Origin of the sequence: Pseudomonas sp. RA_35y_Pfl2_P32, from assembly GCF_963970735.1 — a bacterium.
Classification (GTDB): domain Bacteria; phylum Pseudomonadota; class Gammaproteobacteria; order Pseudomonadales; family Pseudomonadaceae; genus Aquipseudomonas.
Genome location: NZ_CAXAQF010000002.1, coordinates 228092 through 283442, shown reverse-complemented (window position 1 = coordinate 283442; position 55351 = coordinate 228092). Strand labels below are relative to the sequence as shown.

Below are 55351 nucleotides of genomic sequence, written 5' to 3'. Positions count from 1 at the left end.
TCCGCCTGCGGGTTGCCGATCGCCTTGGCAAGTGCATTAAGTTTCATGATTCTGGGCTGGCATGATCCCCTGTTGCCCGCTCATAGTCTGGGTTTCGTTTATTTACCGGCGCTGCTGGGCATTGCCCTGACCAGCATGGTCTTCGCCCGCTTTGGCGCGCGACTGGCCCACCGGCTGTCGCCGCGATTGCTGAAAAGACTGTTTGCCGCTTTGCTGTTGTGCGTGGGCACCAGTTTCCTGCTCTGAGGCAGGACGCAATCCTGGCTTAATCCCGGCGTGGCAGGGTCGCGCCAGGAATTTTAGGTTTCAACTCTAACGAGGAGTCGTAATGCTGCCTTACCCGCAGATTGACCCGGTGGCCCTGGCCATTGGCCCGCTGAAAATCCACTGGTACGGTCTGATGTACCTGATCGGCATCGGCGGTGCCTGGCTGTTGGCGTCGCGCAGGTTGAACCGCTTTGACCCGACCTGGACCAAGGAAAAGCTCTCCGACATGGTCTTCTGGATGTCGATGGGCGTGATCGTCGGCGGCCGCCTGGGGTATGTGCTGTTTTACGACCTGAGTGCCTACCTCGCCAACCCGACCTTGATTTTCGAGGTGTGGAAGGGCGGCATGTCGTTCCACGGTGGTTTCATCGGCGTGATGCTGGCGGCCCTGTGGTTCGGCAAAAAGAACGGCAAGTCGTTCTTCCAACTGATGGACTTCGTCGCCCCGATGGTGCCGATCGGCCTGGGTGCCGGGCGGATCGGCAACTTCATCAACGCCGAGTTGTGGGGCAAGGCCACCGACGTGCCGTGGGCCATGGTCTTTCCGTCGTTCAGCGACCCGGCCCAGTTGGCGCGCCACCCGTCGCAGCTGTACCAGTTCGCCCTCGAAGGCGTGGCGCTGTTCGTCATTCTCTGGTTGTTCTCGCGCAAGCCGCGGCCGACCATGGCGGTGTCCGGGATGTTCGCGCTGTTCTATGGGATCTTCCGCTTCATCGTCGAGTTCTACCGCGTGCCGGACGCCCAGTTGGGCTACCTGGCGTGGAACTGGCTGACCATGGGCCAAGTACTGTGCATCCCAATGATCGTTGGCGGTCTGTTCCTGATCTGGCTGGCCTATCACCGCGCACCCAAGGCACCGGCTGTCCCGGCCGCCTGACGCTTTATATTCGAAGCGCAGGGCCGCGAGCCCTGCCTTCAAGGACACAGGTAATACATGAAGCAATATCTCGATCTGGTCGCCCACGTCATCAAGAACGGCACCAAGCAAGCCAACCGCACTGGCGTCAACACCATCAGCTTCCCGGGTGCGATGCTGCGTTATGACCTGAAAGAGGGTTTTCCGGCGATCACCACCCGCAAGATGGCGTTCAAGTCGGCCATCGGCGAGATGTGCGGTTTCCTGCGCGGGGTCAACAACGCCGCCGAGTTCCGCGCCCTGGGCTGCAAGGTCTGGGACCAGAACGCCAACGAAAATGCGCAGTGGCTGGCCAACCCATTCCGCCAGGGCGCAGACGACCTGGGTGAGATCTACGGCGTGCAGTGGCGCAAGTGGCCGGCGTACAAGCAGATCCCCCTGAGCAACCCGGCCGCCATCGAGCAGACCCTCGCCCAGGGTTACCGGCAGATTGCCGAAGGCGAGGAGGACGGCCAGGCCTATGTTGTGCTGTACAAGGCCATCGACCAGGTTCGCCAGTGTGTCGACACCATCATCAAGGACCCGGGCAGCCGGCGTATCCTGTTCCACGGCTGGAACGTCGCCCAGCTCGATGAAATGGCCCTGCCACCGTGCCACCTGCTGTACCAGTTCCACCCGAATGTCGAGACCCAAGAGATCTCCTTGACCCTCTACATCCGTTCCAATGACTTGGGTCTGGGGACGCCGTTCAACCTCACCGAGGGTGCCGCGCTGCTGAGCCTGATCGGTCGCCTGACCGGTTACACGCCGCGCTGGTTCACCTATTTCATCGGCGATGCCCACGTCTACGAAAACCACCTGGACATGCTCAACGAACAGCTCAAGCGCGAGCCGTTCCCGATGCCGCAACTGAAAATCGCCGATCGTGTGCCGGAGTTCGCCAAGACCGGGCTGTACCAGCCGGAGTGGCTGGAGCTGATCGAACCGGGTGATTTCTCGCTCGAGGGCTATGAGCACCACGCCCCAATGACCGCGCCAATGGCGGTCTAAGAGTCGGCTACAAATCCTGTAGGAGCCGAGCTTGCTCGCGATGGCGGCAGCACAGTCAACCCTGATGTGCCTGATTGATCGCCTTCGCGGGCAAGCCTTGCTCCTACAGAGCAATGGGGTGTTGCTCAATGGCCGTGGCTGCGGCCTACGTGGGAATGTTCGACTTCCGTTGCAACCACTCCGCCACTGACTTCCAGGCGCTGCAAGATCCCGCACTGTTCGATATCCGGCCCTTCGCTGCAGCGTTGGCGCAGATCGATGAGTTGTGCCTGCAGGGCGAGCAACCCGTCGATCCGTGCCTTGACGTGGTGGATGTGTTCGTCGATCAGTGCATTCACGCTTTCGCACTGGTCCTGTGGGCTGTCGCGCAGGCCCAGCAGGCTGCGGATTTCTTCGAGGGTCATGTCCAGGGTGCGGCAATTGCGGATGAAGGTCAGGCGCTCGGCATGGGCCTGGGTGTAGACGCGGTAGTTGCCATCGCTGCGGGCCGGTTCCGGCAGCAGGCTTTCACGCTCGTAGTAGCGGATGGTTTCGACGGCGCAGTCGGTCAGTTTCGCCAGTTCTCCAATCTTCATCGCGACAATCTCCAAATGGGTGCTTGACCCTATAGTGGCTACAGGGTCTTTACTTGGCAACAGGCACCTACATGGACGCGACCTGATGAGCGATTCCCAGCACACCCACCAACCCGGTACTGCGCATGAGCACAGTCACGGGGCAAAACTTCAGCCGGTAAAAAAACACGATCACGCCAGCCACGGCGGCTCCTGCTGCTCAAGTACGGCGCCCGCGCTGGTCAAAATCAGTGAAGCGCCCACCGACGGTGCGCGCCTGAGCCGTTTCCGCATCGAGGCCATGGACTGCCCGACGGAACAGACGCTGATCCAGAACAAGCTCGGCAAACTGGCCGGCGTGCAGCAACTGGAGTTCAACCTGATCAACCGGGTGCTGGGCGTGACCCACGACCTGCCGACCACGGCGCCGATCATCGACGCGATCAAGTCCATCGGCATGCTGGCCGAGCCGATCGAAGACGGCGCGCAGGCGGATGACAGCCGCGCGGCGCCGGTGAAAAAGCCCTGGTGGCCATTGGCGCTTTCCGGGGTCACGGCCCTGGCTGCCGAAGTGATCCACTTCACCAGCGCTGCGCCGACCTGGGGGGTGGCGCTGGTTGCGCTGGTGTCGATCCTCAGCGGCGGCCTGGGCACTTATAAAAAGGGCTGGATTGCCCTGAAGAACCTCAACCTGAATATCAACGCCCTGATGAGCATCGCGGTGACTGGCGCGGTGCTGATCGGCCAATGGCCGGAAGCGGCCATGGTCATGTTCCTGTTCACCGTGGCCGAGTTGATCGAAGCCAAATCCCTGGACCGCGCGCGCAATGCCATCAGCGGCCTGATGCAGATGACCCCGGAGCAGGTCACGGTGCAGCAGGCCGACGGTTCGTGGGTTGAGCGTGAGGCCAAAAGTGTCGAGTTGGGCGCGTTAGTGCGGGTGCGTCCGGGTGAGCGCATTGGCCTGGACGGCGAAGTGGTCGCCGGCAACTCGACCATCGACCAGGCACCGATTACCGGCGAGAGCCTGCCGGTCGAGAAGACGCTGGGTGACAAGGTGTTCGCCGGCACCATCAACCAGGCCGGTGCCCTGGAATACCGGGTTATCGCCGCCGCGAACAACTCGACCCTGGCGCGGATCATCCACGCCGTGGAACAAGCCCAGGGCGCGCGTGCGCCGACCCAGCGATTTGTCGACAGCTTCTCGAAAATCTACACCCCGGTGGTGTTCGTCTTCGCCCTGGGTGTGGCGCTGATTCCACCGTTGTTCATGGGCGCAGCCTGGTTCGACTGGATCTACCGTGCGCTGGTGTTGCTGGTGGTGGCGTGCCCTTGTGCGCTGGTGATTTCCACCCCGGTGACCATCGTCAGCGGCCTTGCGGCGGCTGCGCGCAAAGGCATCCTGATCAAGGGTGGCGTGTACCTGGAGGGCGGCTACAAGCTCGACTTCCTGGCCCTGGACAAGACGGGCACCATCACCCATGGCAAGCCGGTGCAAACCGACTACCTGGCGCTGGACCCCACGGTCGAGACCCGCGCTCAGGTGCTTGCCGCCAGCCTCGCTGGACGCTCCGACCACCCGGTATCGCTGGCCATCGCCCATGCCGCTGTGGATAAACACCTGACCCTGTTCGCTGTGGATAACTTCGCAGCCCTGGCCGGCCGTGGTGTGCGTGGCGAGATCGACGGCCAGGTCTATCACCTGGGTAACCATCGCCTGGTGGAGGAGCTGGGCCTGTGCTCGCCAGCACTGGAAGAGAAACTCTTCGCCCTGGAAGAACAAGGCAAGACCGTGGTCCTGTTGCTGGATGCCTCGGGTCCGCTCGCCCTGTTTGCGGTGGCCGACACGGTCAAGGCGTCCAGCCGCGAGGCCATTGAGCAGTTGCATGCGCTGGGGGTGAAAACCCTGATGCTGACCGGCGACAACCCGCACACGGCACGGGCGATTGCTGCCCAGGTGGGCATCGACCAGGCCCAGGGTGACCTGCTGCCGACCGACAAGCTCAAGGCGATCGAGGCCTTGTATGCCCAGGGTCACCGGGTCGGCATGGTCGGCGACGGGATCAACGACGCGCCGGCGCTGGCCCGGGCCGAGATTGGTTTTGCCATGGCGGCGGCTGGTACCGACACCGCCATCGAGACCGCTGATGTCGCCCTGATGGACGACGATCTGCGCAAGATTCCCGCATTTATTCGCCTGTCACGCCAGACTTCCCATATCCTCACGCAAAATATCGCCCTGGCCCTGGTCATCAAGGCAATCTTTCTTGGGGTAACCTTCTTCGGGTTGGCCACCATGTGGATGGCCGTGTTTGCCGACATGGGCGTGGCCCTGCTGGTGGTGTTCAACGGTCTGCGCCTGCTGCGCAAATAAATCATAGAGAGGCTGATGTGCTGAGTGCCGAGCTGAAGGCTTTTTACATGGTCGCGCGTTTGGGCAGTATTACCCTGGCAGCGAAAAAGCTCGGCCTGAGCCAGCCCACGGTGACGACCCAGATTCGCCACCTGGAGAGTCAGTACTCGGTCGAGCTGTTCTACCGCGGTGGGCGCCGACTGACCGTCAGCGAAGAGGGTGCCCGCCTGCTGCCCATGGTCAAGACGCTGCTGCAGCAGGAAGCCGATATCGAGTTTTTCCTGCGTAACAGTGGTCAGGTCCAGGGCGCCTTGCGCATCGCCGCGACCGCCCCGTATTACATCCTCGACCTGGTGAAAACCTTCCGCGAGCGGCTGCCCCAGGTGGACGTCTCGGTGGAAATCGGCAACTCCCAGCAGGTCCTCGAAGCCCTTGAGGACTACCGGGTGGACTTGGCCGCGTCCTCGCAACGGGTGGACGACGCCCGCTTGATCCGCCGCGTGCTGGGCACCGACCCGTTGGTGCTGGCCGTACACCGCAACCATCCACTGGCGGTGCACGACCACGTGCCGCTGAGTGCCTTGGCCGGGCATACCCTGTTGATGCGCGAGAGCGGCTCGACCACCCGGCGGTTGACCGAGGAGTGGCTGGCCAGTGTCGGGGTGAGTTTTGGCCCCTTGCTGGAAATCGGCAGCCGCGAATCGATTCGTGAGGCGGTGCTGCGCAACATCGGCATCAGCATCATCGCCCGCCAGGAAGTGCCCCATGACCCGCAACTCCGGGTGTTGAGCATCGAAAACGCGCCGCAGATCGCGGAATACCTGTACTGCCTCAAGGAGCGCAAGAGCGCCCGGTTGCCAGCGGCGTTTCTTGGCTTGGCGCAGGAAATGGCGCCGGCCTGAGTTCTCCTGTGCCAGGGCTGCCTCATCGCGGGCAGCCGCTCCGACTTGGTTTGGTTTGGTTTGGTGGGTGTATCCGTTGCTGCGGTAATGGCTGCTATTGGTTCCGCCCTTACGGCGGGTCACTTTCGAAAAGCGCGAAAGTAACCAAAGCGCTTTACCCCTGGCGTACGGCCCCTCGCTAAGGCTCGGGGTACCTTCGCTACGGTGCCCATCAGGGGGCATCGCCTCCGGTTTGCTTCGCTGCACCTCCTCTCGATGTATGCGGCTTCGCCGCACGGCGCTACGCGCCTCCCCCTTGATGGACACCTCCGCTCAGCCTGCCGATGGGGCAGGTGGATCAAAATCAAAAGCCAGAGCACGGCGACCTGCCGGTCGGCCTGAGTGGTAAGGGCGGGCGAGGCGGCCTACCGGCCGGCCTGCTTTTTTCTGGTGTTCACTCCCGTGTGGGGGCGAGCCGGGCGGCGCTCCGCTTGCTCGCGATGGCTACCTCACTTGAACCCAAATCCCCCAATACCACTATCAGCCGTTTTTGCCTCACTGCCACACGAACTACGCATTCGCTCCCTAGGATGGCCCACATCTGCTTGATGAGGTCCGTCCATGAACCACTCGAATGCAACTGCCCAGGTTTTCCCCGGCACCCCGATGAAGGTGCGCGGTATCGAGAAGCGCTTCGGCGCCTTCACCGCGCTGGATAACGTGTCGCTGGACGTGGAGGCCGGTGAGTTGGTCTGCCTGCTCGGTCCCTCGGGCTGTGGCAAGACCACCTTGCTGCGGTGCATTGCCGGCCTGGAGCGCCAGGATCGCGGCGAGTTGTACCTGGGTGATCGTGACGTTTCCCTGCTGGCCCCACAGGCGCGGGACTACGGGATTCTGTTCCAGTCCTACGCCCTGTTTCCCAACCTCAGCGTCGAAGCCAACATTGCCTACGGCCTGGCCGGCAGTGGCCGCGAGCAAGTGCGCCAGCGCGTGGCGCAGATGCTCGAGTTGGTGGGCCTGACCGGCAGCGAGAAGAAATACCCCGGCCAGTTGTCTGGCGGCCAGCAGCAGCGCGTGGCGCTGGCCAGGGCCTTGGCGCCGGCCCCCTCATTGTTGCTGCTGGACGAGCCGATGTCGGCCCTCGATGCCCGGGTTCGCGAGCATCTGTGTACCGAGTTGCGCCAGTTGCAGCGCAGCCTGGGCATCACCACCCTGATGGTCACCCACAATCAGGACGAGGCGATGCTGATGGCCGACCGCATTGCCGTGATGAACAACGGCAAGGTCGAGCAGTACGCCACCCCGCAGGAAATCTACAACCGCCCGGCCACCCCATTCGTTGCCGAGTTCGTCGGCCAGGGCAACTGGTTGCCGTTCCAGCGCAGCAGTGACAGCCACGCCCAGGTCGGCGGGATGCCCGTGCGCCTGGCCGATAACAGCGGCAAGGCCGCGTCCGGCCGGCTGTTCTGTCGCCCGGAAGCCATCAGCGTCAACCCGCTGGTGCATGAGGAAAACCTGTTCCCGGCCAAGGTGCGCGAGATCACCTTTCTGGGCAACCGCTGCCGCATGAGCTTTGAGCTCAACCACCTGCCGGGCCATGCGTTGCTCGCCGAGCTGGCGCCCGAAGCCATGCCGCGCCTCGGTGCCCAGGACATCATGGTTGCCTTGCCACCGCGCAGCCTGCAGGTGTTTGCCTGATGAGCGCGCAGATGGCCCTGCCGATACCGCACAAGCAGGTTCGGCAGACTTCCCGTGCCGAGATCGGCGACCGGTTTTTTGTGCTCGGCGGCAAGGTCCTGCTCCTGTGCCTGCTCAGTGTCGCGGTGTTGATGCCGCTGCTGGCAATCTTCTGGCGCGGCTTCAGCAACGATGCCGGGCAGGGCGGTGGCCTGGTTGCCGCCCGCGAGCTGCTGACCAGCGCCAACTTTCACTGGTTGCTCGGTAACAGCCTGAAAGTGTCCCTCAGCGTCGCGGCCATCGTGGTCCCGCTGGCGTACCTGTTTGCCTACGCCCTGCAACGCACGCTGATTCCCGGCAAGGCCATCTGGCGCGGCCTGTCGCTGCTGCCATTGATGGCGCCGTCGATGCTGCCGGGTATCGCGCTGGTGTACCTGTTCGGTAACCAGGGCCTGTTGCGCGGGCTGCTGTCGGACAACATCTACGGTTTCTGGGGCATCGTGCTGGGTGAGGTGATCTACACCTTTCCCCACGCCTTGATGATCCTGCTGTCGGCACTGTCCCTGGCCGATGCGCGGCTGTTCGACGCCGCTTCGAGCATGGGCGCCAGTCCGTCCAGGGCCTTTCGCAGCATCACCTGGCCGGCGACCCGCCAGGCCGTGTTCGCCGCATTCTGCCTGGTGTTCACCCTGACCATCACCGACTTCGGCGTGCCGGTGGTGGTCGGTGGCGACTATCAGGTGTTGGCGTTGGAAGCCTACAAGGCGGTGGTCGGCCAGCAGCAATTCGGGCGCGGTGCGCTGATCGGCATGGTCCTGTTGGTGCCGGCACTGCTCAGTTTTGCGGTGGATGCCTGGTTGCGCCGCCGGCATGGCGACTCCATGAGCGGTCGAGCGCAAGTCTTTCAGCCGGCGCCTTCGCGGCTGCGTGATGGCTGTTACCTGGGCATCGTGCTGGTGATCTGCACCGCGCTGTTGCTGGTATTCGGCATGGCGGTGTACTCCTCGCTGGTGAAATTCTGGCCGTACAACCTGTCGTTGTCGCTCAAGCACTATCAGTTTGGCGACACCGCAGGCGGTGGTTGGCTGGCCTATGGCAACAGCGTGAAGATGGCCCTGTGCACGGCCTTGATCGGTAGCGGGCTGATCTTCACCGGCGCCTACCTGATGGAAAAGACCCGTGGCCAGCGTGGCCTGAACCTGGCGCTGCGCATGCTCAGCTTCGTGCCGATGGCGGTGCCGGGTCTGGTCCTGGGCCTGGGTTACGTGTTCTTCTTCAACCTCAACGGCAACCCGCTCCATGTGCTCTACGGCACCATGACCCTGCTGGTGGTGTGCACCATTGCGCACTACCTGACCACCGCGCAAATGACCGCCACCACCGCGCTGCGTCAGCTCGACGCGGAGTTCGAAGCCGCCGCGCTGTCGCTCAAGGCGCCGCTGTACCGCCACTACCTGCGCGTCACCGTGCCGATCTGCCTGCCGGCGTTGCTGGACATCGTGCGCTACCTGTTCGTCTCGGCCATGACCACCGTCTCGGCGGCGATCTTCCTCTACAGCCCCGACACCATCCTCGCGGCGGTGGCGGTGCTGAACATGGACGACGCCGGCAACGTCGGCGGTGCCGCCGCCATGTCGACCCTGATCCTGTTCACCTCGGCGGGCGTGTCCCTGCTCCTGGCCTGGGCTTCGCGCGGCTTGCTGCGGCGCTCCCAGGCCTGGCGCCAGACCGCACCCGGCAACTGAATCGACTCACCCCTCAACCCTCTGATCCGCACCTGAAAGGAACCGCACCATGTTCAAGCCCTTGGCTCTAGCCGCTGCTGTCCTCACTGCTTTCAGCATGAACGCCTTCGCGGCGAAAACCGAACTGACCGTCTACACCGCGCTGGAAGCCGAACAGCTGAAAACCTACAAGCAGGCGTTCGAAGCGGCCAACCCGGATGTCGAGATCAAGTGGGTGCGCGACTCCACCGGCATCATCACCGCCAAGCTGCTGGCGGAAAAAGCCCGTCCGCAGGCGGACGCCGTCTGGGGCCTGGCGGCGTCGAGCCTGGCGATCCTCGATCAGCAAGGCATGCTGCAAAGCTACGCACCGAAGGACCTGGGCAAGATCGGCGCTAACTATCGCGATGCCGCCAACCCGCCAGCCTGGGTGGGCATGGATGTGTGGGCCGCGACCATCTGCTTCAACACCGTGGAAGCCGAGAAGCAGGGCCTGAGCAAGCCGGTGAGCTGGCAGGACCTGACCAAGCCTGAGTACAAAGGCAAGATCGTGATGCCCAACCCGGCGTCCTCGGGTACCGGTTTCCTCGACGTCAGCGCCTGGCTGCAGACCTTTGGCGAGAAGCAGGGCTGGCAGTACATGGACGACCTGCACCAGAACATCGGCCAGTACGTTCACTCCGGTTCCAAGCCTTGCAAGCTGGCGGCGGCTGGAGAATTCCCGATCGGCATTTCCTTCGAATACCCGGCCGTGCAGTTGAAGCGCCAGGGCGCACCGCTGGACATCGTCCTGCCGAAAGAGGGCCTGGGCTGGGAAATCGAAGCCACCGCCGTGATCAAGGGCACGCCCCATGAAGACGCCGCGAAGAAACTCGCCGACTTCTCCGCAAGCACCGCGGCCATGGAGCTGTACAAGGAGAACTTCGCCGTGCTCGCCCAGCCTGGCATCGCCAAGCCGCAAACCGAACTGCCGGCCGACTACGAGCAGCGCCTGATCAAGAACGACTTCGCCTGGGCCTCGAAAAACCGCGACGAGATCCTGGCCGAGTGGCGCAAGCGGTATGACGGCAAGTCCGAGAAAGTGGCGGCCAAGTAAGCTCTCTTTTGGCTGAGGGGCCCTATCGCGGGCAAGCGGAGCGCCGCCCGGCCCGCTTGCCCGCGAAGGCGGCTTTGAATTCAGGACATTTCTTAATGACACAACACAACGACCTACTGATCATCGGCGCCGGGATTCTCGGTCTGTCCCACGCCTATGCCGCTGCCAGGCGCGGGCTCAAGGTCAGGGTTTTCGAGCGCAGCGCCACGCCCCTGGGGGCCTCGGTGCGCAATTTCGGCCAGGCCCTGGTCACCGGTCAACCGCCCGGGCAGATGCTCGAACTGGCCAAGGCCAGTCGGGATATCTGGGGCCAATGGGCGCAGCTCGCCGGCTTGCAGCTCAAGCGCAACGGCGCCTATCTGTTTGCCCGCACCGAAGCTGAAGAACAGCTGTTGTCAGCCTTCTGTGAAGGACGCGCGATCGAGCACGGTTACCGCGTCGAACTGCTGCGCGGCGCGGCATTGCGCGATCTGTATGGCGGCCAGTTCAGCCATCACCGTGCGGCGTTGCATGGCCTGGACGATCAGCAACTGTATGCCCGTGAGGCCATCCCGGCCTTGATCGACTACCTGCGCCGGGAGCTGGGTGTCGAGTTTCACTTCTCGACCCTGGTGCGCGACGTCGAACCCGGACGTGTACACAGCACCGCGGGCAACTTCAGTGGCGAGCAGATCATTGTCTGCTCCGGCCACGATTATCAAACCCTGCTGGCCGAACCCATTGCCACGCTCAAGCTGCAGGTCTGCCGTTTGCAAATGCTCCGCGCCCGGCCACTGATCGACCTCAACCTGCAACACGCCTTGCTCACTGGATTGAGCTGTGTGCACTACGGGGCCTTCGCCGACCTGCCGCAAGCGCAGGCCGTGCAGGCGCAGATTCTGCGAGAGACCCCGCACCTGCACGAGCAGGGCATTCACCTGTTGATCAGCCCGACACCCCAGGGTGAGCTGATCATTGGCGACTCCCACCACTACGGCAGCGACCCATCGCCGTTCAATGCCGAACAGGTGGATGACTGGATGATCGAACTGGCCGAGCAGACCCTGGGGTGCAAGGTACGGGTGGTCGAGCGCTGGCAGGGCGTCTATGGTGCTCAAGGGCCGGCGCCGTTTTCTTTCCTGCAGGCGGCACCCGGCGTGCATGCCGCGCTGATGCACACGGGCGTGGGCATGAGCGTCGGCCCGGCGATGGCCGAAGCCAACGTCAGCAGATTATTTGGAGCGCACTGATGGACCGCACTGAGCAAGTGATCGCCGACGTGTTCGGCTGGTATGAGCGCTTCGGTGCCAGCGATTACATCGGCGAGCCGGTGTCGCAGATCGAGCACATGTCCCAGGCCGCCGAACTGGCCATGGCCGAGGGTTTTGACGATGAGGTGGTGCTGGCGGCGTTCTTCCACGACATCGGCCATCTGTGCAGCGAGGGCGCGCAGAACATGGGTGGTTTTGGCGTGGTCAGCCACGAACGCCTCGGCGCCGATTACTTGCGGCGCCAGGGTTTTAGTGAGCGCATGGCGCGGTTGGTGGAGTATCACGTGCAAGCCAAGCGTTACCTGACGCTGACCGAGCCCGGCTACTACCAGCGCCTGAGTGAGGCCAGCCGTCGCACCCTGGAATACCAGGGTGGGGTGATGAGCGCGGACGAAGCCGAGGTGTTTGCCCGCGACCCCCTGTGCGCCGTCAGCTTGCGCATGCGCCAGTGGGATGAGCAGGCCAAGGAGATGAACGTGCCGGTGATCGACCTGGACGTTTTGAAGGGCAAGGCGTTGCAGCTGCTACAGGGTTAGTCGCCGATCACCTTCTGCGCCAACAGCTCAATCTGCTCCTGGCGCTCGGCCTGGCTCAGCCGCGCATGGGAATTGAGCGACGACCATTGTGGATGCGCTCGGGCTTTGCTCAGGGCTTCGGGCAGCTTGCCTTCGCGCCAGGTCTTGTCCTGGGGCGTGGCCAGTTGGATGCTGTCCATCGCCGCGTGCCCGCGCTGGTCGAGGGCCAGCACCAGTTGGCGCTGGCGCAGCGCCAATAAGCGCAACACGCTGTCGTCGACCGTCAGCTCGCGCTGGCCCTTGAGCTTGCCCAGCAAACGGCTGCCATAGCTGCGCGCGGTTTGCAGGGCGCCACCGGCAATCGCACCGGCCAGCGCTGCCGCGCCGAGGGTCAGGCCACCCACCAGCAGGTCGACGCCTGCCCCGGCCGCCGCTCCCGCGGCGATCCCGCTACCGACCCGCACCCCCAGTTGCTTGAGGGTTTCGGGGTTGAACACATCATCGCCCCAGCGTCCGTCCAGCAGCGGTAAATCGCTGGCGGCCGCGTCTTGCGGGCGGAAGGCGTAGAGCTTGAGCAGCGCTTCGACGCAGCGTTGTTCACGTTGGCGCACGGCTTTACGCAGGTCCCCGATGGCTAGCTGTTCCTGCTCGGCGTCACTGGCCACGCTGCGGCGGCAGGCAGCGCAGTCGATCAGCAGCTCGGCGATCAAACGGGCGGCGCTTTGCTGGCGCGCCAGGCGTTGCGCCTGCTGGTCGGCGATCAGGCGCTCCAGTTGTCCGCGGGAGTTTTCCAGCATCAATGCCAGGCTTTCATAGAGCCGGCGTTCGCCGTCTTCCGGCGGCGCGACGCTGTCAAAGCGCACCAGTGCATGCAGCCCCAGGCGGGCCAGGGCTTCACGCCAATCCGGCTTGCGATGGTCGGCGCTGCTGACGAAGTTCAGCACCGGCAGCAGCGGTTTACCGCAGCTGGCCAGTACCTGCAATTCGTCGCGGTATTTGGCCAGCACCGGTTCACGGGCATCAATCACATACAGGCCGGCGTCGGAGGCCAGCAACTGGCGCAGCACCTTGGCTTCCTGCTCAAAGCGCTGGCGCGCCTCGCTGCCGTCGAGGAAACGCGCCAGGCGCTCAGGGCCGTCAAGGCGTTCGCCGGGGCGTTCCAGGTGTTCCAGGTACTCGAGCAGGGCGATCGCATCCTCCAGGCCGGGCGTGTCGTAGAGCTCCAGCAGGGCCTGGCCATCGACCGACAAACGCGCGCCTTCGACATGCCGGGTGGTGCTGGGGCGATGGGACACTTCGCCAAAGCCGACATCCCGGGTCAGGGTGCGCAACAAGGATGTCTTGCCGACGTTGGTGTGGCCGACCACGGCGAGCTTCAGCGGTTTTTGAGCATCAGTCATGACCCGACTCCAGCCAGTTCATCGGTGCGCAATCGGCGAAGGGCAATCCCAATTGCTGCAGGGCGGCATGCCAGTCCCCCAGGCGGTCGGCGTCCAGCGCCTGGCCGGCGGGTGCTTGCAGCAGCCAGACACGGGTAGCGCTGGCGCTCTGGGCCAGTTCGGCGATCAGCGCCAGGCTGCCGCGGTCCGGTGAGCGCCGGGGGTCGCACGCGATCAGCAGGCGGGCCGGCGGAAAGCGGGTCAGTTGTTCGAGGAGTTTTTGCCGCGACTCGCGGCTGTCGAGGATCCCGGCATCCTTGACGTTCTTCGCCAGGGCCGGCGGCCACGGGCGCTGGTCGTCGAGCTCGATGGCCACCAGCAGCGCGCCGTCACTGTGCAGGGCGCTGTTCGCGCTTTCGACCTGATGCAGTCGCTCTGGCGCGGCATCGCTGACGCCGAGGCGCTCGCTGCTGGGCATCAGGCGTTCACGCAACTGGGCGTAGCCGGGCAATTTCAGGTCCAGTTGCAAGCCTGCGCGGCCACGGCTCCAGCGCCACAGGCACAGCAGGGTCAGCAACAGGCGCGGCAATGCGCCGTACACCAGCACCACGCCGACCAGCCAGCCGGCCCAGGCCTGGCGGGCGCTTTCAAGGTTCAGGGCGGCGTCACCGCTGGCGCGGATCATCGCTTGGGTGGGCACGCTGAACCCCAACAGCGCGGGCAGTGCGCCGAGGGCCTGGGTCAAGGCGACGAAGGTTTCGCCGCTGAGAATGGTGGTCTCCCAGACAAAGCCGTAGCGCCGGGTCGCCATCAGCGTCAGGACCATGACCAGGGCACTGACCATCACCAGCAGCCACAGGCCATTGACTAGCAAACCGAGCAGCCAGCGATTGAGTTTGTGCCGTTGCAGCAACAGCAGCAGGGCCGGCGCCAGGTGGGCGGCCTTGGCATCGCGGGCGAGCTTTTCACTGAGCCACAGCCACAGGCGCCCGAGGGTGGCGCCGTAGTCGGCGGCGAGGATCAACCCCGATGCCCAACTGAGTAGCAGAATCAGGTTCAGCCCGAGCAGGCTGCCCAGGGCCCAGAACACATTGACCGGGGTCTGGCCATCACCCAGGGCGGCGAATGCCAGGCCGGCGCCACTGAGGATCGCCAGCACGGCCAGGACCAGCAGTGCCAGGCGAGCGCCTTGTAGCCAGTGGCGCAGGGCCGCGGTCAGGCCATCGCGTTCGGCCAGCCAGTGGGCACGGGCCTGGATGCGGCTGGGCAGGTCGCCACCGGCGTTGCGGGCCAGGCGGTTGGCTTGCGAGTCCTCCAGGGCACCGGCGTGTTCCTCGCGCAGGCGGATGGTCTCGGTCAGCCAGAGTGTGTACAGATCAGTCACGCGTCGTTCCGTCGCTTAAGTGAGCACTGAGCATAACCGCTGTGGCGCTTATCGGGGAAAGCCCGGCTCTGGTATCCTCGCCGGCATGAAAAAAACTCTCCCTTTGAGCCTGATCGCAGCCCTCGGTGAAAACCGCGTGATCGGCGTCGACAACAGCATGCCCTGGCACTTGCCGGGGGATTTCAAATACTTCAAGGCCACCACCCTGGGCAAGCCGATCATCATGGGTCGCAAGACCTGGGATTCCCTCGGCAGGCCGTTGCCGGGGCGGTTGAACATCGTGGTCAGCCGCCAGACCGACTTGCAACTGGAGGGCGCCGAGGTCTATCCGTCGCTGGAAGCAGCCGTCGAGCGAGCGCAGGAGTGGGCGCTGGAGCAAGGCGTCGACGAGCTGATGCTGATTGGCGGCGCGCAGCTGTATGCGCAGGGATTGGCCCAGGCCGATCGGCTGTACCTGACCCGCGTGGCGCTGAGTCCCGAGGGTGATGCGTGGTTTCCGGCGTTTGATTTGGCGCAGTGGAAACAGGTGTCGAATGTGCCGAATCCGGCCGAAGGCGATAAGCCGGCCTACAGCTTCGAGGTGTGGGAGAAGGTCTGAAAGCATCGCGGGCTTGCCCGCGATAGCAATCAATCTGACGCCGCCGTAATCAGGCGTGCGCCAACTCAGCATGCTTATCGGCCTGCAGCACGTCTTTATCCGTCTGCTGCATGATCTGGCTGGTAATCGCCCCGGCCGTCATCGAACCACTGACGTTCAGCGCCGTGCGGCCCATGTCGATCAGCGGCTCGACGGAAATCAGCAACGCTACCAACGACACCGGCAAGCCCATGGCCGGCAACACGATCAGCGCGGCGAAGGTGGCGCCACCGCCGACCCCGGCCACCCCGGCCGAACTCAAGGTCACAATCGCCACCAACGTCGCGATCCACAGCGGGTCGAGCGGGTTGATGCCCACGGTCGGGGCGACCATCACCGCCAACATGGCTGGATAAAGACCGGCGCAGCCGTTCTGGCCAATGGTGGCGCCAAACGAAGCGGCGAAGCTGGCGATCGACTGCGGGATCCCCAGGCGACGGGTTTGTGCTTCGATGCTCAGCGGGATGCTCGCGGCGCTGGAGCGGCTGGTGAAGGCGAAGGTCAGCACCGGCCAGACCTTGCGGAAAAAGCGCAGCGGGTTGATTCCGGCCAGCGCCACCAGCAGGCCGTGGACCACGAACATCAGGCCCAGGCCCAGGTACGACACCACCACGAAACTGCCCAGCTTGATGATGTCCTGCAGGTTGGAGGCGGCGACCACCTTGGTCATCAGCGCCAGCACACCGTAGGGGGTCAACTTCATCACCAGGCGCACCAGGCGCATCACCCAGGCTTGCAGGGTGTCGATGGCGTTGATCACTTTCTGACCTTTTTCCACGTCATCCTTGAGCAATTGCAGGGCTGCGATGCCGAGGAAGGCGGCAAAAATCACCACGCTGATGATCGACGTCGGCTTGGCCCGGGCCAGGTCGGCGAACGGGTTCTGCGGAATGAACGACAGCAGCAACTGCGGCACATTTAGGTCGGCGACCTTGCCTGCGTAGTCGCTCTGGATGGTTTGCAGGCGCGCCATTTCCTGGGTGCCGGCCACCAGGCCTTCGGCGGTCAGGCCGAACAGGTTGGTCAGGCCGATGCCGATCAGCGCCGCGATGGCAGTAGTGAACAGCAGGGTGCCGATGGTCAGGAAGCTGATCTTGCCCAGGGACGACGCGTTGTGCAGCCTGGCCACAGCACTGAGAATGGACGCAAATACCAGGGGGATCACGATCATTTGCAGCAATTGCACGTAACCGTTACCCACCAGATCGAACCAGCCGATGGAGGCTTTGAGCACCGGGTTGCCGGCACCGTAAATCGTGTGCAGGGCCACGCCGAACGCCACGCCCATGACCAGTGCCAGCAGCACTTTTTTGGCCAGGCTCCAGGTGGTGTGGCGGGTTTGTGCCAGGCCAAACAGCAAGGCCAGGAACACCAGCAGATTGAGGATCAGCGGCAGATTCATCGAGACTCCAGAAAAGACTTGTGCCAATCGCCTCGCGGGGCAATTGCGAACCGGCAAGCCTAACAGCTTGATATCTATTGAATTAATATCAAAAACGCATGGTGACTGTCGTTTTTGGAATAAGCACCTGACGCTGTGGGTTATGCCGGTGACGGAATCAGCACGCAAGCGGTCGTGCTCAGACGAGAACTGTCATGCAGATTTGTTAGCGTCGATGGCTTTCATTCAGGGAGAAATGCACATGAAAGTCGCCACGCACGTGTTAGCCGTTGCCATGTGCCTGGGCCTTGCCGGCCAGGTGTCCGCCACCGATCTCAAACATTGGCCCCAGGATCAGGCCAAGCAACTGGACGCGATGATCGCGGCCAATGCCAACAAGGGTAACTACGCGGTGTTCGACATGGACAACACCAGCTACCGCTACGACCTGGAAGAGTCGCTGTTGCCGTTCATGGAAAACAAAGGCCTGATCACCCGCGAGAAGCTGGACCCCTCCCTGAAACTGATCCCGTTCAAGGACACCGCCGAGCACCAGGAAAGCCTGTTCAGTTACTACTACCGGCTGTGCGAGCTCGATGACATGGTCTGCTACCCCTGGGTCGCCCAGGTGTTTTCCGGTTTCACCCTCAAGGAACTCAAGGGCTACGTCGACGAGTTGATGGCCTCCGGCAAGCCGGTGCCCAGCACCTATTACGAAGGCGACGTGGTCAAGACCATCGAGGTCAACCCGCCGAAGATCTTCACCGGGCAAGCCGAGCTGTACAACAAGCTGATGGAAAACGGCATCGAGGTCTATGTGATGACCGCCGCCTCGGAAGAGCTGGTGCGCATGGTCGCTTCCGATCCCAAGTATGGCTACAACGTCAAACCGCAAAACGTGATCGGCGTGACGATGCTGCTCAAGGACCGCAAAAGCGGTGAGCTGACCACCGCGCGCAAGCAGATCACGGCCGGCAAGTATGACGAGAAGGCCAACCTGGGCCTGGAGCTGACCCCGTACCTGTGGACCCCTGCGACCTGGATGGCCGGCAAGCAGGCCGCCATCCTGACCTACATCGACGAGTGGAAAAAACCAGTGCTGGTGGGCGGCGACACCCCGGCCAGCGACGGCTACATGCTGTTTCATAGCGTCGACGTGGCCAAGGGCGGCATCCACCTGTGGGTCAACCGCAAGGACAAATACATGGCCCAGATCAACGGCATGATGGCCAAGCACGCCGCGGCCCAGGCCAAGGAAGGGCTGCCGGTGACGGCGGACAAGAACTGGGTGATCGTCAAGCCGGAGGAGATTCAGTAACACGCAGGTGCCTGGTTCGTTGCATTGCAGCGAACCGGAGCGCTATCGGCAAAAACATATCAATTGCGAATCACTCGCATCTTCTGCTAGCGTGCGCACTCCTGAACGATCCTTCCGATCAAGGTAGTGCTGTGTCCTCCTGGAATACGCAGATCGCGCGCCTGTTCGCGGAACAGAAGAAAGCCCTGGAAGCATTCGTCACCCGGCGCACCGGTAGTGCCCAGGTGGCGGCCGACTTGACCCAGGAATCTTTTCTGCGCCTGGCGCGGCTCGAGTCCGGTGAGAAGATCGACAACCTCCCGGCCTTTCTCTTCACCATTGCCAGCAACCTGGTGCGCGACCATCAGCGCCAGGCGATTCGTCGTGAGCGGGTGGAAGCGGGCGAGCCCAGCGACGAACTGCCGTGCAGCACGCCATCGGCGGTGGACCAACTGTCGGCGCTACAGGAGCAAAGGCTGATGCACGATGCAATTGCCGCACTTCCTGAAGCGACTCGTAACATCTTCCTGCTCTATCATGTCGACGAATGTTCCTACCGCGAGATTGGCGAACGCCTGGCAATCAGTCCGCGGAGTGTCGAATACCAATTGCGTCGTGCGCTGATCGATTGCCGGGCTTACATCCAGGCGCGATTGGCCAACGGCAAGCGAGGCGCGCGACCATGATCGACGCGCCTGTGGCTGTGGAAACCCTGATGACCGAACCCGCTGCACCGGACCGCGATGACCTGTTCGCCGAAGCGTCTGGCTGGTATTTCCGCCTGCAGGCCGAAGACGTGACCACGGCCGAGCGCGACCGCTTCGCCTGCTGGCTGGCCCAGGGCGCCGCGCAGTATGAAGCCTGGCAGGAGGTGCAATGGCTGCTGGGCAGTCTGCGCGAGCCGGCCCGGCGGATGCGCGAGGCCGAGCAGGCGCGCTGGAAAAAACCTGCTGGCCAGCGTTGGCTGCCCAAGGCTTGCGCGGCGGCGGTGGTGCTGATGACGATCGGTCTGCTGGCGACGCAAACCCCTTGGTTGGATCGCTGGCGCGCGGACTATGCCACCGGCACCGGGGAAACCCGGCGGATCGAACTGGCCGATGGCTCGTGGCTGCAACTCAATACCGACAGTGCCGTGCAGATCCACCTGGGTGCCGGTCAGCGCCAGGTTCGCCTGTTGCGCGGCGAGGCCTGGTTCGAGGTCACCAAGGACCCGGCCCGGCCGTTTGTCGTCGAGTCCGGCACGGGGACGGTGACAGTGGTCGGCACCCAGTTCAGTGTCGCCCAGCGCAACGCTCGCACTCAGGTGCAGGTGGCCCAGGGCAAGGTTGCAGTCAGCGCTGGCGACGGGGCGCCGGTGTACCTGGAGCCGGGCAGGGCGGTCGAGTATCAGGACCGCCGCTTGAGCGAGGTCCACGGCTTCGACCCGGCCGCCGGATTTGCCTGGCGGCAGCGGCAATTGGTGTTTCGCCAGCAACCATTGGCCGACGTGGTGGCGGAGTTGAACCGCTACTGGCCCGGTCGCACCCTGGTGCTCGGTGATGAGTTGCGCGAGCGGCGGGTGTCGGGGGTATTCGATATCGATAAACCCGACGCCGTGCTCAAGGCGCTGGTCCATACCCTCAACCTGCAGGCCGAGCGTTACACGCCGTATCTGCTGGTGCTGCGCGCGGGTTGAAAGCGATCCGCCGCCTCTTTTGTAAATAATTCTCAAAAACTTTCAGGGTTTCGCCGGGCGTGGTCGTCCTTGATCACAGACGCGCAAATAATAAGCACTCTCAAGTAGTGCGGCGCTTGATCACCGACTTCGATCATTGGGGAAACACACATGGGACATCTGACCGCGCCGCGCCGCCTGCCTGGCCTGCCGACTCTGCTGACGCTGGCCATCGGCCTGGCCACGGGCGCAGCGCCGTGTTACCTGCAGGCGGCGACCGCCGAGCAGACGCAGGTCTATCGCTTCGAGATTGCCGGGCAGTCGCTGGATAGCGCGTTGATGGCGTTCTCCTCGGTGACACGCCTGCAGGTGCTGGTGTCCGCCGACGTCACCCAAGGCGTGCAGTCCCCAGGGGTCAAGGGCAGTTTCTCCCGCGATCAGGCGCTCTCGCACTTGCTCGCTGGCACCGGCCTGGTGGCCAGCTTCATCGACGATGACAGCGTCACCCTGCACCGGCCACAGAGCAGCGGTTCGGCGCTGGAACTGGGGGCGACAAAAATCGGTGCCCAGCGTCTGGGGACGACCACCGAAGGCAGCGGTTCCTACACCACCGGCGCCGTGACCATTGGCAAGAGCGCCCAGAAGCTCAAGGACATCCCGCAGTCGGTCAGCGTCCTGACCCGCAAGGCCATGGATGACCAGAACATCAGCACCCTGACCCAGGCCATCGAAGCGGTGCCGGGGTTGGCGTCGGTCAAGTCCCCGGGGCCGGGGATGTTCATGTTCTCCCGGGGGTTCGATATCGAGGCGCTGCAGTACGATGGCGTGCCGGTGCCGCGTAACGTCTATGCCCTGGGCAGCTACATCACCGAGAACATGGTGATCTACGACCGCATGGAAGTGCTGCGCGGCTCTGCCGCTCTGCTGCAAGGCGCCAACAGCCCGGGTGGCGCGATCAACCTGGTGCGCAAGCGTCCGCAGGCGGCACCGACGGTGACCTTGAGTGCCAAGGCGGGCAGTTGGGACCGCTACGCCTCCCAGGCGGACGTCGGCGGCCCGTTGAATGACGCCGGCACTGTGCGTGGCCGCGCGGTGGTCAACTACGAGAAAGGCCACTCGTTTTCCGACTATACGTGGAGCTGGGAACAGACCGTGTATGGCGCGCTGGATTTCGACTTGAGTGAAGACACCGTGCTCGGCGTCGGTTTCAGCAACAAGAAAAGTCATGGTCGACCGTACTACATCGCCTTGCCGCGCTACACCGATGGCAGCGCGGTCAACCTGTCACGTTCCACCTACACCGGCGTCACCTGGAACCGCTCGGAGAACGACCAGACGGCGGTGTATATGGATCTTGAGCACCACTTCAACGACAGCTGGAAGCTCAAGGCATCGGCGACGGCGATGAACGAGTCCAATGAGGCGACCTATCAGTTCACCACTGGCGCGATCACCCCAGGGACTTCGAGCGGTTCGCGGTTCGCCGACTACTCCACCGACTTCTATGGCAAGAACCGTGGCCTGGACGTCTACATCAATGGTGATTTCGAGGCGTTGTCGTTCAAGCAGAGCGTGGTGCTGGGCGGCAACTACTCCAAGTACACCACCGATGACAGCTACGCTCGCGCATTTGCCCCGGGCGTCGACATCTTCAACATCGACCACCATCGGCCCTTCCAGAGCTTCGACAGCATCGCCGACAAGGCCAACCTGTCCGCCAGTACCTACGATGTCCGGCAGAAAGGCCTCTATGGTGCGTGGAACATCCACCTGACCGATCCGCTGACCCTGGTGCTGGGCGCGCGCAGCAGTTGGTATGACTTCGATTTTGCCCAGGACACCTATTTCGCGCGTGAACCGCTGGACGGCGGCGAGAAGAGTTCGGTCAAGGCCAGCGGCAAGGTCACGCCTTACGCCGGCCTGATCTATGCGCTCAACGATCAATGGTCGGTCTATGGCAGTTACGCCGAGGTGTTCATCCCGCAGGTCCAGATGACTCAGCAGAAAACCGGCTTGCCACCGGTTGAGGGCAAGAACTACGAAGTGGGGATCAAGGGCGAGCTGATGGACGGCCAACTCAACGCCTCGCTGGCGATGTTCCGCTACATCCACGAAAACCGTGCAGTGACGGACTTCACTACCGACATTGAAGGCCCCGATGCGTGCGGCGGCTGGTACTGCTCGACGGCGTCGGGCAAGGTGCGCAGCCAGGGCATCGAGGCCGAGTTGAGCGGCGAAGTGCTGCCGAACCTGCAACTGACCAGCAGCTACACCTACAACACCACCAAATTCCTCAAGGACACGGAGCTTGAAGGCAAGGTCTTCAGCACCTCGACCCCGATGCACATGCTGCGGGTGTGGAGTGATTACCGCTTGCCGGGGGAGTTGGACCGGATTCGTCTCGGGGCGGGGGTCAATGCCCAGAGCAATACCTTGAGTTTCGAACGCGCCTTCGATCAGGCCGGGTTTGCCATCTGGAACTCGCGCGTGGCGTATGACGCCAGCGACGAAGTGACCCTGGCGGTGAACCTGAACAACATGTTCGACAAGAAATACTTCATCCCCGCGTACGCCCAACTCGCCGGCAACAACTACTACGGCGACCCGCGCAATTTGATGTTCAGCGTGACCTACAAGCCGCAGTTCTGAATGCCCTGACGCTTTCCGGTAGGGCGGCACGGACTGCACAAACAAAAATGCCCCGCACTGGGCGGGGCATTTTTGTTTCAACGGCTAACGATCACAGCCCGTCGAGCATCGCCTTGTTGCGCACGGCGCCCTTGTCGGCGCTGGTGGCCAGCAGGGCGTAGGCTTTGAGTGCGGTGGTCACTTTACGTGGGCGCACTTCAACCGGCTTCCAGCCTTTTTTGTCCTGCTCGACGCGGCGTGCCGCCAGTTCTTCGTCGCTGACCAACAGGTTGATCGAGCGGTTGGGAATGTCGATCAGGACTTTGTCGCCATCTTGCACCAGACCAATGGCACCGCCGGCAGCGGCTTCTGGCGAAGCGTGACCGATGGACAGGCCCGAGGTGCCGCCGGAGAAACGACCGTCGGTGAGCAGGGCGCAGGCTTTGCCCAGGCCCTTGGATTTCAGGTAGGAGGTCGGGTAGAGCATTTCCTGCATGCCCGGGCCGCCTTTCGGGCCTTCGTAACGGATGATCACGATGTCGCCGGCCTGCACTTCATCCGCGAGGATGCCGCGTACGGCGCTGTCCTGGCTTTCGAAGATCTTCGCGTTGCCTTCGAACACGTGGATCGACTCGTCGACACCGGCGGTTTTCACCACGCAGCCGTCCAGGGCGATGTTGCCGTACAGCACGGCGAGGCCGCCTTCTTGCGAATAGGCATGCTCGACACTGCGGATGCAGCCGTTTTCACGGTCGTCGTCCAGGGTTTCCCAGCGGGTCGACTGGCTGAACGCGGTCTGGGTCGGGATGCCCGCCGGGCCGGCCTTGAAGAAGTGGTGCACGGCTTCGTCGGTGGTCTGGGTGATGTCCCACTTGGCAATACCTTCGGCCATGGTCTTGCTGTGCACGGTCGGCAGGTCGGTGTGCAGCAGGCCGCCACGGGCCAGGGAGCCGAGGATCGAGAAGATCCCGCCGGCGCGGTGCACGTCTTCCATGTGGTACTTCTGGATGTTTGGCGCGACCTTGCACAGTTGCGGCACGTGGCGCGAAAGGCGGTCGATGTCCTTCAGGTCGAAGTCGATCTCGGCTTCCTGGGCAGCGGCCAGCAAGTGCAGGATGGTGTTGGTGGAACCGCCCATGGCGATGTCCAGCGTCATGGCGTTTTCGAACGCCTTGAAGTTGGCGATATTGCGCGGCAACACCGAGTCATCGTTGTCGCCGTAGTAGCGCTTGCACAGTTCGACGATGGTGCGCCCGGCCTGCAGGAACAGCTGTTCGCGGTCGCTGTGGGTGGCCAGGGTCGAGCCGTTACCCGGCAATGCCAGGCCCAGGGCTTCCACCAGGCAGTTCATCGAGTTGGCGGTGAACATGCCGGAGCACGAGCCGCACGTCGGGCAGGCGCTGCGTTCGTATTCAGCGACTTTCTCGTCAGACGCGCTGGAGTCGGCGGCGATCACCATGGCGTCAACCAGGTCCAGGCCGTGGGAGGCGAGCTTGGTCTTGCCGGCTTCCATCGGACCGCCGGAGACGAAGATCACCGGGATGTTCAGGCGCAAGGCGGCCATCAGCATGCCGGGGGTGATCTTGTCGCAGTTGGAGATGCAGACGATCGCGTCGGCGCAGTGGGCGTTGACCATGTACTCGACGGAGTCGGCGATGATCTCGCGGCTCGGCAGCGAATAGAGCATGCCGTCGTGACCCATGGCGATGCCGTCATCGACTGCAATGGTGTTGAATTCCTTGGCCACGCCGCCAGCGCGTTCGATCTCGCGGGCCACCAGTTGACCCAGGTCCTTGAGGTGCACGTGACCCGGTACGAATTGGGTGAAGGAGTTGGCAATGGCGATGATCGGCTTTTTGAAGTCGTCATCTTTCATCCCCGTGGCGCGCCACAGAGCGCGAGCACCGGCCATGTTGCGACCGTGGGTGGATGTTTTCGAGCGGTAATCAGGCATGAAGCACTCCGGGCGGTTAATCAGGTATCAAAAGGGAAGTGAGCTTCTATTGACGTCTGGAACACTCAGAAATGGCCGGGTGTCCGGAAGTTGCCGAGAACTTTGCGGGATCGCCGCGCGCTTCAGCTTGAGCTCATAAACCCGCCGGGGGATGACTGGCGATGAATCGTTCGATTCTACACCGCTGGCGGCTGGAGGGAATGGCTGCAAGCATTCACAAGACGTTCGGCGACCACCCCCGTAGGAGCGAGCTCGCTCGCGATGAACCCGAGAACGCCGCGGGGTGTCAGGTTCCCCGCGTTATCGTTGACCACCATCGCGAGCGAGCCGCAAGCGGGCGCTCGCTCCTACAGTATTAAATCCACATGGCATCCCACAGCGGATAGTCTCCAACTCGAGTCACAAGCCTGGCGCGCAAAGGGTTGGCGATGATGTATCGGGCGATGGCTTTGAGATCTTCCTCGCGACGCAGGGCTCGGTCGAAGTAGCCCTTTTGCCATAGCGTTTCGTGGCGACCTCTTTGCTGGTTGATGGCGCGAGCACTTCTGGATTTGGCCGCCTGCATCAGTCTCGGCAAATCACCATTGTGCAATTCAACCAGCCAATGAAAGTGATCCGGCATGACGACCCAGGCTATTGAGGTGGCATTGCCGGCTTCATGAGCTCTTCTGAATTCACTCACTAGCAAGCGTCCAACGTACAAATCATTGAAGATCGGTTGTCGTTCATGGGTGACAGCGGTCAGGTGATAGATACGACCGGATTGCGAGTGCCGACCTGTGCGTAATCGATGGGCTTTTGGCGTGTTGGACATTCCGTTGTCCTCTTCGGTGATGGGAAGAGAAAACGGTAGGCGTGGGGTGGGAGGTTGTCGCTTCGGCAGTGGATCAGAATGTGTCCTGCACCTGTAGGAGCGAGCAGGCTCGCTCCTACATAGGTTTTGCGTTATCAGCTGTTGGGCAGCAGACGGCAGGTGATGCTCTTGATGTAGCGCGTTTCGGCGATTGCCGGGTGTACCGGGTGGTCCGGGCCCTGGCCGCCGCGTTCCAGCAGCTGGATGTTGCGGTCCAGGTGGCGGGCGCTGGTCAGCAGGATGTTCTGCAGGTCATCTTCGGGCAGGTGCATCGAGCACGAGGCGCTGACCAGGATGCCGTCCTTGTTGAGCAGGCGCATGGCTTGCTCATTCAGGCGGCGGTAGGCGCCTTCGCCGTTCTTCATGTCTTTCTTGCGTTTGATGAACGCCGGCGGGTCGGCCACGATCACGTCGAAACGCTCTTCGCTGGCTTTCAGTTCCTTCAGGGCTTCGAACACGTCGCCTTCGATGCAGGTCATCTTGTCGGCGAAGCCGTTCAGCGCGGCGTTGCGCTCAACGCCGTCGAGGGCGAAGGCCGAGGCGTCGACGCAGAACACTTCGCTGGCGCCGAATGCGGCCGCCTGCACGCCCCAGCCACCGATGTAGCTGTACAGGTCGAGGACACGCTTGCCTTTGGCGTACGGGGCCAGGCGGGCGCGGTTCATGCGGTGGTCGTAGAACCAGCCGGTTTTCTGGCCTTGAATGACCGGCGCTTCGAATTTCACCCCGTTCTCTTCCAGGGCAACCCACTCCGGCACCAGGCCGAACACGGTTTCGACGTAGCGGTCGAGGCCTTCGGCGTCGCGCGCGGCGGAGTCATTCTTGAACAGAATGCCGCTGGGCTTGAGCACTTGGGTCAGCGCGGCGATCACGTCGTCTTTATGGGTTTCCATGGTCGCCGAGGCGATCTGCACCACCAGGATGTCGCCGAAGCGGTCGACTACCAGGCCCGGCAGCAGGTCGGAATCGCCGTAGACCAGGCGGTAGAACGGCTTGTCGAACAGACGCTCGCGCAGCGACAGGGCGACGTTCAGGCGGTGTACCAGCAACGACTTGTCGAGTGGCAGCTTGATGTCGCGCGACAGCAGGCGGGCGCAGATCAGGTTGTTCGGGCTCATGGCGACGATGCCCAGCGGCTTGCCACCGGCGGCTTCCAGGATCGCCTGATCGCCGGCCTTGAAGCCGTGCAGCGGGGTGGCGGCTACGTCGATCTCGTTACTGTAGACCCACAGGTGGCCGGCGCGCAGGCGACGGTCGGCATTGGCTTTGAGGCGCAAGCTTGGCAGGGACATGACGTCGCTCCAGAAAAAAGAGCGGGAGTATACCCTGTTGTGCAGCCGTTGGCGGGCTCACCGGATGGACTGCGGCAGCGGTTTGAGGTGTCGGCCACCTGCGCTTAAGGGTTAGAATCGCCGCCTGCCCAGAGTGAGTACTTATGTCCCAAGAGCTATCTTCCGAACAGATTCAGCAGGCCCTGCAAGGCATCAGTGTTCCGCCTCAACCGCAAATCATGGTGGATTTGCAGATGGAGCAGTACATGCCGGACCCGGACCTTGAAGTGATCGCGAAGCTGATCTCCCAGGACCCGGGTCTCTCCGGCGCGCTGTTGAAAATCGTCAACTCGCCGTATTTCGGCCTGAGCAACAAGATTGCCTCGATCCAGCGGGCGGTGAATCTGCTGGGCAGCCGCTCGGTGATCAACATGATCAACGCGCAGTCGATCAAGGGCGAGATGAACGACGACACCATCGTCACCCTCAACCGTTTCTGGGATACGGCGCAGGACGTGGCCATGACCAGTCTCAGTCTGGCCAAGCGCATCGGCTCGCAAGCGGTGGACGAAGCCTATGCCCTGGGCCTGTTCCACGACTGTGGCGTGCCGCTGATGCTCAAGCGGTTCCCCAACTATATGGTGGTGCTGGAGCAGGCTTATGCCAACGCCGGCGCCGATTGCCGGGTGGTGGACACGGAGAACCATGCCTTCAACACCAACCACGCAGTGGTCGGCTATTACACGGCAAAATCCTGGCGCCTGCCGGAGCATGTGAGCCACGCCATCGCCAATCACCACAACGCGCTGGCGATCTTCAGCGACGAGTCCTCGCGCAACAGCCAGTTGAAGAACCTGCTGGCGATCCTCAAGATGGCGGAACACATCTGTGCCTCTTACCGGGTGCTGGGCAACCAGACCGAAGACCACGAGTGGGACAGCATCGGGCACCTGGTGCTCGACTATGTCGGGCTGTCGGACTACGACTTCGAGAACCTCAAACAGACGATCCGAGAGCTCGGCGCGCACCATTGAGCGCCGGACCTTTCCTGAGCCGAGTACGCCATGCCTGAATTGCCGGAAGTCGAAACCACCCGCCGCGGCATTGCGCCCTACCTGGAAGGCCAGCGCGTCAGCCGGGTGGTGGTACGTGAGCGGCGCCTGCGCTGGCCGATCCCCGAAGACCTCGATGTACGCCTGTCCGGGCAGCGCATTGTGCTGGTGGAGCGACGTGCCAAGTATTTACTGATCAACGCCGAGGTCGGCACCTTGATCAGTCACCTGGGTATGTCGGGGAATCTGCGCCTGGTGGAAATCGGTCTGCCGGCGGCCAAGCATGAGCACGTGGACATCGAACTGGAGTCCGGCCTGGCCTTGCGCTACACCGACCCGCGCCGCTTCGGAGCGATGCTCTGGAGCCTCGATCCGCTCAACCACGAATTGCTGTTGCGCCTGGGGCCGGAGCCGCTGACGGACCTGTTCGACGGCGAGCGCCTGTTTCAGCTGTCACGTGGGCGTTCGTTGGCGGTCAAGCCGTTCATCATGGACAACGCGGTGGTGGTGGGGGTGGGCAATATCTATGCGACCGAAGCGCTGTTCGCCGCCGGGATCGACCCGCGCCGCGAGGCCAAGGGCATCTCCCGGGCGCGGTACCTGAAGCTGGCGATCGAGATCAAGCGCATCCTGGCTGCCGCCATCGAGCGTGGCGGCACCACCTTGCGCGACTTCGTGGGCGGTGACGGCCAGCCGGGTTATTTCCAGCAGGAACTGTTCGTCTATGGCCGGGGCGGCGAGGGCTGCAAGGTCTGTGGGACAGAGCTTCGCGAGGTGAAGCTGGGGCAGCGGGCGAGTGTGTTTTGCCCCAGGTGTCAGCGCTGATTCGGGTGTGGCGGCGGGGGGCTGATGGCCTCATATCCCACAGTGATTCGTCGGTGAGCCCCCCTTGCTCGCGATGGGGCCCTTACGCCTTGCCGGTAATGATCCGGTACTTTTCCATCAACTGTTCTTCAGTTTCCGGATGGGCTTCGTCCAGCGGAATGCAATCGACCGGGCAGACCTGCTGGCATTGCGGCTCGTCGTAGTGGCCAACGCACTGGGTGCACAGGTTCGGGTCGATCACGTAGATCTCTTCGCCCTGGGAGATGGCGGCGTTCGGGCACTCGGGTTCGCAGACGTCGCAGTTGATGCAATCGTCGGTGATGATCAGGGACATTGGGGACTCCAGCCAGGGTCGTCGGCCCGGGCATCTGAAAACTAATGCGTGCAATTGTGCCGCATTGACGCTGTAGGAGCGAGCTTGCTCGCGAAAAACGTCAGGGCGCTGTGTACTTTCTGATAGCGCTGCGTAATCGTTGACGTTTTCCGCTGGCAAGCCAGCTCCTACAGTCGGGGTCTATTTCTTGAACCGGAGTGTAAGAGCATCGGCCACGGCCGGGTGGACGAATTTGGTGATATCGCCGCCCAGGGCTGCAATTTCACGGACCAGCGTCGAAGAAATAAACGAATAGCGCTCGGACGGCGTCAGGAACAGGCTTTCCACGTCCGGGGCCAACTGGCGGTTCATGTTGGCCAGCTGGAATTCGTACTCGAAATCCGACACCGCACGCAAACCACGCAGGAATACATTGGCATTCTGCTCTTTGGCGAAATGCGCCAACAGCGTCGAAAAGCCGACGACTTCGACGTTCGGCAAATGTTTGGTGACCTCGCGGGCCAGCTCCACACGCTGTTCCAGGGGAAATAGCGGGTTTTTCTTGGGGCTGGCGGCGACAGCAATGATCACATGGTCGAACAGGCGCGCGGCGCGTTCGACCAGATCGCCATGGCCCTTGGTAATAGGGTCGAAGGTACCTGGGTACAACACTCGGTTCATCGCGTCGTCCTGGCGGGAATCCGTTGGGGAGTCGGATGGTATCGCAGCCTTCCCGGTCGGCCAAGTCACCATTGGGCTAAGAACGCACTATAGACCCGGCGAATAGGCAGTTTTTTCATGGGTTTCGCAGGCGTTCGGCCAGGGCGCTGGCCAGTTGCGCGGTCAGTCCGTAGACCGATAGTTGCGGGTTGGCGCCAATGCTGGTGGGGAACAGCGAGCCGTCGTGCACCGACAGATTGCGCAATTGATGATGCCGCCCGAGGCTGTCGGTCACGGCGTGGGCGGGGTCTTCACCCATGGCGCAACCGCCCATGACGTGGGCACTGCCCAGGCGAGTGCGATACAGCTCCAGGCTCAGGCCGTCGATCAGGGTGCGGGCTTGCGCGAGGCTGTTCACGTAGCGCGCATCGGCGTGCATCGGCATGACGGCCTTGGCACCACCGGCGAACTGGATCTCGGCCATGCTGTGAAAGGCCCGGCGCAGACCGTTCCAGGCGTAGTCGGAGACCTGATAGTCGAGCACCGGGCTGCCGTCGTCGCGCAGCTCGACGCTGCCGCCACTGCTGTCCGGGTGAAAACCGTCACGCAGCAGGGCGAGCATCGCGTGGGTATGGGGCAGTTGCTGCATGTGCGCCGCGTTCTGGGTACCGAAGCCGCCGAACAAGGTCGCCGCCAGGGCCGGGTGCAGCGGCGGCACTTCGAGTTTGTAGGACATTTTGCCGGTGGCGCCGTCCTGCCATTGAAAGTGGTCGGAGTAAATTGACTGCGGCGCGCCGTAGAACGGGTTGATGACCTCATCGAACAGCCCGGCAGACATGTTCACCAGGTGCAGAAAGGTGCGCTTGCCGAGGCGCTCGTGAGGGTCGGGCGCCTTGGACCGCAGCAACAGCGCCGGGCTGTTGATCCCGCCACCGGCCAGCACATAGTGCCGCGCCTTGACGGTAATGGTGCGGCCAGTCGGTGCCACGCAGCGTTCATCCATGGCCACGCACAGCAGGCCGGTGACTTGGTCGTCCTTGATCAACAGCTGTTCGGCGCGAGCCAGGTACAGCAGCTCGCCGCCTTTTTCCAGGGTCGCGGGAATGGTGGTGACCATCATCGATTGTTTGGCATTGGTCGGGCAGCCCATGCCGCAATAGCCGAGGTTCCAGCACCCGCGCACGTTGCGCGGAATCACGTGCCAGCTGTAGCCGAGTTGCTCGCAGCCTTTCTTGATCACTTCGTTGTTGGCATTGGGCGGTACCAGCCAGGGCGCGACACCGAGGCGTTGTTCCATTTTCTCGAACCAGGGCGCCATGTCCGCCGGGCTGTGGCCCTTGACGTCATGTTCCCTGGCCCAGTGTTCGAGGGTCGGCTCGGGGGTTCGAAAGCTCGAGGTCCAGTTGATCAGCGTCGTGCCGCCTACCGCGCGGCCCTGCAGGATGGTGATCGCACCGTCCTTGCTCATGCGCCCGATGCCCTCCTGGTAGAGGTTGGCGTAGGCCTGGTCTTCAAGCATCTTGAAGTCGCTGCTGGTCTTGAGCTGGCCTTCTTCGATCAACAGCACCTTGTAGCCGGCTGCACTGAGCATCTCGGCCGTGGTGCCACCGCCCGCGCCGCTGCCGATGATGGCGATGTCGGCTTCCAGGGTCAGGTCATTGGCCAGCTGTGAGCCGTTGTAGGTTTTCCAGCCGCGGGCCATGCCTTCGCGGAACGGATCGGGTACGGGCATCGGGGGCTCTCTTATATTTTTTAGGGGGTGAAGGTGCCTGGATCTCAGACCTTGGGTGGTCCTGGGTAGCCGCAATGGGTCCATGACTCGGCGCGGCTGTACCAGGCCATCATCACCAATTGCAGGATCGAACTGTGGCCCATGCGCAGCAGGTTTAATGAGCTGTTCTGCCAGCGTTGCAGGAAGTGGCGAATGGCCTCGCTGCTGGCGTTTTCCCAGCTGCCCCAGATGCCGGTCAATGGTCCGCGGGTGACCGCCATGCCCAGCACGTCGAACAGTTGCTGGGTCAGCTTGAGCATTTGCGGCGACAAGTGATTGAGGCCCTGGTCCAGGCTGCGCAGGGTGTGTTCGATGGCCGCGGGGCGTTGTTCGGCCGTCACCGCGCCTTCAAGCATCACCGGCAACAGTGCCCGCAAAAATCCCAGGTCACCGTCGCGGATAATCGCAAAACCGTTGGCCGGGCTGCTGGCCGAGCAACCGCTGAGGCTGGCGCCCAGGCCCGCGGTGGCGAGGAAGGCGCTGGCGCCGAGGCTGAATTTGAGCAGGCCGCGCCGTGACAGCGCGGGAGCATCGGAAAAGCTTGGGTTCATTATTGTTTTTACCCGGCAGTGAAGGGTCAGCGGATGAACAGTTTCTGGATCAGCTTCTGGATTGATTTGCCATAGGGTGGGTAGATCAACTTGGCGGCGTTGAAGCGCTGCTTGATCAACACACCCTTGGCTTTGCTGAACGTCAGGAAACCTTCCCGGCCGTGATAATGGCCCATGCCGGAGGCACCGATACCGCCAAATGGCATGTCGTCCTGGGCAACGTGCAGCAGGGTGTCGTTGAGGCAGACACCGCCGGAATGGGTTTCCTGGAGTACGCGATTCTGTTCGGCCTTGTTGTAGCCGAAGTAGTAAAGCGCCAGTGGACGCGGTCGTTGATTGATGTAGGTAAACGCCTGGTCCAGGGTTGTGTAGGGCACGACCGGCAGCAGTGGGCCGAAGATTTCGTCCTGCATCACGATCATCTCGTCGCTGACATTGAGCAGCACGCTGTGGCCCATGCGCCGGTCCTGGTCTTGCTCGAACAGCGGGATCAACTGCGCGCCCTTGGCGCTCGCGTCACTGAGGTAGCTGTGCAGTCGCGCCAGTTGGCGTGGGTTGATGATGGCGGTGTAGTCCGGGTTGTCCGCCAGGGTCGGATAGAAGCTGCGCACGGCCTGGCGATAGGCCTCGACGAAGGATTCGACCCGGTCCTGCGGCACCAGCACATAGTCCGGAGCGACACAGGTTTGCCCGGCATTCAGGGTCTTGCCGAAGGCGATGCGTTCGGCGGCATCCTTGAGCGGCACGTCGCGGGAGACGATGGCCGGGGATTTGCCACCCAGTTCCAGAGTCACCGGCGTCAGGTTTTCGGCCGCCGCGCGCATCACGTGTTTGCCAATGCTGGTGGCGCCGGTGAACAGCAGGTGGTCGAACGGCAGTTTGGAAAACGCCATGCCCACCTCGGCCTCGCCCAGCACCACGGTCACCAGGTCCTCGGGAAAGATCTGGCCCAGCAGGAACTTAAGCAGCTTGCCGGTGGCCGGGGTGGATTCGCTGAGCTTGAGCATCACCCGGTTGCCCGCGGACAGGGCGCCCACCAGCGGGCCGATGGCCAGGTACAGGGGGTAGTTCCACGGCACGATCACCCCGACCACCCCCAGCGGTTGGTAGACCACCTTGGCCTTGGCCGGCTGGAAGGCCACGCCGACTTTGCGCGGCGAGGCTTTCATCCAGCCCTTGAGGTGTTTGCTGGCGTAATGAATGCAATGCAGGCTCGGCATCAGTTCGGCGAGCAGGGTTTCATCGGCGCTGCGGTTGCTGAAGTCTGCGCTGATCGCGTCGATCAAGGCCTGGCGCTGGTCACTCAGCACGTCGCTCAACACCTTGAGCCATTGCTGGCGCTGGGCCGCCGGTGGCATCGGGTTAGCGGCATACGCCTGGCGCTGGGCGCTAAACAGGTCGTGAAGCTCACTCAATGGCTGCTGGGAGTCTTGCAGGTAGGCAATGTCGGCGGTCATGGTAGCTCCAGGTTTTTTTATAATGGAGAAGTTTTTAGAGTCTATGCTCTAAAAAGTCAAATGACTTCCCCGGGAAGCGATGATTTATCCGCCGACGGATAGGTCGTAAGATGCCCGCAACGCACAGCAGAATTAAAGCTCAAGCCATGGCCCCACGAATAAAAACCAGCGAGCGCATCGTGCAGAACAGCCTGGAGCTGTTCAACCAGCAGGGTGAGCGCAGCATCAGCACCAACCATATCGCCGCGCACATGGAGATATCCCCGGGCAACCTGTACTACCACTTCCCCAACAAGCAGGCGATCATCGCCGTGTTGTTCAGTGAGTACGAGGCCCTGGTGGAAAGCTTCCTGCGCCCGCCGCAAGGGCGCGCCGCCACGGTCGAAGACAAGCGTTACTACTTGCAGGAACTGCTGGACGCGATGTGGCGCTACCGGTTTCTGCACCGTGACCTGGAACACCTGCTGGACAATGATCCTGAGTTGGCGGCCCGTTATCGCCGCTTTTCCCAGCGCTGCCTGATCCAGGGCTCGGCGATCTACGCCGGTTTCGTCAACGCCGGCATCCTCGCCATGGACAAAGTGCAGATCGAATCCCTGACGCTCAATGCCTGGATCATCCTGACGTCCTGGGTGCGTTTTCTGTGTACCACCCGAGAAAACTCCAGCCACCTCAGTGAGCAGGCCATTAAACGTGGCGTGTACCAGGTGCTGGTGCTGGAAGCCGGGTTTGTCACCGAGCAATCGCGCGAGGAAATCGACGCCTTGTTCGAGGAGTTTTACGTGCCGTTGGGCCAGGCCCTCGAAGAAGTGCAGTAGGATCGCGCCAAGACTTACCTCACAGGAGCCCGCTATGCCCATCGCGCAACTGATCAGCCCCCTTGCCCTGGACCAGAAAAAGAATCAGGCCGCTCTGGTAATTCTGGATTGTCGTTTTGCCCTCGAGGACCCGGACTATGGCCAGCGCAGTTATGCCGAAGGGCATATCGCCGGCGCCTCGTTTGCCGATCTGGAGCGTGACCTCAGTGGGCCGGTGATCAAGGGGGTCACGGGACGACACCCACTGCCGGACCCCCAGGCCCTGATTGAGCGCCTGCAAGCCTGGGGCATCGACAACGACAGTCAAGTGGTGCTGTATGACGACGGTCCGGGTGCGTATGCGGCCCGGGTCTGGTGGCTGCTGGCGTGGCTGGGCAAGCGTGACGGCGTGTTTATTCTCGACGGTGGCCTCAAGGCCTGGCATGCCGCCGGCCTGCCCCTGAGCCTGGATGCGCCGGGCAACAGCCGCGGCACGTTCAGCGGTACCCCGGACGCGGCCATGGTCTTGAGCGCCGACCAACTGCAGCAACGCCTCGTCCGCCCGGAGCTGACCCTGCTCGATGCCCGGGCGCTGCCGCGGTTTCGCGGCGAGGTCGAGCCGATCGATCCGGTGGCCGGGCACATCCCGGGCGCGTCATGTGCGGCCTTCACCGAAAACCTGGGGCCGGACGGGCGCTTTCTGCCGGCCGCGCAACTCCAGCAGCGGTTTGCCGAGAAGCTGGCGCAGCGTTCGCCGAGCGAACTGGTGGCGTACTGCGGTTCGGGTGTGACCGCCTGCCATAACCTGTTTGCCCTGTGCCTCGCCGGCTACCCGTTGGGGGCGCTGTACGCTGGCTCGTGGAGCGAATGGATCACCGATCCGCAGCGGGCGATTGCCACCGGCGATTAAGCCTCAAAGCGGTAACTGCCCCAGCATCCAGCGCAGGCCAAAGAACACCAGCATGCCGCCGCCGATGGTCGCCAACAGGTGGCGGGTGGTGGCTGCGATGGCGATGGCTGCCAACCCCGCCAGCAGATAGGCATTGTTCATGGTCAGCGCCCAGTGCTGGCCATCGGGTAACAACATCCCGGGCACCACAATGGCCGTCAGTACCGCCGTCGGTACGTAGTGCAGCCCCTGGCGCACCAGCGGCGGGAACTTCAGGTTGGGCCAGGCGAACAGGCTATAGCGCAGGGCAAACGTGATCGCCATCATTCCCAGAATCAGCCACCCGTAACTCATGAGCGCAGCTCCCTGGTGGGGTGTTGCTGCAACTGGCGGCGCTCCAGCAGCACGCCCACCGCGATCCCGCTGAGCGCCGCGGCCATCAGGCCCAGTTTGTAGGGCCAGTGCAGGGTGGCCAGGGCCACGGCGCCGGCGGCCAGGGCTGCGGCAATTTGCGGCTGGTTGCGCAGCAGCGGCACGACAATCCCGATAAAGGTCGCCAGCATCGCGAACTCCAGGCCCCAGCTCGCCAGGTCAGGCACCGCCTGGCCAAACAGTACGCCGGCCAGCGAGCTGCCCACCCAGCAGGCATACAGCGAGCTGGCGACGCCCAGCCAGTACCACTGCGCCAGGGGCTTGTCGCCGTGTAGCAGGTAAAACCGCTGGACCACGGCAAAGGTTTCATCGGTCAGCCAGAAGGCCAGGAGTAGGCGCCAGTGCTGTGGCAGACGGCCGACATGGGGTTGCAGGGTGGCGCTGTACAGCACGTGACGCAGGTTGACGATGAAGGTGGTCAACAGGATCACCAGCACGCTGGCGCCAGTGCCCAGCAGGCTGAGGGCGATCAGTTGCGCAGAGCCGGCATACACCAGCAGTGACATACCGACCGCCTGCCACAGCGTCAGGCCCGCCGCGCCGGCCAGGGTGCCGAAGATCAGGCCGAACGGCAGAATGCCTACCGCCATGGCGAAACTGTCGCGGATACCACGGGAATATAGATGCTGACGGGTCATGGAGACGCTCCTTGTGTCGGCATCTTGCGCGACGCGACAAACAGTCGTCTTGAACGATCTTGCAGATTTCCCTCGGTTCCTACGGGGCCATTCTGGCAGAGCGGTAGGCGCCGGGGCCGACGCCGTAGACCTTCTTGAATTGCCGGGTCAAATGGCTCTGGTCGGCAAACCCCAGTTGTGTGGCGACCGCCAGCGGCAGGCAGCCTTCGCGCAGTAACGCCCGGGCCTGGGCAATGCGCTGTTGCATCAGCCAGGTGTGCGGTGGCATGCCGGTGGCGTGGCGAAACACCCGGGCGAAGTGGAAGGGTGACAGGTTGACCGCCGCCGCGAGCGCTTCCAGTGACGGCGGTGCCGCCAGTTGCGCGTGCAGCAATTCCTTGGCCCGGGCGATGGCGCGGTGTTCCCGGCCTGGTTGCCCCGGCATGGCCACGGCGGCATGGCGCTGCAGCAACGAGAGCATCATTTCCCGCCACAGGGTTTGTTGTTGCAGGGCGCTGGCCGGGCTCTCCAGCAAGCGGTGCAACTGACAGAAACCGCTGACCAGGTCCGGGTCGCGATACAGCGTGGCGCCGAAGTCTGGCAAGCGGTGGGTGGGCAATTCGAGTTCGGCCAGCAGTCCGAGGATTTGCCCGTTGTCCGGGTAGAACGCCCGGTACAGCCAGCCATCCTCGGTGCCCTTGTGCCCGGTGTGCAGTTCGTCCGGGTTGATCACCACCAGGGTGCCGCTGCCGGCCAGGTGTTCGGCACCGCGATAGCGGTAGCGCTGGGCGCCCGCCATGATCATGCCGATCACAAAACCGTCGTGCACATGGGGGACGAAGCGTTGCTCGATGTAGCGCGCCGACAGCAGTTCGACCCCGGCCAAAGGGTCGGTTTGCCAGAAGCGGATCGACTCGCCCGAGTGACGGTCCATGGCCTTACCCGCGACCTCCCTGGGCCAGCCACTGGGGGATGCGCCGTTCCAGGTAATAACCCGGGGTGCGCAAGGTGCCGTCGACAAATCCGACATGCCCACCCCTGGCCTGTAGCTCAAAGGAGGTGCAGGCCGACAGTTCGCCGGCTTCCGGCAGGCTGTGGGGGTAGACAAAGGGGTCGTCGGCGGCCTGGATGATCAGGGTCGGGGTGCGGATTTCACCGAGGAAGTAGCGGCTGGAGGCGCGACGGTAGTAGTCCTGGGCGTCGGCGTAGCCGTGCAGCGGCGCGGTGACCCGGCCGTCGAAGTCCCAGAAGGTGCGCATCTTGTCCAGCGAGCCGAGGCTGGCCAGGGTCGCCAGGCCTTCATGGCGTCCGTCCTGGAGGAACTGGCGCTGCTTGTTCTTGATGTACGCCAGCATTTCGCGCATGAAGTGCGCCTGATAGACCTTGGAAAAACCCTGGCCGATGCGATCGGCGCACTGGTCCAGGCGAAAGGGCACCGAGACCGCCACCGCACCCACCAACTGGCTGGCGCTGCCGGTTTCACCCAGGTGTTTGAGCAACACGTTGCCCCCCAGGGAATAGCCGACCGCATACAGCGGGGCCAGGGGGCGCGTAGCTCGCAGGTGGTTGATGGCCGCCGCGAGGTCCTCGCTGGCGCCGGAGTGGTAACTGCGTGGCAACAGGTTCGGTTCGCCCGAGCAGCCGCGCCAGTTCAGTGCGACGCTGGCCCAGCCTTGCGCGGCCAGGGCACGTTGCAGGCCGGCGACATAGGGCGAATTGGAGGAGCCGGTCAGCCCATGCAGCACCAGTACCAGGGGCGCGTCGACGCTGTGCGGGCCGTGCCAGTCGAGGTCGAGGAAGTCGCCGTCGTCGAGCCACAGGCGTTCGCGTTGCCGGTCCAGGTGGGTGGTCTTGCGCCAGAGCGGCCCCCACAGGGTTTGCAGGTGCGGATTGCCGAGGCCAAATGCCGGGGTGAAGGGTTTTGCCGGTGCGGGTGAGGGTTGGGGCACGACGATCTCGTTGGTGCGGATGGGCAGGGTGGCAGAACGAAGGGCCCGTTCTGCCGGTGCAACGGGAAAACTAACTTGCCACAATCTCTTCGTCAGCGCGACACATGCCCGGGTCCGCTCGATCGACGGGTTCCGGCAGGGCCTGCTGGGTTGTGCTTGGCGCCAGGCCGGTGAACCCGTGGCTGGTCGATGCGCTGGCCGTGAGCGCCATCATGGGCATCAGCCCACTCAGAAGCAGCAGGGCGCTGCAGTAGATGTTCATTGGTTGTGCATCCTGGTTGATTGACGTGAAAGACGTGCAATCAATGTCGCGGATTCCAAGAGGCGCCGGGTATTAACTATGTATCTTGAGTGCGGCCAGGGCCTGGGCAGTCTGGGTGACTGCCCAGGCCGGTCATCAGGCGGATTGTTCCACGAGGCGATGCCACAGGGCGTAATACACCCGTCCGGATTTCTGCTCCCGGTGCAGGCGCCAGGCGCCTGGCAGGTCGAGGGTCGATGGCGCGTTTTCGCTTTCGGTGTAGATCCAGGCGTCGTCGGCCAGCCACTGGCGTTCTTCCAGCAGCGAGCACACGGCGGGCAGCAGGTTCTGGTTGAACGGCGGGTCGAGGAAGACCAGGTCGTAGGCGATTGCTGGCTGGGTCTCCAGGTAGCGCAGGGCGTCGGCGGTCTGTACCTGGCCGACGGTGCAGCGCAGGGTGCCCAGGTGTTCCTTCAGGCTGGACACCGCCAGGCTGCTGGCATCCAATGCCTGGCCCATGGCGGCGCCACGGGACAGCGCTTCGAGGAACAGCGCACCGCTGCCGGCGAACGGATCGAGCACCTTGGCCCCGGCGACATAGGGCGCGAGCCAGTTGAACAGGGTCTCACGCACGCGGTCCGGCGTCGGGCGCAAGCCTGGGGCGTCGGGGAAGCTCAGGCGGCGGCTGCGCCATTCACCACCGATGATGCGTAGCTGGTTCACGCCGTTGTGGACGTTGTGCACGGGTTTTTTAGGGCGAGTGGCCATTAATGCTCCGGAACCCCGAGCGGCTGCTCGGAAGGTTTGTCAGTAGGGGCCGGTAACGGCTTTTGCGGCACGGTAGGACCGACGGTGACGATCACCATTTTATCCATGCTCAAGTGTTTGTTCATGGCCGCGGTCACTTGCTCGACGGTCAGGTTCTGCGACTGCTGCATGAAGTCTTCGAGGTAGCTCAGCGGCAAATTGTAGAAACCCATGGCGCCCAGTTGGCCGACGATGTCGGCGTTGCTGGCCGTCGACAGCGGGAAGCTGCCCGCAAGTTCGCGCTTGGCGTCATCGAGTTCTTTCTGGGTCGGCCCGGTTTTAAGGTAGTCGGCCATGACGTCCTGCACCAACTTGAGCGTGCCTTCGCTCATTTCGGCGCGGGTTTGCAGGTTGATCAGGAACGGGCCGCGGGCCTGCATCGGCGAAAAGCCCGAGTACACACCATAGGTCAGGCCACGTTTCTCCCGTACTTCGCTCATCAACCGGGTGCCGAAACCGCCGCCACCGAGAATCTGGTTGCCCATGGAGACGGCGGCGTAGTCCGGATCGTCACGGTCGATGCCCAATTGCGCGAGCATCAGGTTGGTCTGCTTGGCCGGGAACTCGACGCGGCTGGTGCCGGGCTTGGGTTCCTCAGGCTGGGGGATTTTCGCCAGCGCCGGGCCCTTGGGCAGGGCGGCGGACACCTGGGCGGCAATCGCCTCGGCGTCAGCGCGCGACAGGTCACCGACCAGTGCGATCACCACGTTGCCGGCCGTGTAGGCCTTGGCGTGGAAGGCCTTGAGTTGCGCCAGGGTGATGTCCGGGATGCTCAGCGCGTTACCATCGCTGGCGTGGGCGTAAGGATGTTGGCCATACAGGCGGCGCATCAGCTCCAGAGTGGCAACCTTGGCCGAGTTCTGCTTCTGGTATTCAAAGCCGGCGAGCATCTGGTTCTTGATCCGGGCCAGGGAGTCGGCCGGGAAGGTCGGTTTGCCCACTACTTCGGCGAACAGCTTGAGGGCGGATTCGCGCTTGTCCACGGCGCTCAGGCTGCGCAGCGAGGCAATGGCCATGTCCTTGTAGGCGCCATTGCCGAAGTCGGCACCCAGGCCTTCGAAGCCCTGGGCGATCTGGCTGACGTCCTGGCCGGCGACACCTTCGTTGAGCATGGCGTTGGTCAGCATCGCCAGGCCCGGTTTGTCGCCGTCCTGGCTGCTGCCGGCGGCGAAAATCAGGCGCAGGTCGAACATCGGCAATTCAGGCGCGGCGACGAACAGCACCTTGGCCCCTTCGGCGGTGTTCCAGGTCTGCACGTCGAGGGTGCGCCGGCTCGGCGCCTTGCCGTCGAGCTCGGCCAGCGATTGCAGCTTCTGGCTCGACTTGGCCTTGTCCAGGGCTTCGCTGGCGTTGATCTCGCCTGGGCGGATTACATAGAAGACGGCCGACGCGGCGAGCGCGACGACGGCCAGGGCGACCAGGGCCACCCGTGACTTGTTGATCTCACTCATGCGCGTTCTCCTGGGGCAGTGGCAGTACATGCGCAACGCTCAGACGTTCGCGGGAGAAATAGGTGCGGGCGGCGTTCTGGATGTCTTGCGGGGTCACGCTTTCCAGTTCGGCCAGTTCGGTGTCCATCAGTTTCCAGGACAGGCCGACGGTTTCCAGCTGGCCGATGGCGGTGGCCTGGCTGGTGATCGAGTCACGCTCGTAGACCAGGCCGGCAATCACCTGGGCCCGTACACGTTCCAGTTCTTCAGTGGAAGGTGCAGTGGTTTTCAGTTGTTCAAGCAGTTTCCACAGGCCGGCCTGCGCCTGAGCCATGGTTTTCTGCTTCTGGGTGTTGGGGGTTGCCGACAGGGTGAACAGGCTGTCGCCACGGGTGTAGGCGTCGTAACTCGACGAACCGCCGGAGACCAGCTCTTCACCGCGCTCCAGCTGGGTCGGGATGCGCCCACTGTAGCCGCCATCGAGCAGGGCGGAAATCAGGCGCAAGGCGTTGACCGAGCGTTTGTCCTGGGTGGTGGCAATGCTCGGAACGTTAAAGGCCAGCATCAGGGCCGGCAGTTGGGTCTGCACGTGCAGGGTGATCTGCCGCTCGCCGGGCTCGGACAGCTCCAGGGGAATTTTCGCCGCTGGCACGGCGCGCTTGGCGATAGGGCCGAAGTAGCGTTGGGCCAGGGTTTTGACTTCATCCGGGGTCACGTCGCCGACGACCACCAGGGTCGCGTTGTTCGGGGCGTACCAGGACTCGTACCAGTGACGCAGCTCCTCGACCTTCATGCGGTCGAGGTCGGCCATCCAGCCGATGGTCGGCGTGTGGTAGCCGCTGGCCGGGTAGGCCATGGCCTTGAAGCGTTCGTAGGCCTTGGACATCGGTTTGTCGTCGGTGCGCAGGCGGCGCTCTTCCTTGATCACTTCGATCTCGCGGCTGAACTCGTCGGCCGGCAGGCGCAGGGTGGCCATGCGGTCGGCTTCAAGCTCGAAGGCCACGGCCAGGCGATCACGGGCCAGCACTTGGTAGTACGCGGTGAAGTCATCGCTGGTGAAGGCGTTTTCTTCGGCGCCCAGGTCGCGCAGGATCAGCGACGCCTCGCCAGGGCCGACTTTCTCGCTGCCCTTGAACATCATGTGCTCCAGGGCGTGGGACAAACCGGTCTGCCCCGGGGTTTCGTAGCTGGAGCCAACCTTGTACCAGACCTGGGAAACCACCACGGGCGCACGGTGATCTTCACGCACGATGACCTTCAGGCCATTGTCGAGGGTGAATTCGTGGGTCGGTTGGGGGGCGGCAGCCAGGGCTGCGAAGGGCAGACAAACTGTGCTGAGCAGCAGGCCAGCAGCGCGGCGGGCTAGAGCATTCATTCGTTTTTTAACCTGTTGGGCTGCCCGCTTGGTCTTAGCGTCGGCGGGCGAGGAGGTGCTAGGATACTGATCCGTTTTACTGGCGGCCACGCCTATGAGGCCATTGATCGGTCAGTAGGTTGTATGGGTTTGCGCAAGAAGCTTTGGGTTTGTCAGCTAAACTCTGCGTTTTCGCCGAAAATACCGTTTCAGTTCTTGGTATTAGTCGAGCTTTGAGGTGCCGTTGAGCACCTCGACAAAATGTTGCGCGTGAACAAGCTGAGTGAAACACAGTCTGTTCTGCATCGAATATTCAATTGCCGAGGCGCCATTGGCGCGTCGCTACCGTGAGATAGCCGTCCTCCATGTTTGGTTCCAACGACGACAAGAAGAACCCAGCTGCGGCTGGCGAGAAAAAAAGCCTGTTCGGGTGGCTGCGCAAAAAACCGCAGGAACCCGTCGTCGAACAGCCACAGCCACTGCCTGAGGTGGCGCCAGAGCCGGTAGTAGACGCCGCGCCGGTGACCGAAACAGTAGCCCCTGTCGTATTGCCATTGGTCGAGCCGGTGTTGCCGCCGGTGGTTGAGCCTGCGCCCGTGTCAGAACCGGTGCACACACCGTGGTTGACCCTGCCGGTCCCTGAAGAGCCGGTGGCCTTGGTTGAAGACGTGCAGGCGCCGCACGTTACCCCGTCGATTCCCGCGCCTACCGTGGTGCAGCAAGCCGTCGAATTGCTGGTGGTCGACGCCAAGCCGTTGGTCGAACCGCTGACCGTTGACGAACCGGACTTGCCGCAACCGGTCATCGCCGCGTTCGTCGCGCCGCAGCCGCAGCCGCAGCTGGCGCCAGAGCCAGAGCCAGAGCCAGAGCCAGAGCCGCAGCCGGCACCGGTGGTCGCTCCCGTTGTGGTCGCGCCCGCACCCGTTACCCCGGTTGTCCCAGAGCCGGTGGCCGTTGAGCCGGCGCGCAGTGAAGAAACCAAGACCGGCTTTTTCGCCCGCCTCAAGCAAGGCCTGTCGAAAACCAGTGCCAGCATTGGCGAGGGCATGGCCAGCCTGTTCCTGGGCAAGAAGATCATCGATGATGAATTGCTCGAAGACATCGAGACCCGTCTGCTGACCGCCGATGTGGGCGTCGAGGCCACGTCGGTGATCATCCAGCGCCTGACCCAGAAGGTGGCGCGCAAGGAGTTGGCCGACGCCGACGCCCTGTACAAATCCCTGCAGGCGGAACTGGCGGCCATGCTCAAGCCTGTCGAGCAGCCGCTGAAAATTACCTCGCAGAACAAACCATTCGTGATCCTGGTGGTGGGCGTCAACGGCGCCGGCAAGACCACCACCATTGGCAAGCTGGCCAAGAAGCTGCAACTCGAAGGCAAGAAAGTCATGCTGGCGGCGGGTGATACCTTCCGCGCGGCCGCGGTCGAGCAATTGCAGGTCTGGGGCGAGCGCAACAACATTGCGGTGATCGCCCAGCACACCGGTGCCGACTCGGCGTCGGTGATCTTCGATGCGGTGCAGGCGGCCAAGGCGCGCAACATCGACGTCTTGATTGCCGATACTGCCGGTCGCCTGCACACCAAAGACAACCTGATGGAAGAGTTGAAGAAGGTTCGCCGGGTCATCGGCAAGCTCGACGCCGAGGCCCCGCACGAGGTGCTGCTGGTTCTCGACGCGGGCACCGGGCAGAACGCGATCAACCAGGCCAAGCAATTCAACCAGACGGTCGCCCTGACCGGCCTGGCCCTGACCAAGCTCGACGGTACCGCCAAGGGTGGGGTGATCTTCGCCCTGGCCAAGCAGTTTGGTTTGCCGATTCGCTACATCGGTGTTGGTGAAGGCATCGATGACTTGCGTACCTTTGAAGCAGAACCCTTTGTCCAGGCATTGTTTGCCGAGCGGGAGCGTTCATGATTCGTTTCGAACAGGTCGGTAAGCGCTATCCGAACGGTCACGTCGGCTTGCATGAGCTGAGCTTTCGAGTCCGTCGGGGCGAGTTTTTGTTTGTCACCGGGCACTCGGGTGCCGGTAAAAGTACCCTGCTGCGTTTGTTGCTGGCGATGGAGCGTCCCACTACCGGCAAGTTGCTGCTGGCCGGCCAGGACCTGGCCACCATCAGCAACGCGCAGATCCCGTTCCTGCGCCGGCAGATCGGCGTGGTGTTCCAGAACCACCAGTTGTTGTTCGATCGCACGGTGTTCAACAACGTCGCGCTGCCGCTGCAGATTCTTGGCCTGTCCAAAGCCGAGATCATCAAGCGCGTGGATTCGGCCCTGGAGCGCGTGGCGCTCTCGGACAAGACCGACCTCTACCCGGGCGACCTGTCCACCGGCCAGCAACAGCGTGTCGGCATTGCCCGCGCCATCGTCCATCGCCCGGCCTTGCTGCTGGCGGATGAACCGACCGGTAACCTTGACCCGCGCCTGGCGGCCGAAATCATGGGTGTGTTCGAAGACATCAACCGCCTGGGCACCAGCGTGCTGATCGCCAGTCACGACCTGGCGCTGATCGCTCGTATGCGTCACCGCATGCTGACCCTGCAGCGTGGCCGATTGATCGGCGACGGGGAGGCCGGGGTATGAGTGCGACACGCAGCCCGAAGGTTTCCGAGCGCGTGGCCCCCAAGGCCGCCGATCCACAGCCGCAGAAGAAAAAACACGACGAAGACGATGGCCCGGATTTCAGCACCCTGTTGCGTGCCTGGATTGAAAGCCATCGCGCCAGCCTGCTCGACAGCTTGCGCCGCCTGGGCAAGCAACCGATCGGCAGCTTCTTTACCTGCCTGGTGATGGCGGTAGCCCTGAGCTTGCCGATGGGGCTGTCACTTTTGCTGAGTAACGTCGAGCGCCTGGGTGGCTCCTGGCAGCGTGCAGCGCAGATTTCCCTGTACCTGCAGTTGGATGCCAGCGCCAGCGAAGGCGATCAATTGCGTGAGCAGATCAAGGCCATGCCGGGCGTGGCCGAGGCCGAGTACATCAGCCGTGAGCAGGCGCTGCAGGAGTTCCAGCAGCAGTCCGGGCTGGGCGAGGCGCTCAAGGAGTTGCCGGAAAACCCGTTGCCGGGCGTGGTGCTGGTGACCCCCAAGGAAGTCGACAAGGCGACCCTGGAAGGCTTGCGCCAGCGTTTGTCCGAGCTGCCGAAGGTGCAGCAGGCGCAACTTGACCTGGTCTGGGTCGAGCGCTTGGCGGCGATTCTCAAGCTGGGCGAGCGGTTTGTCTTCGGCCTGACGGTGTTGCTGGTTTCTGCATTACTTTTGGTGATAGGCAATACCATTCGTCTTCATATTGAAAACCGCCGCACCGAGATAGAAGTGATTAAACTGGTCGGCGGCACTGATAGCTATGTGCGTAGGCCCTTTCTGTATATGGGGGCGCTTTATGGCTTTGGCGCTGGGGTTCTTTCCTGGGGTGTCCTGGCATTTGGCCTGAACTGGCTCAATGATGCGGTCACCGGGCTGGCCGGCCTGTATGGCAGTAATTTTGCCCTGGCGGGTGTGCCGGCAGCCGATGGTCTGTCGCTCTTGCTTGGTGCGGTGTTGTTGGGTTATATCGGTGCGTGGATTGCGGTAGCACGCCATTTGAGAGAGCTTGCACCGAAATAGTGTCTTTTTGCTTGTATATCCTTTCAGCGTGTAGGGGAACTTGTCCTTCGGTTTCCGGTCAATTTTCGCAGTGCTGAACTGCACGAGTTATGTGAGTCGGAGGTTTTTTCGTATGACCACTTCTTTGCAACCTGCTTATGCTCTGGTCCCAGGCGCAAACCTGGAGGCCTATGTGCACACGGTCAACAGCATTCCATTGCTGACGCCAGAGCAGGAGCGTGAACTGGCCGAGAGTCTCTACTATGAGCAGGATTTGGGGGCGGCTCGGCAGATGGTGCTCGCCCACCTGCGTTTTGTTGTGCATATCGCCCGTAGCTATAGCGGCTACGGCCTGGCCCAGGCTGACCTGATCCAGGAAGGCAACGTTGGCCTGATGAAAGCGGTCAAGCGCTTCAATCCGGAAATGGGTGTGCGCCTGGTGTCCTTTGCCGTGCACTGGATCAAGGCGGAAATCCACGAGTTCATCCTGCGCAACTGGCGCATCGTCAAAGTGGCGACCACCAAGGCCCAGCGCAAACTGTTCTTCAACCTGCGCAGCCAGAAAAAACGCCTGGCGTGGCTGAACAACGAAGAAGTCCATCGTGTGGCTGAAAGCCTCGGCGTAGAGCCGCGGGAAGTGCGCGAGATGGAAAGCCGCCTGACCGGTCATGACATGGCCTTCGATCCGGCCGCCGAGGCGGACGACGACAGCGCCTTCCAGTCGCCAGCCAACTACCTGGAAGACCACCGGTACGACCCGGCCCGTCAACTGGAGGATGCGGACTGGAGCGACAACTCCACCAGCAACCTGCACGAGGCGCTGGATGTACTGGACGACCGCAGCCGCGACATCCTCTACCAGCGCTGGCTGGCAGAAGAAAAAGCCACGCTGCACGACCTGGCGCAGAAGTACAACGTGTCGGCCGAGCGGATCCGTCAGCTCGAGAAGAGCGCGATGAACAAGCTCAAGTTGTCGATCGCCGCCTAACCTGCGGCGCAGTGCAAAATGCCCCGATCGTTGATCGGGGCATTTTTGTTTGTGCCCATTTTCAGTCTCACCCTAGACCTCTGTGGGAGCGAGCCTGCTCGCGAAGACGTCAGTACATTCAGCCTCAGTGTTGACTGACCAACTGCCATCGTCAGCAGGCTCACTCCCACGGGATCTTCAGTGTTGTGGTTAATATGCCCAGAGCGCCTTGCGCGAATCATTGAGGCCGATCAGGTAGCTATCGCCGCCCAGTTGACTCATCTGCTGGCGAATCCAGCCGGCACGCCGGGCCACATAGGCGCTCGGATGGCTGGCGCTGTACACCCGCGGATTCGGCAGCACGGCCGCCAGCAGGCTGGCCTGTTGGCGGCTCAATGAGCGGGCGCTGACGCCGAAGTGATGGCGCGCTGCAGCCTCGGCGCCAAACACGCCGGCATCCCACTCCACGCTATTGAGGTACACCTCGAGAATCCGCTGCTTGGGCCAGAACATTTCGATCAGTGCGGTAAACCAGGCTTCCAGGCCTTTGCGCAGCCAACTGCGGCCGGACCAGAGGAATAGGTTCTTCGCCACTTGCTGGCTCAGGGTGCTGGCGCCCCGGATCGAGCCGCCACGTTCGTTGTGGGCCAGCGCGGCCTGGATCGCCCCGAAGTCAAAACCCCAGTGCTCGGGGAATTTCTGGTCCTCGCCGGCCATCACCGCGACTTTCAGGTCGTCGCTGATGTTGTCCCAGGACTGCCAGTCACGCTGCAGGTCGATGGGCTCGCCATCGAACCAGGACTCGATCTTGCGCTCGACCATCAGTGCAGTCCCCGGTGGCGGGATAAAACGCAACAGCAGGACCAGCACTACGCTGCCGCCGGCAAACCAGAGCAGGGTTTTCATGAAGCGGCGCACAAATATTGGCAGCATAGAGATGGCTTGGCCGAACCCGTCGAGCGGGCCATTATACAGACCCTGCCCGATGAGTCTGACTGGAGTTCCCCATGTTGCGTGGCTTTTTGATGCTGGCCGCTTTTTTCGGTTTTACCGGTGTCGCCCTGGGCGCGTTTGCCGCCCATGGCCTCAAGGGTCGCTTGAGCAGCGAATACCTGGCGATTTTTCATACCGGCGTCACCTATCAACTGGTCCATACCCTGGCGCTGCTGGGTGTCGCCCTGCTGGCCACACAGATTCCCGGACGCCTGGTGACCTGGGCGGGCATTTGTTTTGCCATGGGCATCCTGCTGTTTTCCGGCAGCCTGTACCTGCTGACCCTGACCGGCATCAGCAAGCTGGGGATCGTCACCCCGTTTGGTGGCCTGGCATTCCTCGTGGGCTGGCTGCTGCTGGGCATTACCGCCTGGCGCTTGCAAGTTAGCGCCTGACACTTGTAGCTGACCTTTAGGTCATGATCGGGCTAGAATGCTGGCCCCTAAAAATGATGGCGGCATCCGGCATGCGCATTCAGTTGAACGGCGAATCCTTTGAACTGCCCGACGGTGAAACCGTTGCGGCCCTGCTGACCCGTCTGGACCTGACCGGTCGCCGGGTGGCGGTCGAGCTCAACCTGGATATCGTCCCGCGCAGCCAGCACGCTGACACCCCCCTCGCCGAAGGCGACTCGGTCGAAGTGGTGCATGCCATCGGTGGCGGCTAGTCGCCTGCAGCGATAGCCGCGCCCCACCCGCATTGTGCAAGACCCTCACCCCACCAGAGGATTTCCGATGAGCAACGTTCGCAGCGACAAGCCTTTCGTCCTGGCCGGTCGTACTTACCAGTCGCGTTTGCTGGTAGGTACCGGTAAGTACCGTGACATGGAAGAAACCCGCCTGGCCATCGAAGCCTCGGGTGCTGAGATCGTCACCTTCGCCGTGCGCCGCACCAACCTGGGCCAGAACGAGGGCGAGCCGAACCTGCTCGACGTGCTCTCGCCAGAGCGTTATACCTTCCTGCCGAACACCGCCGGTTGCTACGACGCGATCGAGGCCGTGCGCACCTGTCGCCTGGCCCGTGAGCTGCTCGGCGGGCACAATCTGGTGAAGCTGGAAGTGCTGGCCGACCAGAAAACCCTGTTCCCCAACGTGATCGAAACCCTCAAGGCCGCCGAAACGCTGGTCAAGGAAGGCTTCGACGTGATGGTCTACACCAGTGATGACCCGATCATCGCCCGGCAACTGGCGGACATCGGCTGCATCGCGATCATGCCGCTGGCCGGCCTGATCGGTTCCGGCCTGGGGATCTGCAACCCGTACAACCTGCAGATCATCCTCGAAGAAACCAAGGTGCCCGTGCTGGTGGATGCCGGTGTCGGTACGGCATCCGACGCCACCATCGCCATGGAACTGGGCTGCGAAGCGGTGCTGATGAACTCGGCCATCGCCCACGCCCAGCAACCGATCATGATGGCCGAAGCCATGAAACACGCGATTGTGGCAGGTCGCCTGGCGTACCTTGCCGGCCGCATGCCGAAAAAACTCTATGCCAGCGCCTCCTCGCCGCTGGATGGTCTGATCAAGTAAGAGCCATTGATGACTGAATCGAACGACACGCCTATCCAGACGGAAGAAGGCGAAGAGCGCCAACACCGCCGCATCAAGAGTTTTGTGATGCGCGCCGGGCGCATGACCGAAGGCCAGCAAAAGGGCCTGGAGCAGGGCACGCCGCTGTTCGTCCTGCCATTGGCCGACGCGCCGGTGGACTTTGACCAGGTGTTCGGCCGCTCGGCCCCGCGCTCGCTGGAAATCGGCTTTGGCATGGGCCACTCGCTGTTGGAAATGGCCGCGGCTGCGCCGGACCAGGACTTCATTGGGGTCGAAGTACACCGTCCGGGTGTGGGTGCGCTGCTCAATGGCGTGCTGACCCAGGGCCTGACCAACCTGCGGGTCTACGATTGTGATGCGATCGAAGTGCTCAACCGCTGCGTGGCGGACAACAGCCTGGATCGCCTGATGCTGTTTTTCCCGGACCCATGGCACAAGAGCCGTCACCACAAGCGCCGGATCGTCCAGGCGTCCTTCGCTGAGCTGGTGCGCAGCAAGTTGAAGGTTGGCGGTGTGTTGCACATGGCCACCGACTGGGAGCCGTACGCTGAATACATGCTGGAAGTGATGAACGTCGCGCCGGGTTACCGCAACCTGGCCGAAGACGGCAAGTGCGTGCCACGCCCGGCCGAGCGCCCGATCACCAAGTTCGAACGCCGCGGCGAACGTCTTGGGCATGGGGTGTGGGACTTGAAGTTCGAGAAGCTGTTGTAGGAGCGAGCGCGCTCGCGAAAAACTACACATTAACGCGGGGGCTTCAGATACCCCGCGTTTTCGTTTGCGACCATCGCGCGCAAGCTCGCTCCTACAGTGGATTTGTATAGGGCGCAGGGTTAGCGGCGGTCTGCAACTACGCCAATCAACACCAGCACCACCAGCAACACCGGTGCCAGGCTGTAGTTGTTGAACTGGCTCAGGCCCTTGACGATCCAGGGCGTGGCGTAGATCAGGGAGGCGCCGCTGCCGATCACGCACAGCAGGGCCATCATCGGCACGCGCAACGCACCGGCGATGTTGCCCAGGCGTTGCTCGACCCAGCCTTTGAAATCCGCGCCAAACAGCACCAGCAAGCAGCCCACCAATGCCAGGGAGATTTCCGACAGGTTACCGCGGCTCCAGCGAGACACGGTGGCGAGCAGGTCGAGTACCAAATCCATTCGTTTTCCCTTAGTTCTGAAAATCAGCTCAGAAAATTCTGCAGCAAGTCATTGAGGAACAGTTGTCCGCGCATGGTCGCCGCCAGACGTGACGGTTCGACCTGCAATAAACCACTTTGTTCGGCCTCGCGACGGCCTTCGGCCAGGCTTTCCAGGGTCAGCCCGGTACGTTCCGGGTACAGTCGCGCCTCGACACCTTCGGTCAGGCGCAAGGCATTCATCAGGAACTCGAACGGCAGCTCGTCATTGGTCAGGGCTTTCTCGCCCGCCTTGAAGCGCTTGGCCGGGTTGAGGTAGTCCTTGGGCAGGCGGGTCTTCCAGGTGCGTACGATGCGCCCGTCCGGATGGCTCAGCTTGCCGTGGGCGCCGGCGCCAATGCCGATGAAGTCGCCAAAGCTCCAGTAGTTGAGGTTATGCCGCGCCGCACGGCCGGCCTGGGCGTAAGCCGAGACTTCGTACTGGGCGTAGCCGTGCTCGGCCAGCAATGCCTGGCCGGCCTCCTGGATGTCCCACAGGGTGTCGTCTTCCGGCAACGTCGGCGGCTGGTTCCAGAACACCGTATTGGGTTCCAGCGTCAGCTGGTACCAGGACAGGTGGGTGGGCTTGAGGGCGATGGCCTGGCGCAGGTCATCCAGGGCGTCGTCCAGGGACTGATCGGGCAAGCCGTGCATCAGGTCCAGGTTGAAGTTGTCGAACCCGGCCTGGCGCGCCATGCCGGCGGCGCGAATGGCTTCGTCGCCGTTGTGGATGCGGCCCAGGGCCTGGAGTTTTTCCTGCTGGAAGCTCTGGATGCCGATCGACAGGCGATTGATACCCAGCGCCCGGTAGGCGACGAACTTCTCCTGCTCGAAGGTGCCCGGGTTGGCCTCCAGGGTGATTTCGATGTCACTGGCAAACGGGATGCGTTGTTCCACACCCTTGAGCAATCGGCCCAGGGCCACGGCACTGAACAGGCTCGGGGTGCCGCCACCAAAGAAGATCGAACTCAGCTCCCGGCCGTAGACCGCGTGCAGGTCCTGATCGAGGTCCGCCAGCAGGGCGTCGACGTACTCTTCTTCCGGCAGCACGGGGCTGGCGGTGTGCGAGTTGAAGTCGCAATAGGGGCATTTGCGCACACACCACGGAATGTGGATGTACAGCGCCAGGGGCGGCAGCGTAGGCAGGGCGGCCCGGGGCGATGGCGCGGCGCCACCGACAATCAGCGGCAACGCGCAGGGTTCGTGGGTCATTTCAGGCCCAGACGCTGGCGCAGCAAATCCATTGCGCGGGCGCGGTGGCTGATGAGGTTCTTGTCGGCCGGGCTCAGTTCGGCGCTTGAGCAGTCACGCTCCGGTACCCAGAACAGCGGGTCGTAGCCAAAGCCGTGTTCGCCGCTGGCCTGGGTCAGGATGCGCCCGTGCCACAGCCCTTCGCAGAGAATCGGCAGCGGGTCATCGGCGTGGCGCACCAGGGCCAGCACACAGACGAACTGAGCGCCGCGCTCGGCGGCCGGGACGTCCTTGAGCATGTCGAGCAGCTTGGCGTTGTTCGCCGCATCACCCTGGCCGTTGGCGTAGCGCGCCGAGTAGATGCCCGGCGCACCCCCGAGAAAGTCCACTGCCAGCCCCGAGTCGTCGGCCAGTGCCGGCAAGCCGGAGATACGGGCGGCATTGCGGGCCTTGAGGATGGCGTTTTCGACGAACGACAGACCGGTTTCTTCCGGCTCCACGCTGCTGAACTCGCCAATCGAGCGCAGTTGCACCGATTCGCCGAGCATGGCCTGGAGTTCCTTGAGTTTGCCGGCGTTATGGCTGGCCAGTACGAGTTGGGTGAAGGTGATCATTCGCCGGGGAAAAGCTCTTGGTTGAAATTGATGGTGTTGATCTTGTCGCCGGTCTGCACCTTGATCTCAAAGGTGCGGACTTCCTGCTGGTCCACCGGGTACTGGGCGAGGTAGTAGATCGCCCCCTGTTCGGTGACTTGCTTGAAGTTCAGTGGCACGGTCTTGCTGGTCAGGTCTTTCACGCTGCCGGTGACGCTGGCAACCATGGGCTGGCCGGCCTTGATCACCGAGACGTTGATCACGCCCTGGTTCTTGCTGCGGATCAGCTCGACGGCCTTGGCGATGTCCGGCTGAAGGAAGGTCGAATTGAAGGTGTTGTAATGCACCGTCACATCGCCAAAGGTTTCCTGGCGCTCGCCCTTGATAACGTCGGCCGCCATGGCGCTGACGCTCAGGCAGAGGGTTAAGGCAAACAGAGCTAGACGACTCATGATCGTACTCCTTTAAAAAACGGGTTAGACCGCTACCTGGTGATCCTGCAGGCCAGGACTGCTGACACGGTAAATGCCAATCTCACCTAATAGATTAGGCCATAGCTTACTGGCCCACCCATGCCGATGCTGTTGATCCACGGCAAGCCGATCAATGACCTTGGCTTCACGTTCACGGCACAAGGCTTCAAAGTCTTCGAAGGTGCAGAAGTGAATGTTCGGTGTGTTGTACCAGGTGTACGGCAGAAACTCGGAAACCGGCATTCGCCCCTTGCTCGCCAGGTACCAGCGGCAGCGCCAGTGCCCGAAGTTGGGGAAGGTGATGATGCACTGGCGACCGACCCGCAGCATTTCGTCGAGGATCCTGTCGGGGTAATGCACGGCCTGCAAGGCCTGGGTCATGACCACGATGTCGAAGCTGTTGCTGGCAAAGTTGCCCAGGCCCTTGTCCAGGTCCTGCTCGATGACGTTGATGCCCTTGGCCACGCACTCGGCAATGTTGTCCGGGTCGTTTTCCAGGCCATAGCCGGTGACTTGCTTGTTGTCGCGCAGCCAGGTCAGCAGTTCGCCATCACCGCAGCCCAGGTCGAGCACGCGGCTACCGGCGGGGATCCATTCCTGGATGATTTCCAGATCAGCTCTCATGGCTTGTTCACACCGTAATTCGCTTCATGTAATTGCTGAACGCCTGCAGATAGCGCGGGATCGGAATCAGGAAGGCGTCGTGGCCTTGCGGAGCGTCGATCTCCAGGTAGCAAACGTCTTTCTTGGCGGCCATCAGGGCATCGACCAGCTCGCGGGAGCGGGCCGGGGAGAAGCGCCAGTCGGTGGTGAAGGACATCACGCAGAACTTGGCTTTGGCACCGGCGAAGGTTTTCGCCAGGTTATCGTCGAAGTTCGCTGCCGGATCGAAGTAGTCCAGCGCCTTGGTCATCAGCAGGTAGGTGTTGGCATCGAACCGCCCGGAGAACTCTTCGCCCTGATAACGCAGGTAGCTCTCGACCTGGAACTCGACGCTGTGGAAGTCGTAGTTGAGCTTTTCGCTCTTGAGGCCGCGGCCGAATTTCTCACCCATCGAGTCGTCCGACAGGTAAGTGATGTGCCCGACCATGCGCGCCAGCATCAGGCCACGCTTGGGAATCACCCCGGCTTCCTGGAACGAGCCGCCATGGAACTCCGGATCGGTGAGGATCGCTTGGCGCGCGACTTCGTTGAAGGCGATGTTCTGCGCCGAGAGCTTGGGCGCCGAGGCAATGGCCAGGCAGTGGCGGATGCGGTCGGGGTAGGTGATGCTCCATTGCATCGCCTGCATGCCGCCCAGGCTGCCACCGATCACGGCGGCCCACTGCGTGATGCCGATGCGGTCGGCAAGGCGGGCCTGGCTGTGGACCCAGTCCTCGACGGTCAGCACCGGGAACTCGGCGCCGAATGGCTTGCCGGTCTCCGGGTTGATGCTGCTGGGGCCGGTGGAGCCGTTGCAGCCGCCGAGGTTGTTCAGGCTGACGACGAAGAATTTGTCGGTGTCGATCGGCTTGCCGGGGCCGATGCAGCTGTCCCACCAGCCGGGCTTGCGGTCGTCGGGGCTGTGGAAGCCGGCCGCGTGATGGTGCCCGGACAAGGCATGGCAGATCAGCACGGCGTTGCTCGCCGTGGCGTTCAGCGTGCCGTAGGTTTCGTAGATCAGGTCATAGGCTGACAAGGAGCGGCCGCAGGCAAGGGCCAGGGGCTCATTGAAGTGCGCCACTTGGGGCGTCACCAGACCAACAGAATCGGCGGGAAAGGCAGTTGGCATCGACCCTGCTCTCGTTGAAATGAGGCGTAAGTCTAAAGACCGCTGTGGCTAGCGGCAAGCAAAGGGCGGGGATGATTGTTTCCTGTCAGACCGAGGCGCGGCCATCGCGGGCAAGCCACGCTCCCACATTGGAATGCGTTCCCCTCTGGGCGCGTGGCTTGCCCGCGATGAACGATGACGCTGTCACCCAGGCTGTCGCACCAGATCCGGCAAATCCGGCAGCTTCTGTGGTGAGCAAATCCGCACCCGCTTCTGCCGGCTCAGCTCGCCGCTGAGCAGGCTGACCTGGCTCTTGGAGACACCAAAGGCCTTGGCCAGGAAGGCCATCAGGTAGGCGTTGGCCTTGCCTTCGACCGGCGGGGCGGTCAGGCGGATCTTCAGGCGATCACCGTGCAGGCCCGCGAAATCATCGCTGCGGGCCGCCGGTTGCAGGTGACATTCGAGGATCAGGTCCGCCCCGTCCCAACGGTAGTAGCTCATCAGATCAGCCCGAACAGGTCTCCTGGCATTTGCGCAAAGTAGGCAAGGCGTGGGATTAACCAGCTTTGCAGCAGTTGGATCACGATAAATGCAAAGATCGGCGAGATGTCGAGACCGCCCAGGTTCGGCACGATCCGGCGGAACGGTGCGAGTACCGGTTCAGTAATCTGCTGGACCAATTCAGCGCCCGGATTATGGCTTCCCGGAGCGACCCAGGACAGGATCACGCTGATGATCATCGACCAGAATAAGATCTTTAAAAACAGCGCCAAGATGCCGATCAGTGCCCACGGTGCCAGCAGGATTACGTCGACCGGAATGCCTTTGAGCAGGAGGACGACCGTGAACAGTACCATTTGCACGATCAGGGCCAGGACCAGTGACGACATATCTAGGCCGAACAGGCTCGGGATGAGCCGGCGCAGTGGCTTGAGCAGTGGCTGAGTGGCCTTCACTGCGAATTGGCACAGCGGGTTGTAGAAGTTCGCGCGTACCACCTGCAGGATAAAGCGCAGCAGTACGATCAGCAGGTAAAGGCTACCCAGGGTTTGAATAACAAAAATGGCAGCATCGTTGAGTCCAAGCATTATTGATTCCTTATAAGAGCCGGTTAGCGACCCAGTTGCTCAGCCATCTCGGCTGAACGGTGTGCGGCGGCACCCAGTGCGTGTTCCACCAAGGCTTCGAAACCGCCGGCCTGGAAGGTCTTGATCGCGGCTTCGGTGGTGCCGGCAGGCGAGGTGACGCGGCGGCGCAGTTCAGCGGCGTCGACGT

The 55351-nt window shown here is 62.8% G+C and carries 57 protein-coding genes (2 of these 57 cut by a window edge); 27 read left to right on the top strand and 30 right to left on the bottom strand.

The annotated features are described in order from the left end of the window. From AACY45_RS03350 to AACY45_RS03340, 3 genes are all read left to right on the top strand, one after another. A protein-coding gene (locus AACY45_RS03350) for a sulfite exporter TauE/SafE family protein (RefSeq protein WP_095164642.1) crosses the window boundary here: on the top strand, positions 1–246 show its end. Its footprint begins 537 nt before the window's first position; the window shows 246 of its 783 coding nt (coding positions 538–783); its start codon lies beyond the left edge, outside the window; the stop codon is at positions 244–246. Between the two features lie 82 nt (positions 247–328). Continuing rightward, positions 329–1144, top strand: coding sequence for a prolipoprotein diacylglyceryl transferase (gene lgt, locus AACY45_RS03345; protein ID WP_339544143.1), 816 nt, complete (start codon positions 329–331; stop codon positions 1142–1144). A 57-nt stretch (positions 1145–1201) separates the two neighbouring features. Beyond that, positions 1202–2173, top strand: coding sequence for a thymidylate synthase (locus AACY45_RS03340; RefSeq protein ID WP_339544142.1), 972 nt, complete (start codon positions 1202–1204; stop codon positions 2171–2173). 125 nt (positions 2174–2298) lie between these two features. Here the strand turns inward: AACY45_RS03340 and cadR are convergent, their stop codons facing one another. Further along, positions 2299–2748 carry a Cd(II)/Pb(II)-responsive transcriptional regulator gene (gene cadR, locus AACY45_RS03335; protein ID WP_339544141.1) on the bottom strand — a complete coding sequence of 150 codons (450 nt, stop codon included), beginning with the start codon at positions 2746–2748 and terminating at the stop codon, positions 2299–2301. Between the two features lie 85 nt (positions 2749–2833). On the opposite strand from cadR, the gene AACY45_RS03330 reads away from it, so the two are divergent. From AACY45_RS03330 to AACY45_RS03300, 7 genes are all read left to right on the top strand, one after another. Next, entirely contained in the window at positions 2834–5101 is a 2268-nt protein-coding gene (locus AACY45_RS03330) for a heavy metal translocating P-type ATPase (protein ID WP_339544140.1), read from the top strand. Positions 5102–5118: 17 nt separating this feature from the next. Beyond that, positions 5119–5982, top strand: a complete 864-nt coding sequence (locus AACY45_RS03325; RefSeq protein WP_339544139.1) for a LysR family transcriptional regulator — start codon at positions 5119–5121, stop codon at positions 5980–5982. Between the two features lie 600 nt (positions 5983–6582). Continuing rightward, a complete protein-coding gene (locus AACY45_RS03320; protein WP_339544138.1) occupies positions 6583–7659 on the top strand; it encodes a putative 2-aminoethylphosphonate ABC transporter ATP-binding protein in 1077 nt (358 codons plus the stop codon). After that, positions 7659–9383 carry a putative 2-aminoethylphosphonate ABC transporter permease subunit gene (locus AACY45_RS03315; protein ID WP_339544137.1) on the top strand — a complete coding sequence of 575 codons (1725 nt, stop codon included), beginning with the start codon at positions 7659–7661 and terminating at the stop codon, positions 9381–9383. Before AACY45_RS03320 ends, AACY45_RS03315 begins: the two co-directional genes overlap by 1 nt. Before the next feature lie 49 nt (positions 9384–9432). Then, entirely contained in the window at positions 9433–10458 is a 1026-nt protein-coding gene (locus AACY45_RS03310) for a putative 2-aminoethylphosphonate ABC transporter substrate-binding protein (RefSeq protein WP_339544136.1), read from the top strand. A 95-nt stretch (positions 10459–10553) separates the two neighbouring features. Further along, entirely contained in the window at positions 10554–11687 is a 1134-nt protein-coding gene (locus AACY45_RS03305; protein ID WP_339544135.1) for a TIGR03364 family FAD-dependent oxidoreductase, read from the top strand. Continuing rightward, positions 11687–12244 (top strand): phosphonate degradation HD-domain oxygenase, encoded by a 558-nt coding sequence (locus tag AACY45_RS03300; protein WP_339544134.1) that lies wholly within the window; start codon positions 11687–11689, stop codon positions 12242–12244. Before AACY45_RS03305 ends, AACY45_RS03300 begins: the two co-directional genes overlap by 1 nt. Here the strand turns inward: AACY45_RS03300 and AACY45_RS03295 are convergent. Both AACY45_RS03295 and AACY45_RS03290 read right to left on the bottom strand, forming a co-directional pair. Then, entirely contained in the window at positions 12241–13623 is a 1383-nt protein-coding gene (locus AACY45_RS03295; protein WP_339544133.1) for a DUF3482 domain-containing protein, read from the bottom strand. The genes AACY45_RS03300 and AACY45_RS03295 overlap by 4 nt on opposite strands. Then, entirely contained in the window at positions 13616–14986 is a 1371-nt protein-coding gene (locus AACY45_RS03290; RefSeq protein WP_339544132.1) for a DUF2868 domain-containing protein, read from the bottom strand. Before AACY45_RS03290 ends, AACY45_RS03295 begins: the two co-directional genes overlap by 8 nt. 85 nt (positions 14987–15071) lie before the next feature. Here AACY45_RS03290 and AACY45_RS03285 point away from each other — a divergent pair, with 85 nt between their 5' ends. Beyond that, positions 15072–15584: a dihydrofolate reductase gene (locus tag AACY45_RS03285; RefSeq protein WP_339544131.1), complete on the top strand. Its 513-nt coding sequence runs from the start codon at positions 15072–15074 to the stop codon at positions 15582–15584. 49 nt (positions 15585–15633) lie between these two features. Here AACY45_RS03285 and AACY45_RS03280 read toward each other — a convergent pair whose 3' ends face one another. Then, complete coding sequence (locus AACY45_RS03280; protein WP_339544130.1) at positions 15634–17025, bottom strand: L-cystine transporter; 1392 nt, start codon at positions 17023–17025, stop codon at positions 15634–15636. 241 nt (positions 17026–17266) lie between these two features. On the opposite strand from AACY45_RS03280, the gene AACY45_RS03275 reads away from it, so the two are divergent. From AACY45_RS03275 to AACY45_RS03260, 4 genes are all read left to right on the top strand, one after another. Continuing rightward, a complete protein-coding gene (locus tag AACY45_RS03275) occupies positions 17267–18322 on the top strand; it encodes a haloacid dehalogenase-like hydrolase (RefSeq protein WP_339544129.1) in 1056 nt (351 codons plus the stop codon). A 131-nt stretch (positions 18323–18453) separates the two neighbouring features. Then, positions 18454–18987 (top strand): RNA polymerase sigma factor, encoded by a 534-nt coding sequence (locus tag AACY45_RS03270; protein WP_339544128.1) that lies wholly within the window; start codon positions 18454–18456, stop codon positions 18985–18987. Continuing rightward, the gene (locus AACY45_RS03265; protein WP_339544127.1) at positions 18984–19976 is read left to right on the top strand and encodes a FecR family protein; all 993 of its coding nucleotides are present in this window, start codon (positions 18984–18986) and stop codon (positions 19974–19976) included. The genes AACY45_RS03270 and AACY45_RS03265 overlap by 4 nt, the downstream gene beginning before the upstream one ends. A gap of 150 nt (positions 19977–20126) precedes the next feature. Further along, the gene (locus AACY45_RS03260; protein ID WP_339544126.1) at positions 20127–22604 is read left to right on the top strand and encodes a TonB-dependent siderophore receptor; all 2478 of its coding nucleotides are present in this window, start codon (positions 20127–20129) and stop codon (positions 22602–22604) included. Between the two features lie 91 nt (positions 22605–22695). Here AACY45_RS03260 and ilvD read toward each other — a convergent pair whose 3' ends face one another. The 3 genes from ilvD to AACY45_RS03245 form a co-directional block, all read right to left on the bottom strand. Beyond that, the gene (gene ilvD / locus AACY45_RS03255) at positions 22696–24537 is read right to left on the bottom strand and encodes a dihydroxy-acid dehydratase (RefSeq protein ID WP_339544125.1); all 1842 of its coding nucleotides are present in this window, start codon (positions 24535–24537) and stop codon (positions 22696–22698) included. 355 nt (positions 24538–24892) lie between these two features. Next, positions 24893–25351 carry an REP-associated tyrosine transposase gene (locus tag AACY45_RS03250; RefSeq protein ID WP_339544124.1) on the bottom strand — a complete coding sequence of 153 codons (459 nt, stop codon included), beginning with the start codon at positions 25349–25351 and terminating at the stop codon, positions 24893–24895. Positions 25352–25485: 134 nt separating this feature from the next. Beyond that, complete coding sequence (locus AACY45_RS03245; protein WP_339544123.1) at positions 25486–26682, bottom strand: class I SAM-dependent rRNA methyltransferase; 1197 nt, start codon at positions 26680–26682, stop codon at positions 25486–25488. Positions 26683–26825: 143 nt separating this feature from the next. On the opposite strand from AACY45_RS03245, the gene AACY45_RS03240 reads away from it, so the two are divergent. Then, the gene (locus AACY45_RS03240) at positions 26826–27695 is read left to right on the top strand and encodes an HDOD domain-containing protein (protein ID WP_339544122.1); all 870 of its coding nucleotides are present in this window, start codon (positions 26826–26828) and stop codon (positions 27693–27695) included. Positions 27696–27725: 30 nt separating this feature from the next. After that, positions 27726–28538, top strand: a complete 813-nt coding sequence (gene mutM, locus AACY45_RS03235) for a bifunctional DNA-formamidopyrimidine glycosylase/DNA-(apurinic or apyrimidinic site) lyase (RefSeq protein WP_339544121.1) — start codon at positions 27726–27728, stop codon at positions 28536–28538. Between the two features lie 82 nt (positions 28539–28620). Here mutM and AACY45_RS03230 read toward each other — a convergent pair whose 3' ends face one another. The 5 genes from AACY45_RS03230 to AACY45_RS03210 all read right to left on the bottom strand — a co-directional run bounded on the left by AACY45_RS03230 (position 28621) and on the right by AACY45_RS03210 (position 33290). Then, the gene (locus AACY45_RS03230) at positions 28621–28872 is read right to left on the bottom strand and encodes a YfhL family 4Fe-4S dicluster ferredoxin (RefSeq protein ID WP_038358877.1); all 252 of its coding nucleotides are present in this window, start codon (positions 28870–28872) and stop codon (positions 28621–28623) included. A 180-nt stretch (positions 28873–29052) separates the two neighbouring features. Further along, positions 29053–29532 carry a pantetheine-phosphate adenylyltransferase gene (coaD, locus tag AACY45_RS03225; protein ID WP_040071510.1) on the bottom strand — a complete coding sequence of 160 codons (480 nt, stop codon included), beginning with the start codon at positions 29530–29532 and terminating at the stop codon, positions 29053–29055. Positions 29533–29647: 115 nt separating this feature from the next. Then, complete coding sequence (locus AACY45_RS03220; RefSeq protein ID WP_339544120.1) at positions 29648–31243, bottom strand: GMC family oxidoreductase; 1596 nt, start codon at positions 31241–31243, stop codon at positions 29648–29650. Positions 31244–31287: 44 nt separating this feature from the next. After that, positions 31288–31833, bottom strand: coding sequence for a twin-arginine translocation pathway signal protein (locus AACY45_RS03215; RefSeq protein WP_339544119.1), 546 nt, complete (start codon positions 31831–31833; stop codon positions 31288–31290). A gap of 26 nt (positions 31834–31859) precedes the next feature. Next, positions 31860–33290, bottom strand: coding sequence for a coniferyl aldehyde dehydrogenase (locus tag AACY45_RS03210; RefSeq protein WP_339544118.1), 1431 nt, complete (start codon positions 33288–33290; stop codon positions 31860–31862). A 146-nt stretch (positions 33291–33436) separates the two neighbouring features. On the opposite strand from AACY45_RS03210, the gene AACY45_RS03205 reads away from it, so the two are divergent. Then, the gene (locus tag AACY45_RS03205; protein ID WP_339544117.1) at positions 33437–34108 is read left to right on the top strand and encodes a TetR/AcrR family transcriptional regulator; all 672 of its coding nucleotides are present in this window, start codon (positions 33437–33439) and stop codon (positions 34106–34108) included. Between the two features lie 34 nt (positions 34109–34142). Further along, positions 34143–34997, top strand: coding sequence for a sulfurtransferase (locus tag AACY45_RS03200; RefSeq protein ID WP_339544116.1), 855 nt, complete (start codon positions 34143–34145; stop codon positions 34995–34997). A 3-nt stretch (positions 34998–35000) separates the two neighbouring features. On the opposite strand, the gene AACY45_RS03195 is transcribed toward AACY45_RS03200, so the two are convergent. The 8 genes from AACY45_RS03195 to AACY45_RS03160 all read right to left on the bottom strand — a co-directional run bounded on the left by AACY45_RS03195 (position 35001) and on the right by AACY45_RS03160 (position 41827). After that, positions 35001–35330 (bottom strand): AzlD domain-containing protein, encoded by a 330-nt coding sequence (locus AACY45_RS03195; protein ID WP_339544115.1) that lies wholly within the window; start codon positions 35328–35330, stop codon positions 35001–35003. Next, on the bottom strand, positions 35327–36046 hold the full coding sequence (locus AACY45_RS03190; RefSeq protein WP_339544114.1) for an AzlC family ABC transporter permease: 720 nt from the start codon (positions 36044–36046) through the stop codon (positions 35327–35329). Before AACY45_RS03190 ends, AACY45_RS03195 begins: the two co-directional genes overlap by 4 nt. A 79-nt stretch (positions 36047–36125) precedes the next feature. Next, positions 36126–36959 carry an AraC family transcriptional regulator gene (locus tag AACY45_RS03185; RefSeq protein WP_339544113.1) on the bottom strand — a complete coding sequence of 278 codons (834 nt, stop codon included), beginning with the start codon at positions 36957–36959 and terminating at the stop codon, positions 36126–36128. Positions 36960–36963: 4 nt separating this feature from the next. Then, positions 36964–37974, bottom strand: coding sequence for a hydrolase (locus AACY45_RS03180; RefSeq protein ID WP_339544112.1), 1011 nt, complete (start codon positions 37972–37974; stop codon positions 36964–36966). A 70-nt stretch (positions 37975–38044) separates the two neighbouring features. Then, entirely contained in the window at positions 38045–38236 is a 192-nt protein-coding gene (locus tag AACY45_RS03175; protein ID WP_339544111.1) for a hypothetical protein, read from the bottom strand. A 135-nt stretch (positions 38237–38371) separates the two neighbouring features. Continuing rightward, positions 38372–38983 (bottom strand): 16S rRNA (guanine(966)-N(2))-methyltransferase RsmD, encoded by a 612-nt coding sequence (gene rsmD, locus AACY45_RS03170; protein WP_339544110.1) that lies wholly within the window; start codon positions 38981–38983, stop codon positions 38372–38374. Continuing rightward, entirely contained in the window at positions 38983–40473 is a 1491-nt protein-coding gene (locus AACY45_RS03165; RefSeq protein ID WP_339544109.1) for a M16 family metallopeptidase, read from the bottom strand. The genes rsmD and AACY45_RS03165 overlap by 1 nt, the downstream gene beginning before the upstream one ends. Further along, positions 40466–41827 carry a M16 family metallopeptidase gene (locus tag AACY45_RS03160; protein WP_339544108.1) on the bottom strand — a complete coding sequence of 454 codons (1362 nt, stop codon included), beginning with the start codon at positions 41825–41827 and terminating at the stop codon, positions 40466–40468. The genes AACY45_RS03165 and AACY45_RS03160 overlap by 8 nt, the downstream gene beginning before the upstream one ends. A 344-nt stretch (positions 41828–42171) precedes the next feature. Between AACY45_RS03160 and ftsY the strand changes: the two genes are divergently transcribed. From ftsY to rpoH, 4 genes are all read left to right on the top strand, one after another. Beyond that, the gene (ftsY, locus tag AACY45_RS03155; protein ID WP_339544107.1) at positions 42172–43719 is read left to right on the top strand and encodes a signal recognition particle-docking protein FtsY; all 1548 of its coding nucleotides are present in this window, start codon (positions 42172–42174) and stop codon (positions 43717–43719) included. Next, on the top strand, positions 43716–44387 hold the full coding sequence (gene ftsE, locus AACY45_RS03150) for a cell division ATP-binding protein FtsE (protein WP_339544106.1): 672 nt from the start codon (positions 43716–43718) through the stop codon (positions 44385–44387). The genes ftsY and ftsE overlap by 4 nt, the downstream gene beginning before the upstream one ends. Then, a complete protein-coding gene (ftsX, locus tag AACY45_RS03145; protein ID WP_339544105.1) occupies positions 44384–45406 on the top strand; it encodes a permease-like cell division protein FtsX in 1023 nt (340 codons plus the stop codon). The genes ftsE and ftsX overlap by 4 nt, the downstream gene beginning before the upstream one ends. A 112-nt stretch (positions 45407–45518) precedes the next feature. Beyond that, positions 45519–46373, top strand: coding sequence for an RNA polymerase sigma factor RpoH (gene rpoH, locus AACY45_RS03140; protein ID WP_166592524.1), 855 nt, complete (start codon positions 45519–45521; stop codon positions 46371–46373). Positions 46374–46562: 189 nt separating this feature from the next. Here rpoH and mtgA read toward each other — a convergent pair whose 3' ends face one another. Next, positions 46563–47285, bottom strand: coding sequence for a monofunctional biosynthetic peptidoglycan transglycosylase (gene mtgA / locus AACY45_RS03135; RefSeq protein WP_339544104.1), 723 nt, complete (start codon positions 47283–47285; stop codon positions 46563–46565). A 74-nt stretch (positions 47286–47359) separates the two neighbouring features. Between mtgA and AACY45_RS03130 the strand changes: the two genes are divergently transcribed. From AACY45_RS03130 to trmB, 4 genes are all read left to right on the top strand, one after another. Then, the gene (locus AACY45_RS03130; RefSeq protein ID WP_339544103.1) at positions 47360–47740 is read left to right on the top strand and encodes a DUF423 domain-containing protein; all 381 of its coding nucleotides are present in this window, start codon (positions 47360–47362) and stop codon (positions 47738–47740) included. Positions 47741–47811: 71 nt separating this feature from the next. After that, the gene (thiS, locus tag AACY45_RS03125; protein WP_339544102.1) at positions 47812–48012 is read left to right on the top strand and encodes a sulfur carrier protein ThiS; all 201 of its coding nucleotides are present in this window, start codon (positions 47812–47814) and stop codon (positions 48010–48012) included. Between the two features lie 67 nt (positions 48013–48079). Next, positions 48080–48874: a thiazole synthase gene (locus tag AACY45_RS03120; RefSeq protein ID WP_166592520.1), complete on the top strand. Its 795-nt coding sequence runs from the start codon at positions 48080–48082 to the stop codon at positions 48872–48874. Positions 48875–48883: 9 nt separating this feature from the next. After that, positions 48884–49609 (top strand): tRNA (guanosine(46)-N7)-methyltransferase TrmB, encoded by a 726-nt coding sequence (gene trmB / locus AACY45_RS03115; RefSeq protein WP_166592519.1) that lies wholly within the window; start codon positions 48884–48886, stop codon positions 49607–49609. Between the two features lie 119 nt (positions 49610–49728). Here the strand turns inward: trmB and AACY45_RS03110 are convergent, their stop codons facing one another. The 9 genes from AACY45_RS03110 to proC all read right to left on the bottom strand — a co-directional run. Continuing rightward, entirely contained in the window at positions 49729–50052 is a 324-nt protein-coding gene (locus AACY45_RS03110) for a DUF3392 domain-containing protein (protein ID WP_339544101.1), read from the bottom strand. Positions 50053–50075: 23 nt separating this feature from the next. Next, complete coding sequence (hemW, locus tag AACY45_RS03105) at positions 50076–51281, bottom strand: radical SAM family heme chaperone HemW (protein WP_339544100.1); 1206 nt, start codon at positions 51279–51281, stop codon at positions 50076–50078. Then, positions 51278–51874: an RdgB/HAM1 family non-canonical purine NTP pyrophosphatase gene (rdgB, locus tag AACY45_RS03100; RefSeq protein WP_339544099.1), complete on the bottom strand. Its 597-nt coding sequence runs from the start codon at positions 51872–51874 to the stop codon at positions 51278–51280. The genes hemW and rdgB overlap by 4 nt, the downstream gene beginning before the upstream one ends. Further along, positions 51871–52305: a DUF4426 domain-containing protein gene (locus AACY45_RS03095; protein ID WP_339544098.1), complete on the bottom strand. Its 435-nt coding sequence runs from the start codon at positions 52303–52305 to the stop codon at positions 51871–51873. Before AACY45_RS03095 ends, rdgB begins: the two co-directional genes overlap by 4 nt. 24 nt (positions 52306–52329) lie before the next feature. Then, positions 52330–52950, bottom strand: a complete 621-nt coding sequence (metW, locus tag AACY45_RS03090) for a methionine biosynthesis protein MetW (protein ID WP_339544097.1) — start codon at positions 52948–52950, stop codon at positions 52330–52332. Positions 52951–52957: 7 nt separating this feature from the next. After that, positions 52958–54097, bottom strand: a complete 1140-nt coding sequence (gene metX, locus AACY45_RS03085) for a homoserine O-succinyltransferase MetX (RefSeq protein WP_339544096.1) — start codon at positions 54095–54097, stop codon at positions 52958–52960. Between the two features lie 183 nt (positions 54098–54280). Further along, a complete protein-coding gene (locus tag AACY45_RS03080; protein WP_095164528.1) occupies positions 54281–54577 on the bottom strand; it encodes a DUF167 domain-containing protein in 297 nt (98 codons plus the stop codon). Further along, positions 54577–55164: a YggT family protein gene (locus AACY45_RS03075; RefSeq protein WP_339544095.1), complete on the bottom strand. Its 588-nt coding sequence runs from the start codon at positions 55162–55164 to the stop codon at positions 54577–54579. Before AACY45_RS03075 ends, AACY45_RS03080 begins: the two co-directional genes overlap by 1 nt. A gap of 23 nt (positions 55165–55187) precedes the next feature. Then, a protein-coding gene (gene proC, locus AACY45_RS03070) for a pyrroline-5-carboxylate reductase (protein ID WP_339544094.1) crosses the window boundary here: on the bottom strand, positions 55188–55351 show its final stretch. The gene runs 655 nt beyond the window's last position; only the last 164 of its 819 coding nucleotides appear in the window; the start codon falls outside the window, past its right edge; the stop codon is at positions 55188–55190.

Bases quoted from the DNA above. Each gene is read 5' to 3' on its own strand.
- lgt (WP_339544143.1), top strand. From the start codon at position 329: ATGCTGCCTTACCCGCAGATTGACCCGGTGGCCCTGGCCATTGGCCCG.
- AACY45_RS03340 (WP_339544142.1), top strand. From the start codon at position 1,202: ATGAAGCAATATCTCGATCTGGTCGCCCACGTCATCAAGAACGGCACC.
- cadR (WP_339544141.1), bottom strand. From the start codon at position 2,748: ATGAAGATTGGAGAACTGGCGAAACTGACCGACTGCGCCGTCGAAACC.
- AACY45_RS03330 (WP_339544140.1), top strand. From the start codon at position 2,834: ATGAGCGATTCCCAGCACACCCACCAACCCGGTACTGCGCATGAGCAC.
- AACY45_RS03320 (WP_339544138.1), top strand. From the start codon at position 6,583: ATGAACCACTCGAATGCAACTGCCCAGGTTTTCCCCGGCACCCCGATG.
- AACY45_RS03315 (WP_339544137.1), top strand. From the start codon at position 7,659: ATGAGCGCGCAGATGGCCCTGCCGATACCGCACAAGCAGGTTCGGCAG.
- AACY45_RS03310 (WP_339544136.1), top strand. From the start codon at position 9,433: ATGTTCAAGCCCTTGGCTCTAGCCGCTGCTGTCCTCACTGCTTTCAGC.
- AACY45_RS03305 (WP_339544135.1), top strand. From the start codon at position 10,554: ATGACACAACACAACGACCTACTGATCATCGGCGCCGGGATTCTCGGT.
- AACY45_RS03300 (WP_339544134.1), top strand. From the start codon at position 11,687: ATGGACCGCACTGAGCAAGTGATCGCCGACGTGTTCGGCTGGTATGAG.
- AACY45_RS03295 (WP_339544133.1), bottom strand. From the start codon at position 13,623: ATGACTGATGCTCAAAAACCGCTGAAGCTCGCCGTGGTCGGCCACACC.
- AACY45_RS03285 (WP_339544131.1), top strand. From the start codon at position 15,072: ATGAAAAAAACTCTCCCTTTGAGCCTGATCGCAGCCCTCGGTGAAAAC.
- AACY45_RS03280 (WP_339544130.1), bottom strand. From the start codon at position 17,025: ATGAATCTGCCGCTGATCCTCAATCTGCTGGTGTTCCTGGCCTTGCTG.
- AACY45_RS03275 (WP_339544129.1), top strand. From the start codon at position 17,267: ATGAAAGTCGCCACGCACGTGTTAGCCGTTGCCATGTGCCTGGGCCTT.
- AACY45_RS03265 (WP_339544127.1), top strand. From the start codon at position 18,984: ATGATCGACGCGCCTGTGGCTGTGGAAACCCTGATGACCGAACCCGCT.
- AACY45_RS03260 (WP_339544126.1), top strand. From the start codon at position 20,127: ATGGGACATCTGACCGCGCCGCGCCGCCTGCCTGGCCTGCCGACTCTG.
- ilvD (WP_339544125.1), bottom strand. From the start codon at position 24,537: ATGCCTGATTACCGCTCGAAAACATCCACCCACGGTCGCAACATGGCC.
- AACY45_RS03250 (WP_339544124.1), bottom strand. From the start codon at position 25,351: ATGTCCAACACGCCAAAAGCCCATCGATTACGCACAGGTCGGCACTCG.
- AACY45_RS03245 (WP_339544123.1), bottom strand. From the start codon at position 26,682: ATGTCCCTGCCAAGCTTGCGCCTCAAAGCCAATGCCGACCGTCGCCTG.
- AACY45_RS03240 (WP_339544122.1), top strand. From the start codon at position 26,826: ATGTCCCAAGAGCTATCTTCCGAACAGATTCAGCAGGCCCTGCAAGGC.
- mutM (WP_339544121.1), top strand. From the start codon at position 27,726: ATGCCTGAATTGCCGGAAGTCGAAACCACCCGCCGCGGCATTGCGCCC.
- AACY45_RS03230 (WP_038358877.1), bottom strand. From the start codon at position 28,872: ATGTCCCTGATCATCACCGACGATTGCATCAACTGCGACGTCTGCGAA.
- coaD (WP_040071510.1), bottom strand. From the start codon at position 29,532: ATGAACCGAGTGTTGTACCCAGGTACCTTCGACCCTATTACCAAGGGC.
- AACY45_RS03220 (WP_339544120.1), bottom strand. From the start codon at position 31,243: ATGCCCGTACCCGATCCGTTCCGCGAAGGCATGGCCCGCGGCTGGAAA.
- AACY45_RS03215 (WP_339544119.1), bottom strand. From the start codon at position 31,833: ATGAACCCAAGCTTTTCCGATGCTCCCGCGCTGTCACGGCGCGGCCTG.
- AACY45_RS03210 (WP_339544118.1), bottom strand. From the start codon at position 33,290: ATGACCGCCGACATTGCCTACCTGCAAGACTCCCAGCAGCCATTGAGT.
- AACY45_RS03205 (WP_339544117.1), top strand. From the start codon at position 33,437: ATGGCCCCACGAATAAAAACCAGCGAGCGCATCGTGCAGAACAGCCTG.
- AACY45_RS03200 (WP_339544116.1), top strand. From the start codon at position 34,143: ATGCCCATCGCGCAACTGATCAGCCCCCTTGCCCTGGACCAGAAAAAG.
- AACY45_RS03195 (WP_339544115.1), bottom strand. From the start codon at position 35,330: ATGAGTTACGGGTGGCTGATTCTGGGAATGATGGCGATCACGTTTGCC.
- AACY45_RS03190 (WP_339544114.1), bottom strand. From the start codon at position 36,046: ATGACCCGTCAGCATCTATATTCCCGTGGTATCCGCGACAGTTTCGCC.
- AACY45_RS03185 (WP_339544113.1), bottom strand. From the start codon at position 36,959: ATGGACCGTCACTCGGGCGAGTCGATCCGCTTCTGGCAAACCGACCCT.
- AACY45_RS03175 (WP_339544111.1), bottom strand. From the start codon at position 38,236: ATGAACATCTACTGCAGCGCCCTGCTGCTTCTGAGTGGGCTGATGCCC.
- rsmD (WP_339544110.1), bottom strand. From the start codon at position 38,983: ATGGCCACTCGCCCTAAAAAACCCGTGCACAACGTCCACAACGGCGTG.
- AACY45_RS03165 (WP_339544109.1), bottom strand. From the start codon at position 40,473: ATGAGTGAGATCAACAAGTCACGGGTGGCCCTGGTCGCCCTGGCCGTC.
- AACY45_RS03160 (WP_339544108.1), bottom strand. From the start codon at position 41,827: ATGAATGCTCTAGCCCGCCGCGCTGCTGGCCTGCTGCTCAGCACAGTT.
- ftsY (WP_339544107.1), top strand. From the start codon at position 42,172: ATGTTTGGTTCCAACGACGACAAGAAGAACCCAGCTGCGGCTGGCGAG.
- ftsE (WP_339544106.1), top strand. From the start codon at position 43,716: ATGATTCGTTTCGAACAGGTCGGTAAGCGCTATCCGAACGGTCACGTC.
- ftsX (WP_339544105.1), top strand. From the start codon at position 44,384: ATGAGTGCGACACGCAGCCCGAAGGTTTCCGAGCGCGTGGCCCCCAAG.
- rpoH (WP_166592524.1), top strand. From the start codon at position 45,519: ATGACCACTTCTTTGCAACCTGCTTATGCTCTGGTCCCAGGCGCAAAC.
- mtgA (WP_339544104.1), bottom strand. From the start codon at position 47,285: ATGCTGCCAATATTTGTGCGCCGCTTCATGAAAACCCTGCTCTGGTTT.
- AACY45_RS03130 (WP_339544103.1), top strand. From the start codon at position 47,360: ATGTTGCGTGGCTTTTTGATGCTGGCCGCTTTTTTCGGTTTTACCGGT.
- thiS (WP_339544102.1), top strand. From the start codon at position 47,812: ATGCGCATTCAGTTGAACGGCGAATCCTTTGAACTGCCCGACGGTGAA.
- AACY45_RS03120 (WP_166592520.1), top strand. From the start codon at position 48,080: ATGAGCAACGTTCGCAGCGACAAGCCTTTCGTCCTGGCCGGTCGTACT.
- trmB (WP_166592519.1), top strand. From the start codon at position 48,884: ATGACTGAATCGAACGACACGCCTATCCAGACGGAAGAAGGCGAAGAG.
- AACY45_RS03110 (WP_339544101.1), bottom strand. From the start codon at position 50,052: ATGGATTTGGTACTCGACCTGCTCGCCACCGTGTCTCGCTGGAGCCGC.
- hemW (WP_339544100.1), bottom strand. From the start codon at position 51,281: ATGACCCACGAACCCTGCGCGTTGCCGCTGATTGTCGGTGGCGCCGCG.
- rdgB (WP_339544099.1), bottom strand. From the start codon at position 51,874: ATGATCACCTTCACCCAACTCGTACTGGCCAGCCATAACGCCGGCAAA.
- AACY45_RS03095 (WP_339544098.1), bottom strand. From the start codon at position 52,305: ATGAGTCGTCTAGCTCTGTTTGCCTTAACCCTCTGCCTGAGCGTCAGC.
- metW (WP_339544097.1), bottom strand. From the start codon at position 52,950: ATGAGAGCTGATCTGGAAATCATCCAGGAATGGATCCCCGCCGGTAGC.
- metX (WP_339544096.1), bottom strand. From the start codon at position 54,097: ATGCCAACTGCCTTTCCCGCCGATTCTGTTGGTCTGGTGACGCCCCAA.
- AACY45_RS03080 (WP_095164528.1), bottom strand. From the start codon at position 54,577: ATGAGCTACTACCGTTGGGACGGGGCGGACCTGATCCTCGAATGTCAC.
- AACY45_RS03075 (WP_339544095.1), bottom strand. From the start codon at position 55,164: ATGCTTGGACTCAACGATGCTGCCATTTTTGTTATTCAAACCCTGGGT.